Annotated in this window: 51 protein-coding genes and 2 pseudogenes (2 of these 53 running past the window's edge); 25 read left to right on the forward strand and 28 right to left on the reverse strand. The window is 70.6% G+C overall.

Translation table 11 applies throughout. The annotated features are described in order from the left end of the window. A protein-coding gene (locus ACSQ4M_RS27780) for an FAD-binding oxidoreductase (RefSeq protein ID WP_436192616.1) crosses the window boundary here: on the reverse strand, nt 1–513 show its start. 912 nt of this gene lie to the left of the window's left edge; only the first 513 of its 1,425 coding nucleotides appear in the window; the start codon lies at nt 511–513; its stop codon lies beyond the left edge, outside the window. A gap of 145 nt (nt 514–658) precedes the next feature. Here ACSQ4M_RS27780 and ACSQ4M_RS27785 point away from each other — a divergent pair, with 145 nt between their 5' ends. Then, nucleotides 659–1,342, forward strand: a complete 684-nt coding sequence (locus ACSQ4M_RS27785; RefSeq protein WP_436192617.1) for a GntR family transcriptional regulator — start codon at nt 659–661, stop codon at nt 1,340–1,342. 10 nt (nt 1,343–1,352) lie between these two features. Here the strand turns inward: ACSQ4M_RS27785 and ACSQ4M_RS27790 are convergent, their stop codons facing one another. Further along, complete coding sequence (locus ACSQ4M_RS27790) at nt 1,353–1,721, reverse strand: response regulator (RefSeq protein ID WP_436192618.1); 369 nt, start codon at nt 1,719–1,721, stop codon at nt 1,353–1,355. Between the two features lie 165 nt (nt 1,722–1,886). Here ACSQ4M_RS27790 and ACSQ4M_RS27795 point away from each other — a divergent pair, with 165 nt between their 5' ends. Beyond that, nucleotides 1,887–2,984 carry an acyltransferase family protein gene (locus ACSQ4M_RS27795; protein ID WP_436192619.1) on the forward strand — a complete coding sequence of 366 codons (1,098 nt, stop codon included), beginning with the start codon at nt 1,887–1,889 and terminating at the stop codon, nt 2,982–2,984. 165 nt (nt 2,985–3,149) lie between these two features. Here ACSQ4M_RS27795 and ACSQ4M_RS27800 read toward each other — a convergent pair whose 3' ends face one another. Continuing rightward, nucleotides 3,150–3,734: a TetR/AcrR family transcriptional regulator gene (locus ACSQ4M_RS27800; RefSeq protein WP_436192620.1), complete on the reverse strand. Its 585-nt coding sequence runs from the start codon at nt 3,732–3,734 to the stop codon at nt 3,150–3,152. 138 nt (nt 3,735–3,872) lie between these two features. Here ACSQ4M_RS27800 and ACSQ4M_RS27805 point away from each other — a divergent pair, with 138 nt between their 5' ends. The 3 genes from ACSQ4M_RS27805 to ACSQ4M_RS27815 are packed head-to-tail and all read left to right on the forward strand — an operon-like array spanning nt 3,873 to nt 6,836. Next, nucleotides 3,873–4,967, forward strand: a complete 1,095-nt coding sequence (locus ACSQ4M_RS27805; RefSeq protein WP_436192621.1) for an alkene reductase — start codon at nt 3,873–3,875, stop codon at nt 4,965–4,967. A gap of 26 nt (nt 4,968–4,993) precedes the next feature. Continuing rightward, the gene (locus ACSQ4M_RS27810; protein ID WP_436192622.1) at nt 4,994–5,782 is read left to right on the forward strand and encodes an SDR family NAD(P)-dependent oxidoreductase; all 789 of its coding nucleotides are present in this window, start codon (nt 4,994–4,996) and stop codon (nt 5,780–5,782) included. 55 nt (nt 5,783–5,837) lie between these two features. Beyond that, nucleotides 5,838–6,836, forward strand: a complete 999-nt coding sequence (locus ACSQ4M_RS27815) for an NADP-dependent oxidoreductase (protein ID WP_436192623.1) — start codon at nt 5,838–5,840, stop codon at nt 6,834–6,836. A gap of 66 nt (nt 6,837–6,902) precedes the next feature. Here the strand turns inward: ACSQ4M_RS27815 and ACSQ4M_RS27820 are convergent, their stop codons facing one another. The 3 genes from ACSQ4M_RS27820 to ACSQ4M_RS27830 all read right to left on the reverse strand — a co-directional run bounded on the left by ACSQ4M_RS27820 (nt 6,903) and on the right by ACSQ4M_RS27830 (nt 11,781). Further along, nucleotides 6,903–10,001, reverse strand: a complete 3,099-nt coding sequence (locus ACSQ4M_RS27820; RefSeq protein ID WP_436192624.1) for an efflux RND transporter permease subunit — start codon at nt 9,999–10,001, stop codon at nt 6,903–6,905. Beyond that, nucleotides 9,998–11,098, reverse strand: coding sequence for an efflux RND transporter periplasmic adaptor subunit (locus ACSQ4M_RS27825; protein ID WP_436192625.1), 1,101 nt, complete (start codon nt 11,096–11,098; stop codon nt 9,998–10,000). The genes ACSQ4M_RS27820 and ACSQ4M_RS27825 overlap by 4 nt, the downstream gene beginning before the upstream one ends. 65 nt (nt 11,099–11,163) lie before the next feature. Further along, nucleotides 11,164–11,781, reverse strand: coding sequence for a TetR/AcrR family transcriptional regulator (locus ACSQ4M_RS27830; RefSeq protein ID WP_436192626.1), 618 nt, complete (start codon nt 11,779–11,781; stop codon nt 11,164–11,166). Nucleotides 11,782–11,867: 86 nt separating this feature from the next. On the opposite strand from ACSQ4M_RS27830, the pseudogene ACSQ4M_RS27835 reads away from it, so the two are divergent. From ACSQ4M_RS27835 to ACSQ4M_RS27865, 7 genes and pseudogenes are all read left to right on the forward strand, one after another. Continuing rightward, a pseudogene (locus tag ACSQ4M_RS27835) lies at nt 11,868–13,344 on the forward strand (efflux transporter outer membrane subunit). 146 nt (nt 13,345–13,490) lie between these two features. After that, nucleotides 13,491–14,348 (forward strand): FAS1-like dehydratase domain-containing protein, encoded by an 858-nt coding sequence (locus ACSQ4M_RS27840; protein WP_436192627.1) that lies wholly within the window; start codon nt 13,491–13,493, stop codon nt 14,346–14,348. Between the two features lie 192 nt (nt 14,349–14,540). Then, nucleotides 14,541–15,731 (forward strand): CaiB/BaiF CoA transferase family protein, encoded by a 1,191-nt coding sequence (locus ACSQ4M_RS27845; RefSeq protein ID WP_436192628.1) that lies wholly within the window; start codon nt 14,541–14,543, stop codon nt 15,729–15,731. Nucleotides 15,732–15,753: 22 nt separating this feature from the next. Beyond that, nucleotides 15,754–15,996, forward strand: a pseudogene (locus ACSQ4M_RS27850) (3-carboxy-cis,cis-muconate cycloisomerase); the annotation flags it as partial. A 250-nt stretch (nt 15,997–16,246) separates the two neighbouring features. Next, on the forward strand, nt 16,247–16,693 hold the full coding sequence (locus ACSQ4M_RS27855; RefSeq protein ID WP_436192629.1) for a cupin domain-containing protein: 447 nt from the start codon (nt 16,247–16,249) through the stop codon (nt 16,691–16,693). A gap of 119 nt (nt 16,694–16,812) precedes the next feature. Then, on the forward strand, nt 16,813–17,775 hold the full coding sequence (locus ACSQ4M_RS27860) for a Bug family tripartite tricarboxylate transporter substrate binding protein (protein ID WP_436192630.1): 963 nt from the start codon (nt 16,813–16,815) through the stop codon (nt 17,773–17,775). Then, nucleotides 17,748–18,590: a GntR family transcriptional regulator gene (locus ACSQ4M_RS27865; protein ID WP_436192631.1), complete on the forward strand. Its 843-nt coding sequence runs from the start codon at nt 17,748–17,750 to the stop codon at nt 18,588–18,590. The genes ACSQ4M_RS27860 and ACSQ4M_RS27865 overlap by 28 nt, the downstream gene beginning before the upstream one ends. A gap of 75 nt (nt 18,591–18,665) precedes the next feature. Here ACSQ4M_RS27865 and ACSQ4M_RS27870 read toward each other — a convergent pair whose 3' ends face one another. Further along, the gene (locus tag ACSQ4M_RS27870; RefSeq protein WP_436192632.1) at nt 18,666–20,372 is read right to left on the reverse strand and encodes a long-chain fatty acid--CoA ligase; all 1,707 of its coding nucleotides are present in this window, start codon (nt 20,370–20,372) and stop codon (nt 18,666–18,668) included. Nucleotides 20,373–20,495: 123 nt separating this feature from the next. Here ACSQ4M_RS27870 and ACSQ4M_RS27875 point away from each other — a divergent pair, with 123 nt between their 5' ends. Beyond that, nucleotides 20,496–21,689 (forward strand): patatin-like phospholipase family protein, encoded by a 1,194-nt coding sequence (locus tag ACSQ4M_RS27875; RefSeq protein WP_436192633.1) that lies wholly within the window; start codon nt 20,496–20,498, stop codon nt 21,687–21,689. Nucleotides 21,690–21,701: 12 nt separating this feature from the next. Here ACSQ4M_RS27875 and ggt read toward each other — a convergent pair whose 3' ends face one another. From ggt to ACSQ4M_RS27890, 3 genes are all read right to left on the reverse strand, one after another. After that, a complete protein-coding gene (ggt, locus tag ACSQ4M_RS27880) occupies nt 21,702–23,405 on the reverse strand; it encodes a gamma-glutamyltransferase (RefSeq protein WP_436194077.1) in 1,704 nt (567 codons plus the stop codon). A gap of 127 nt (nt 23,406–23,532) precedes the next feature. Then, on the reverse strand, nt 23,533–24,195 hold the full coding sequence (locus tag ACSQ4M_RS27885; protein ID WP_436192634.1) for a YceH family protein: 663 nt from the start codon (nt 24,193–24,195) through the stop codon (nt 23,533–23,535). Continuing rightward, the gene (locus ACSQ4M_RS27890) at nt 24,192–25,226 is read right to left on the reverse strand and encodes an isocitrate/isopropylmalate dehydrogenase family protein (protein ID WP_436192635.1); all 1,035 of its coding nucleotides are present in this window, start codon (nt 25,224–25,226) and stop codon (nt 24,192–24,194) included. Before ACSQ4M_RS27890 ends, ACSQ4M_RS27885 begins: the two co-directional genes overlap by 4 nt. A gap of 151 nt (nt 25,227–25,377) precedes the next feature. Between ACSQ4M_RS27890 and ACSQ4M_RS27895 the strand changes: the two genes are divergently transcribed. The 4 genes from ACSQ4M_RS27895 to ACSQ4M_RS27910 all read left to right on the forward strand — a co-directional run bounded on the left by ACSQ4M_RS27895 (nt 25,378) and on the right by ACSQ4M_RS27910 (nt 29,391). Further along, the gene (locus ACSQ4M_RS27895) at nt 25,378–26,622 is read left to right on the forward strand and encodes a DEAD/DEAH box helicase (protein WP_436194078.1); all 1,245 of its coding nucleotides are present in this window, start codon (nt 25,378–25,380) and stop codon (nt 26,620–26,622) included. Nucleotides 26,623–26,698: 76 nt separating this feature from the next. Next, a complete protein-coding gene (locus ACSQ4M_RS27900) occupies nt 26,699–27,013 on the forward strand; it encodes a hypothetical protein (protein WP_436192636.1) in 315 nt (104 codons plus the stop codon). A gap of 12 nt (nt 27,014–27,025) precedes the next feature. Then, nucleotides 27,026–29,131 (forward strand): putative bifunctional diguanylate cyclase/phosphodiesterase, encoded by a 2,106-nt coding sequence (locus tag ACSQ4M_RS27905; RefSeq protein ID WP_436192637.1) that lies wholly within the window; start codon nt 27,026–27,028, stop codon nt 29,129–29,131. 5 nt (nt 29,132–29,136) lie between these two features. Beyond that, on the forward strand, nt 29,137–29,391 hold the full coding sequence (locus ACSQ4M_RS27910; RefSeq protein ID WP_056660789.1) for a hypothetical protein: 255 nt from the start codon (nt 29,137–29,139) through the stop codon (nt 29,389–29,391). A 3-nt stretch (nt 29,392–29,394) separates the two neighbouring features. Here ACSQ4M_RS27910 and ACSQ4M_RS27915 read toward each other — a convergent pair whose 3' ends face one another. Beyond that, nucleotides 29,395–30,921, reverse strand: a complete 1,527-nt coding sequence (locus ACSQ4M_RS27915) for a patatin-like phospholipase family protein (RefSeq protein ID WP_436192638.1) — start codon at nt 30,919–30,921, stop codon at nt 29,395–29,397. Between the two features lie 193 nt (nt 30,922–31,114). Here ACSQ4M_RS27915 and ACSQ4M_RS27920 point away from each other — a divergent pair, with 193 nt between their 5' ends. Then, the gene (locus tag ACSQ4M_RS27920) at nt 31,115–31,408 is read left to right on the forward strand and encodes a DUF2917 domain-containing protein (protein WP_436192639.1); all 294 of its coding nucleotides are present in this window, start codon (nt 31,115–31,117) and stop codon (nt 31,406–31,408) included. Here ACSQ4M_RS27920 and ACSQ4M_RS27925 read toward each other — a convergent pair. After that, on the reverse strand, nt 31,395–32,318 hold the full coding sequence (locus ACSQ4M_RS27925) for a LysR family transcriptional regulator (RefSeq protein ID WP_436192640.1): 924 nt from the start codon (nt 32,316–32,318) through the stop codon (nt 31,395–31,397). The two genes, ACSQ4M_RS27920 and ACSQ4M_RS27925, sit on opposite strands and share 14 nt — an antisense overlap. Nucleotides 32,319–32,425: 107 nt before the next feature. On the opposite strand from ACSQ4M_RS27925, the gene ACSQ4M_RS27930 reads away from it, so the two are divergent. Both ACSQ4M_RS27930 and ACSQ4M_RS27935 read left to right on the forward strand, forming a co-directional pair. Next, nucleotides 32,426–33,658: an MFS transporter gene (locus tag ACSQ4M_RS27930; protein ID WP_436192641.1), complete on the forward strand. Its 1,233-nt coding sequence runs from the start codon at nt 32,426–32,428 to the stop codon at nt 33,656–33,658. Continuing rightward, nucleotides 33,655–33,777 carry a hypothetical protein gene (locus ACSQ4M_RS27935; RefSeq protein WP_436192642.1) on the forward strand — a complete coding sequence of 41 codons (123 nt, stop codon included), beginning with the start codon at nt 33,655–33,657 and terminating at the stop codon, nt 33,775–33,777. The genes ACSQ4M_RS27930 and ACSQ4M_RS27935 overlap by 4 nt, the downstream gene beginning before the upstream one ends. Nucleotide 33,778: 1 nt before the next feature. Here ACSQ4M_RS27935 and ACSQ4M_RS27940 read toward each other — a convergent pair whose 3' ends face one another. Beyond that, a complete protein-coding gene (locus tag ACSQ4M_RS27940) occupies nt 33,779–34,594 on the reverse strand; it encodes an IclR family transcriptional regulator (protein WP_436192643.1) in 816 nt (271 codons plus the stop codon). Between the two features lie 104 nt (nt 34,595–34,698). On the opposite strand from ACSQ4M_RS27940, the gene ACSQ4M_RS27945 reads away from it, so the two are divergent. From ACSQ4M_RS27945 to ACSQ4M_RS27960, 4 genes are read left to right on the forward strand one after another with little or no spacing between them, the layout of a single operon-like run. Continuing rightward, nucleotides 34,699–35,475, forward strand: coding sequence for an enoyl-CoA hydratase-related protein (locus ACSQ4M_RS27945; RefSeq protein ID WP_436192644.1), 777 nt, complete (start codon nt 34,699–34,701; stop codon nt 35,473–35,475). Between the two features lie 2 nt (nt 35,476–35,477). Further along, complete coding sequence (locus ACSQ4M_RS27950; protein WP_436192645.1) at nt 35,478–36,617, forward strand: CaiB/BaiF CoA transferase family protein; 1,140 nt, start codon at nt 35,478–35,480, stop codon at nt 36,615–36,617. A 26-nt stretch (nt 36,618–36,643) separates the two neighbouring features. Then, nucleotides 36,644–37,600 (forward strand): Bug family tripartite tricarboxylate transporter substrate binding protein, encoded by a 957-nt coding sequence (locus ACSQ4M_RS27955; RefSeq protein ID WP_436192646.1) that lies wholly within the window; start codon nt 36,644–36,646, stop codon nt 37,598–37,600. Then, complete coding sequence (locus ACSQ4M_RS27960; RefSeq protein WP_436192647.1) at nt 37,597–38,349, forward strand: enoyl-CoA hydratase/isomerase family protein; 753 nt, start codon at nt 37,597–37,599, stop codon at nt 38,347–38,349. Before ACSQ4M_RS27955 ends, ACSQ4M_RS27960 begins: the two co-directional genes overlap by 4 nt. A 4-nt stretch (nt 38,350–38,353) precedes the next feature. Here the strand turns inward: ACSQ4M_RS27960 and ACSQ4M_RS27965 are convergent, their stop codons facing one another. The 15 genes from ACSQ4M_RS27965 to ACSQ4M_RS28035 form a co-directional block, all read right to left on the reverse strand. Then, entirely contained in the window at nt 38,354–41,536 is a 3,183-nt protein-coding gene (locus ACSQ4M_RS27965; protein WP_436192648.1) for a bifunctional diguanylate cyclase/phosphodiesterase, read from the reverse strand. Between the two features lie 125 nt (nt 41,537–41,661). After that, nucleotides 41,662–42,657: a Bug family tripartite tricarboxylate transporter substrate binding protein gene (locus tag ACSQ4M_RS27970; protein ID WP_436192649.1), complete on the reverse strand. Its 996-nt coding sequence runs from the start codon at nt 42,655–42,657 to the stop codon at nt 41,662–41,664. A 31-nt stretch (nt 42,658–42,688) separates the two neighbouring features. Beyond that, nucleotides 42,689–43,993, reverse strand: coding sequence for a Rieske 2Fe-2S domain-containing protein (locus tag ACSQ4M_RS27975; RefSeq protein WP_436192650.1), 1,305 nt, complete (start codon nt 43,991–43,993; stop codon nt 42,689–42,691). A gap of 19 nt (nt 43,994–44,012) precedes the next feature. Next, a complete protein-coding gene (locus ACSQ4M_RS27980; protein ID WP_436192651.1) occupies nt 44,013–45,008 on the reverse strand; it encodes a protocatechuate 3,4-dioxygenase in 996 nt (331 codons plus the stop codon). Between the two features lie 3 nt (nt 45,009–45,011). After that, nucleotides 45,012–46,001 carry an amidohydrolase family protein gene (locus ACSQ4M_RS27985; protein ID WP_436192652.1) on the reverse strand — a complete coding sequence of 330 codons (990 nt, stop codon included), beginning with the start codon at nt 45,999–46,001 and terminating at the stop codon, nt 45,012–45,014. 28 nt (nt 46,002–46,029) lie between these two features. Next, entirely contained in the window at nt 46,030–47,022 is a 993-nt protein-coding gene (locus ACSQ4M_RS27990; RefSeq protein WP_436192653.1) for a PDR/VanB family oxidoreductase, read from the reverse strand. Next, nucleotides 47,022–47,690: a 4-carboxy-4-hydroxy-2-oxoadipate aldolase/oxaloacetate decarboxylase gene (locus ACSQ4M_RS27995; RefSeq protein ID WP_436192654.1), complete on the reverse strand. Its 669-nt coding sequence runs from the start codon at nt 47,688–47,690 to the stop codon at nt 47,022–47,024. Before ACSQ4M_RS27995 ends, ACSQ4M_RS27990 begins: the two co-directional genes overlap by 1 nt. Beyond that, on the reverse strand, nt 47,687–48,343 hold the full coding sequence (locus tag ACSQ4M_RS28000; RefSeq protein ID WP_436192655.1) for an RraA family protein: 657 nt from the start codon (nt 48,341–48,343) through the stop codon (nt 47,687–47,689). The genes ACSQ4M_RS27995 and ACSQ4M_RS28000 overlap by 4 nt, the downstream gene beginning before the upstream one ends. A gap of 23 nt (nt 48,344–48,366) precedes the next feature. Continuing rightward, nucleotides 48,367–49,029 carry an RraA family protein gene (locus ACSQ4M_RS28005; protein WP_436192656.1) on the reverse strand — a complete coding sequence of 221 codons (663 nt, stop codon included), beginning with the start codon at nt 49,027–49,029 and terminating at the stop codon, nt 48,367–48,369. A gap of 1 nt (nt 49,030) precedes the next feature. Then, complete coding sequence (locus tag ACSQ4M_RS28010; protein WP_436192657.1) at nt 49,031–49,438, reverse strand: RidA family protein; 408 nt, start codon at nt 49,436–49,438, stop codon at nt 49,031–49,033. A gap of 16 nt (nt 49,439–49,454) precedes the next feature. Next, nucleotides 49,455–50,153, reverse strand: coding sequence for an ABC transporter ATP-binding protein (locus tag ACSQ4M_RS28015; protein WP_436192658.1), 699 nt, complete (start codon nt 50,151–50,153; stop codon nt 49,455–49,457). 5 nt (nt 50,154–50,158) lie between these two features. After that, entirely contained in the window at nt 50,159–50,902 is a 744-nt protein-coding gene (locus ACSQ4M_RS28020; RefSeq protein WP_436192659.1) for an ABC transporter ATP-binding protein, read from the reverse strand. Beyond that, the gene (locus tag ACSQ4M_RS28025; RefSeq protein ID WP_436192660.1) at nt 50,899–51,894 is read right to left on the reverse strand and encodes a branched-chain amino acid ABC transporter permease; all 996 of its coding nucleotides are present in this window, start codon (nt 51,892–51,894) and stop codon (nt 50,899–50,901) included. The genes ACSQ4M_RS28020 and ACSQ4M_RS28025 overlap by 4 nt, the downstream gene beginning before the upstream one ends. Before the next feature lie 186 nt (nt 51,895–52,080). Continuing rightward, nucleotides 52,081–52,947 (reverse strand): branched-chain amino acid ABC transporter permease, encoded by an 867-nt coding sequence (locus tag ACSQ4M_RS28030; protein ID WP_436192661.1) that lies wholly within the window; start codon nt 52,945–52,947, stop codon nt 52,081–52,083. Between the two features lie 50 nt (nt 52,948–52,997). Beyond that, complete coding sequence (locus ACSQ4M_RS28035) at nt 52,998–54,167, reverse strand: ABC transporter substrate-binding protein (protein WP_436192662.1); 1,170 nt, start codon at nt 54,165–54,167, stop codon at nt 52,998–53,000. Between the two features lie 199 nt (nt 54,168–54,366). On the opposite strand from ACSQ4M_RS28035, the gene ACSQ4M_RS28040 reads away from it, so the two are divergent. Next, nucleotides 54,367–54,635 carry the beginning of a GntR family transcriptional regulator gene (locus ACSQ4M_RS28040; RefSeq protein ID WP_436192663.1) on the forward strand. It continues 451 nt past the right edge of the window, so 269 of the gene's 720 nt are visible here — the first part of the coding sequence; it begins with the start codon at nt 54,367–54,369; its stop codon lies beyond the right edge, outside the window.

Below are 54,635 nucleotides of genomic sequence, written 5' to 3' on the forward strand. Positions count from 1 at the left end.
CGCCATGCCGTAGCGGATCACGCGGTTGCCGCCGGCATTGGTCGACAGGTTGCCGCCGATGGCGCAGGAGCCGCGCGAGCCCAGGTCCAGCGCGAAGTACAGGCCGGCATCGCTGGCCGCGCGCTGCACGGCCTCCAGCGGCGTGCCGGCGCGCACGGTCATGGTGGCGCTGTCGGGATCGATCTCCTCCACACCCACCAGGCGCTCCAGCGACAGCGCGACCCAGCCGTCCTCGGGCCGCGCGCCACCGCACAGGCCGGTCAGGCCGCCCTGGGGCACCACGGGCAGCGAGGCCTCGCGGCAGGCACGCAGCGCGGCCGAGACGCCGGCCGCGTCCACCGGACGGATGACGGCCAGCGGATCGGTCGGTGGCTGCGTGCTCCAGTCGTTGCGGTTGCGTTCGGGCACGTCGGCACCGATCAGCACCGTGGCCGCGCCCAACTGGTCGCGCAACCTGGTGAGCACTTCGATGGCGCGGGCCGCGTCTGCGCCCGCCGGGGTGGTCGTGTTCATGGGCGGCAAGTATCCTTGTATGTAAGGTACTGAAGCACTAGTACAAACACTGATGGCAGAATGGCCCGGCCCCGGTGAGAACCCGGTTTGTTCTGCGAGACTCAGATGCCCTCTCGTGATGGGCGCATCCACAGGAGACCGCGCCGTGAGCGCACCCAGTTTCAAGATCGAAGCCCCCCGTTCGCTGGCGACCCAGGTCGCGCAGCGGCTGCGCGAAGCCATCGTCGACGGCCAGTTCGCGCTGGGCGAGATGATTCCGGAAGAGCAGCTCGCCACCTCGTTCGGCGTCAGCCGCACGCCGGTGCGCGAGGCTCTCAACCAGCTGCAGCAACTGGGGCTGGTGGCCGTCAAGCCGCAGCGTGGCAGCTATGTGTTCGAGGCCAGCGAGGCCGACGTGCAGGCACTGTGCGAGTTCCGCATGCTGATCGAGCCGCGCGCCGCCGAGCTGGCCTTCCGCCATGCGCGCGAGGACACCATCGCCGAGATCCGGGCCGCCATCGCCGAGATGACCGCCGCGCGCAAGAGCAAGGACGGCGTGCGCTACAGCCGCGCCGACACACGGCTGCACGAGGCCTTCGTCCTGCATTGCGGCAACAGCTACCTGCAGGCCGCCTACGCCACGGCCGGCGCCAAGATCGCCGCGCTGCGCACGCACCTGTCGGCTCCGGCCGACGTGCTGCGGCCGGCCGGCTACGAGCAGCACCAGCAGTTGCTGGCCCATTTCAGCGACGGCGATTTCGCAGCCTTCGACGCGCTCATGCGCGTGCACGTGGCCGGCACGCGCGAGAGCTACGTTGCCAGCCTCAAGGCACGCCGCGCCGCCGCCTGAGCCGCGCCGCTCACGGGCACGTCAGCTGCGCGAGGACCTCCAGCAGCAGGTCCAGTTCGGTGGATTTGTCGTAGATGCCGTCGACGGCGATCGCAGCGCAACGCTCACGGATGCTCGGCGTCGCGTAGTTGCTCAGCACATAGATGCGCTGCCCGGCATCGCGCCGTTCCAGGGCCCTGGCCACGCCCAGGCCCGAGCCCTGCTTCAGGAACAGGTCGATCAGCGCCACATCCCAGGCGGTATGGCGCAGGGCCTCGATGGCGGCGTTCTCGCCATCGGCCCAGGCCACCACCTGCGCGCCCAGCACCTCTTCCAGCATCTCCTGCATGGTCTGGCGAATCAAGAAGTTGTCTTCCACGAGGAAGATGCGAAGCGGCATGGGCAAGCCAGGAGACCTGAAGGATGTCGACCGTATGCTAGCGCCACGGGCCGACGCCTGATGTAGGTCAAGCGCGCTTCGTCGCACAGGCGATCCGACCACGCCCCCCTGCCGCTCGGTCACAATGCGCGCCCAATCCACAAGCATGCATGGGAGACCACACGTGTGAGCCGCGGCCTGTCGGTGTATCTGGATCTGCTGCGCTTCGTGGCGGCGCTCGCGGTGTTCATGCTGCACGCGAGCTTCGAACGCTTCTCGGGTGGGCTGCCGTTCTTCTGGCGCTTTGCCATCTTCGGCAACGATGCCGTGATGCTGTTCTTCGTGCTGTCGGGTTTCGTGATCGCGCACGTGGCCATGCGCGAGGCCGACAGTCCGCGCGGCTACGCGGCGGCGCGGCTGGCGCGGCTGTGGTCGGTCTGTGTTCCGGCGCTGGGGCTGACCGTGCTGCTCGACGGCATCGGCATCCAGCTCGCCCCCGGCCTGTACGACTTCTCGCTGTACGCATACGACCATCCGGTCGCCCGCACCCTGGCCAGCCTGCTGTTCGCCAACGAGCTGTGGTTCTGGTCGCTGCAGCCGTTCTCCAACACGCCGTACTGGTCGGTCGGCTACGAGTTCTGGTACTACGTGCTGTTCGGCGCGTGGCTGTTCACGCGGGGACACCGGCGTTGGCTGGCATGCGGCCTCGTCGCGCTCGTGATGGGCCCCAAGATCATGCTGCTGTTGCCGGTCTGGCTGGCCGGGGTGTGGGCCTACCGCACGCCGCTCGCACAGCGCCTGGCGCCGGCTGCCGCCGGCTGCCTGTGCGCAGGCACGCTGGCGGGCTACCTGGTGTACCGCTACTCGGCCATGCCCGAGGCACTGGCCACGTTCACGGTGCAGTGGCTGGGCGAGGCGAACAGCCTGCACCTGGGTTGGTCGGCGAACTTCCTGGCGAACTACGTGGTGGGTGCGCTCGTCGCGCTGCATTTCGTGGGCGCGCGGCGCCTGCTGCACGAGGGCGCACCAGTGCCGCAGCGGCTGGAGCGCCGCATCCGCACCCTGGCCGGATTCACCTTCGCGCTGTACCTGTTCCACAACCCGCTGCTGCAGTTCTTCGGCGCGCTGGCGCATTGGCTCGGGTGGTGGCAGCACCGCATGCTGCCCGTCGTGCTGGGGCCGTTGTGGGTGGTGTGGCTGCTCGGCGCGCGGACCGAGCAGCTCAAGGGTCCGCTCAAGGCCATGCTGCTGCGCGCGTTCTCCAGGCCGGCTGCGAGCGGCTGACGTCCGACAGGCGCCAGCGCCCGTCCATCGGTCGCGCCGCCGACATGCGCTACGCCACGACGGCTGCCACGGCCAGGCCGGCGTCGGTCTGCCAGGGCGGGCTGTGCAGGGCCGCCCGCCCCCTGCCCCTCGGGCCTGGCGCCAGGCCCCCCAGGCGTGCGTCGGCTACGCGTCCCGGGCCGGCGGCCGCCTCGACAGCACCGCAGCACGGCAGACATCCAGGATCTCGTCGGCCAGTGCCGAGTCGTCAGGGCAGGCCCGCGACAACACCAGCGCACCGATCACCTGCGCAATCACCTCGATGCGCCTGGCGCGCAATTCGCCTGCGCGCCTGGCGTCCTGCGGCGCAGCGGACTGGCTGGCCAGCGTTGCCAGCAGGCTTTCGATGCCGGCCGCAAACGCCGCCTTGATCGGCTCCGGCTGGCGCGCCGCGTCCCCGCACAGCGCGGCCATCGTGCAGCCCTCGCCGCGCGCATCGCGGTGCTCGCGCGACAGGTAGTGCGTGACGAATGCAGCCGCATCGACACCCTCGGCCTTGGCGGCCGCCTGCGCGAAACCGCAGGTCGCCGCCTCGGCCAGCAAGTCGGCCTTGGACGGGAAGTGCTTGTAGAACCCGCCATGGGTGAAGCCGGCGACGGCCATCAGGTCCGCGATCCCCACCCCGTCGTAGCCGCGCTCGCGGAACAGCGCCGCGGCCGTCTGCACGATGTGCGCCCGGTTCGCCTGCGCCTGCGCTTTGGTGACTTTCATGTCGGCGATCTCCGTGGGATGGGCCGTCGGTGGAGCCGTGACTATACATTGATGTCAATCGTCATTAAAACTCTTGACGGCAAAGATGATGATCGACATCATTGCGGCATCCCTGCTCCACCACGCCATCCCACACCCATGACCGACACCACGCTTTTCCAGCCCTACACCCTGGGCCCGCTCCAACTGGCCAACCGCATCGTGATGGCGCCGCTCACGCGCAACCGTGCGGGCGCCGGCCTGGTGCCCAGTGCGCACGCGGCCACCTACTACAGCCAGCGCGCCTCGGCGGGCCTGCTCATCACCGAGGCCACCCAGATCTCGGCCGACGCCCAGGGCTACCAGGACACGCCGGGCCTGTACACGCCCGCGCAGATCCACGGCTGGCGCCAGGTGACCGAGGCCGTGCACGCCAGGGGCGGGAAGATCTTCGTGCAGCTGTGGCACGTGGGCCGCATCTCGCACGTCGACCTGCGCCCTGGCGGCACCGCGCCGGTCGCCCCGTCCGCCATCCGCGCGGCAACCAAGACCTTCGTGCACAACGGCTTCCACGACGTCTCCGCGCCGCGCGCCCTGCGCCTAGACGAGATCGCAGGCATCGTCGAGGACTTCCGCCAGGCGGCAGCCAATGCGCTTGCAGCAGGCTTCGACGGCGTCGAAGTCCACGGCGCCAACGGCTACCTGCTGGAGCAGTTCATCAAGGACGGCGCCAACACCCGGACCGACGCCTACGGCGGCTCCATCGAGAGCCGGGCCCGCCTGCTGCTCGAAGTCACGGCCGCCGTGGCCAAGGAAATCGGTGCCGACCGCACCGGTGTGCGCCTGTCGCCGGTGTCGTCGGCCGGCGCCATCTCCTGCAGCGATCCGCAGCCGCAATACGACCACATCGCCGAGCGACTCAGCGCGCTGGGCATCGTGTACCTGCATGTGGTCGAGGGCGCCACGGGCGGCGCGCGCGATGCCGCGCCGTTCGATTTCGACGCCTTGCGCACCCGCTTCAAGAACACCTACCTGGCCAACAACGGCTATGACCTGCCGCTGGCCCAGGCCCGCCTGGCCGCGGGCCAGGCCGACCTGTTCGCCTTCGGCCGCCCCTTCATCGCCAACCCCGACCTGGTGGAACGGCTGAAGACCGGTGCGCCCCTCACCGCGCTCAACCCAGCCACGCTCTACGGCGGTGGCGCCGCGGGCTACACCGACTACCCGTCGCTCGCGGAATCGAGCGCCCAGTGACTTTTTCCAACGCACGAAAGCAGCACATGACCAACCGTTCCACCGTTCTCATCACCGGCGCCTCGACCGGCATCGGCGCCACCTACGCCGACCGCTTCGCCCGCCGCGGCCACGACCTGGTGCTGGTCGCCCGCGACAAGGCGCGCCTGCAAGCGCTCGCAGCGCGGCTGCGCGCAGACACCGGCGCTGGCGTCGACATCCTGCCGGCCGACCTGACCCAGCCCGGCGACCTCGCCGCCGTCGAGGCGCGCCTGCGCGAGGACGCCCGCATCGACACCCTCATCAACAACGCCGGGGCTGCGCTGTCAGGCCCGTTCACCGAGCAGCCGACCGAGGCCGTGGCCCGGCTGGTCGCGCTCAACACCACCGCCCCCGTCCGGCTGGCCAGCGCCATCGCCCCGCGCCTGGTGCAGGCCGGCACCGGCGCGATCGTCAACATCGGCTCGGTGGTCGGCCTGGCGCCCGAGTTCGGCATGTCGGTCTACGGCGCGACCAAGGCCTTCGTGCTGTTCCTGTCGCAGGGGCTGAGCCTGGAGCTCACGCCCAAGGGCGTCTATGTGCAAGCGGTGCTGCCCGCCGGCACGCGCACCGAGATCTGGGAGCGCGCTGGCATCGATGCCAGCGCCATGCCCGAGCTGATGGAGGTGGGTGCGCTGGTGGATGCCGCACTGGTCGGCTTCGACCGCCGCGAAGGCGTGACCATTCCTCCGCTGCACGACGCGGCGCACTGGCATGCTCTGGATGCCGCACGGCAGGCACTGGTGGGAGATCTGCGCCAGGCCCAGGTGGCGCAGCGCTACCGGGCCGCGGCTTGAAACGCGCGGCCCGCCGCCAGCGCTCGACCAAGACAGCCTGGAGCAGTTCCCTCTCATGAAAGCGTTCATCATCGACCGCTACGGCAGGAACGAAGGCCGCATCGGCGACATGCCCGAACCCGAGCTGCGTGAAGACGACGTGCTGGTCCAGGTCCACGCCGCGAGCGTCAATCCCCTGGACCTGAAGATCAGGAGCGGCGCGTTCAAGCCGATTCTTCCCTACCGGCTCCCGCTCATCCTGGGCAACGACCTGGCCGGCACGGTCGTCCGGGTCGGCCCCCGCGTTCGCAGCTTCAAGCCGGGCGACGAGGTCTATGCGCGCGCCGACGACGACCGCATCGGCAGCTTCGCCGAGCGCATCGCCATCCGGGAATCGTCGCTGGCACGCAAGCCCAGGAACCTCGGCATGGTCGAGGCCGCCTCGCTGCCGCTGGTGGCGCTGACGGCCTGGCAGACGCTGGTGGAGACCGCCCGGCTGAAAGAGGGCCACAGGGTGGTGATCGCGGCCGGCTCCGGTGGTGTGGGCGCCATCGCCATCCAGCTGGCCAAGCATCTCGGTGCGTTCGTGGCCACGACCACCAGCACGGCCAACGTCGGCTGGGTGCAGGAGCTGGGGGCGGACATCGTGATCGACTACAAGAAGCAGGACTTCAGCACCGTGCTGCGCGACTACGACGTGGCGCTGCACAGCCTGGGCAACGACGCCTTGCACAAGGCGCTCCAGGTGCTCCGGCCGGGCGGGCACCTCGTCTCCATCTCAGGACCACCCACCCCGGCCTTCGCCGCCGCGCGCGGCATGGCCTGGCCGCTCCAGCAGCTGCTGCGCCTGCTGAGTTTCGGCATCAGGAGCAAGGCGAGGAAGAACGGGGTGGCCTACACCTTCGTCTTCATGCGCGCCGACGGCGCGCAGCTGCGCGAGATCACCTCGCTCGTCGAAGCGGGTGCCATCCGCCCTGTCGTCGACAAGGTGTTCCCGTTGCGGGACACGGCCAAGGCCTTGGCCTACGTCGACAGCGGACGCGCCAGGGGCAAGGTCGTGCTGCAACTGGTGTAGCCAGCGCCGGCCGCACCCGCTCAGCCGCGGCCGGTGTCCTGCATCCACGGCGCCCCGCCCCAGGCCTCATGCCGGCGCGATCGAGGTGGCCGGCGCCGGCTGCGCCGTACCGTTCGGCTTGATCTTGAACCAGATCGCGTACATGGCCGGCAGGAACACGAGCGTGAGCACGGTGCCGGCCAGGGTGCCGCCGATCAGCGTGTACGCCAGCGTGCCCCAGAACACCGAGTGCGTCAGCGGGATGAAGGCAAGGATCGCCGCCAGCGCCGTCAGCACCACGGGGCGGGCGCGTTGGACAGTGGCTTCGACGACCGCATCGAAGGGCCCCATGCCCTCCTGCGCGTTCTGGTGGATCTGCCCGATCAGGATCAGTGTGTTGCGCATCAGGATCCCCGACAGCGCGATCAGCCCGACCAGGGCGTTGATGCCGAAGGGCTGCTGGAAGACGAGCAGTGTCGGTACCACGCCGATCAGGCCGAGCGGGCTCGTGGCGAACACCATCACCATCGCCGCGATCGAGCGCACCTGCAGGATGATGACGAGCAGTGTCAGCGCGACCATGATCGGGAACAGCGGCAGCAGCGCCACGGTGGCCTTGGCGGATTCCTCGATGGAGCCGGCCTGCTCGATCCGGTATCCGGCGGGAAGCTGGTCGATGATGGGCTGCAGCTGCTTGAAGACGGCGGTGGAAACGTCCGGTGGTTGCAGATGCTCGGCGATGTCCCCGCGGACCGTGATGGTCGGCGTGCGGTCGCGCCGGCGCAGGACCGGGTCTTCCATGCGCACATCGACCGTGCCCACCTGCGACAGCGGAATGCGCTGCCCTGCCGCGCCCACCAGCGTGAAATCGGCCAGCCGGGCGGGATCGTGGCGAATCTCCCCCGCGGCGCGGCCGACGACCTGCACGGAGCGGATGTCCTCGCGCACCTCCGTCAGTGGCACACCGCTCAACAGGAACTGCAGTTGCAAGGCCACTGAACTGGAACTGAGGCCGACGGCCTGCAGGCGGTCCTGGTCCAGGCTGAAGTGCAACGTGGGCACGCGCGGGCCCCAGTCCGCATTGACGGTGCGCATCATCGGATGGTTGTGCATCGCCGTCTCCACCTGCGCGGCAATCGCGCGCAACTGCACGGGATCGGGGCCCATGACGCGGAAAGCGACCGGGTACGGCGATGGCGGACCGAACACGATCTGCGTCACGCGCACCCGTGCTTCGGGCGCCAGGCCGTTGGCGGCAGCCTCGCGCAGGCGCGCCTTGAGGGCTTCGCGCTCGTCCTGGCTGCCGGTGAGCACCACGATCTTCGCGAACGAGGGGTCTGGCAGCTCCGGCGCCATGGCCAGAAAGAAGCGTGGCGCGCCCTGCCCGATGTAGGCGGTGACGACCCTGGCCTCCTGCTGTTTGGCGAGCCAGGCCTCGACCTTGGCCACCGCTGCACTGGTCTGCGCGATCGAGGTGCCATAGGGCATCTGCACCTCGACCAGCACTTCGGGCCGGTCAGAGGTCGGGAAGAACTGCTGCTTCACGGCCCCCATGCCCACGACGGCCAGCGCGAACGCGCCGACCACCGTGCCAGCCACCAGCCACTTGCGGGCGATGACGCGTGCCAGCAGCCTGCGAAAGCGGTTGTAGTGCCGCGTGTCGTAAATGGCCGCATGCCCGCCCTCGACCTTCTGGATGGCCGGCAGCATCTTCACGCCCAGGTAGGGCGTGAAGGCCACCGCCACCACCCAGGATGCGATCAGCGCGATGCCGACGATCCAGAACATGTTGCTGGTGTACTCGCCGGCGGTCGAGCGCGCGAATCCATTGGGCATGAAGCCGATGGCCGTGACCAGCGTGCCCGACAGCATGGGCGCGGCCGTGTGGCTCCAGGCGTAGGCAGACGCCGCCACGCGGTCGTAGCCCTCCTCCATCTTCACCACCATCATCTCGATGGCGATGATGGCGTCGTCCACCAGCAGGCCCAAGGCCAGGATCAAGGAGCCCAGCGTGATGCGGTCGAAGTTCTTTCCGCTCGCCCCCATGACGACGAACACCGCCGCCAGCGTCAGCGGCACGGCCGCGGCCACCACGATGCCGACGCGCCAGCCCATGCTGGCGAAGCAGACCACCATGACCACCAGCAACGCGACGAAGAACTTGACCATGAACTCGTCCACCGCCGCGCTGATGTTGACGGACTGGTCGGTCACCTTGTCCAGGCGCATGCCCGTGGGCAGGCCGGCGTTGATCCTGGTGACCTCTGCCGCCAGCGCCTTGCCCAGGTCCAGCCCATTCCATTCGTCGCGCATCACGACGCCCAGCAGCAGCGCGGGCTCGCCGCCGTTGCGCACCATGAAGGTGGAAGGATCCTCGTAGCCGCGCTCCACGCTGGCCACGTCGGCGAGCTTGAGCGCGCGCCCCTGGGCGACGATGGGGGTCTGCCGGATCTTCTCCAGGTTGTCGAACGCGCCATCGACACGCACCACCACCTGCGCGCCCTTCGTCTCGATCGCGCCGGCGGGCGTGAGCAGGTTCTGCCCTGCCAGCGCGGCGAAGATGTCTTGCGGGCCCACGCCCAGGCTCGCCAGCCGCTCGTGCGAGAACGACACGAAGATGCGTTCGGGCTGCTCCCCGATGATGTTGACCTTCTTCACGCCCGGCACATGCAGCAGTTGCTGGCGCAGCGCCTCCGCATCGCGCACGAGCAGGCGCTGGGGCTCGCCCCTGGCCTTGAGCGCGAACAGCGCGAAGGTCACGTCCGCATACTCGTCGTTGACGATGGGGCCGATGACGCCAGGAGGCAGCCGGCGCGCCTCGTCGGCGAGCTTCTTGCGTGCCTGGTAGAACTCCTCCTGGATCGCCGCCGGCGGGGCGCTGTCCAGCAGCGACAGCATGGTGAAGGCCACGCCGGGACGGGTGTAGGTTTCGCTGCGGTCGTACCAGCGCAGTTCCTGCAGGCGCTTTTCCAGCGGCTCGGCGACCTGGTCCTGCATTTCCCGGGCGGTTGCGCCCGGCCAGACGGTCACGACCGTCATCTGCTTGATGGTGAACGGCGGGTCCTCCGCCCGGCCAAGCTTGAAGAACGCGAGGATGCCCGCGGCAGAGACCAGCAGGATCAGGAACAACGTGACCGCGCGCTCGCGGACAGCCAGTGCAGACAGGTTCAGGCGCCCCTCGCTCATGGACGGCCCCCACGGGCCGCAAGCCCGCCTTCGGCCACGGTGCGCACCTGCTCACCCGCACGCAGCAGATGGGCACCCAGCGCGACGATGGGCTCGCCGACCTTCAAGTCGCCGGCCACCTGCGCCGATTCGCCCGCCAGGCCGAGGACCTGCACCGAGCGCCACGCGAGCGTCGCGGGATTGCCCTCGGCGATCCAGACGCCGGGCCCGTGGCCGGGGTCGAACAATGCGCCGATGGGCACCTGCAGCGATGGACCGCCCGTGGTGCCGGGCTGCACGTCGATCGTGACGGTGGAGCCCAGCGGCGCGCGGGCCAGGGCCCCTTCCAGCACGTAACGGGCTTCGAAGGTGCGCGTGGTGCGGTCCGCCGCGTCCGAGAGCTGCCGCAACCGCGCTGGCGCGGCGGCCTCGGGGCTGCCGTAGAGCCTGGCCTGCACCAGCGAACCCACAGCGGGACGCAGCGTTTCCGGCAGATGCACCAGCGCCTCGCGCTGGCCCGCCCTGGCCAGCCGCACCACCACCTGCCCCGCGGCGACGACCTGGCCGGGCTCGGCCAGCGTTTCCACGACGACGCCGTCGGCGTCGGCCACCAGCACGGCATAGGCCGATGCGTTCGCCGCCACGTCGGCCTGCGCCTGCGCAGCCTTGAGCTGCGCGCTCGCGGCGTCGGCCGCGGCCTTGATCTGGTCGTAGGCAGAGGCCGCGACGGCACCGTCGCCCACCAGGCCGCGGTAGCGCGCCTCGTCGTCGGCTGTCTGTTTGGCGCGCGCCTTCGCCGCTGCGACCGCCTCCTGCTGCGCGCGGGCCTGCAGCGCGAGGTCGACGGGATCGATGCGCATGAGAGCCTGGCCGCGCCGCACCGTCTGCCCTGCGTCGACCGTGCGTTCCAGCACCTTGCCGGCGACACGGAAACCGAGGTCGCTCTGCACACGGGCCGCGACCACGCCGGTGAAGGCCCGCGTCGTCGCGGAGCCGGGTTGGACCGCAGCCACCCTGACCAGCGCAGGCTCGGTGCGGACATCGTGAACCGGCCTGTCGCTGCACGCACCCAGCGCGAGCGGCAAGAGACAGAGGGAGGCTAGCTGGCGCCTGGACATGGGGACCCTTCCTGAAGAACAGGGTCCGGATTGTTTATCTTGTGACCAATTTAGTCAACAGTCACCTACGGCGCCAGGCTGCGCAACACCAGACTGGAGAGTTGGCCGGTCGCCTCGGCCGCGCCGTCCAGGTTGTGCTGGAGCAGCAAGGGGTTCACATAGGGCCGCATCACCAGGTAGATGGCGTTGGCGGCTTCGTCCAAGGGTGTCTTGCGTTCGAAGTCACCCGTCTCGCGTCCCTCGCGGACGATCTGCGTGATGAGCTGGCGCATGTGTTGGTCATAGGCGCGTGCCGACGGCCACATCTCGGTCGCGGAGGTCGTCGCGATGTCCCAGAGCTTGCGGTCGCGGAAGAACAGTTCGCTTGCGGCCTCGACCAGCGCCTTGAACATGCGCCGAAGGCGCTCCGGGGCCGCGCCCGAGGTGCCGACCGCAGCATCGACCGCGGCCATGATGACGCTCAGGCGGTTCGCGCAGATCACCTCGCCGATGGCCTGCTTGGAATCGAAGAACTTGTAGATGTACGCCTTGGAAAAGCCGATCGCCTTGGCCAGGTCGGACACCGTGGTCTTCTCGTACCCGTAGAGACCGAAATACGCGGTCGCGGCCTGGACGATCTGGTCGCGGACCTCATGGTCGGAGGGCCCGCGGACTTGGGGGGCAGGGGAAAGCGTCTTGCGCATGGCCAGAGCTTAACGCGTGCGGCAAAGCGACTCAATAAGTGACCAATTTGTAATATAGTCACACAATCAGCTCCACAAGACTCACCATGCATTTCCACAAGCTCTCCTGCGTCGTGCTCGCAGCAGGCATGGCCGCCGGCTGCGCCGTCGGCCCGCAGTACATCCCGCCAGCAACTCCGCAGGCGAGCCGCTACATCGGCCAGGCAGGGTCGGCGCCTTTGGGACCGCAGGCCACGGCCGAACTCGCCAACTGGTGGCAGCGCTTCGACGACCCGTTGCTGGCCCGTTTCGTCACCATGGCGCTGGAGCAGAACCTGGAGCTCTCGCTGGCGCAGGCCCGCGTGGCGCAGGCCCGCGCCGGTCGGGGTGGCGGATGCAGCACTGCTGCCATCCGGGGCGCTCCAGGGCTCCGTTGCGCGGGCCTACCAGTCCGTGGAAACACCGCTGGGAAGGGTGCTCGACAGCGCACCGGCCTTCGACCGGTGGGGCAATGCCTATGAGATCGGGGTGGGCGCGAGTTGGGAACTCGACGTTTTCGGGGGGCTTGGCCGCGGCCGGGAGGCCGCACTGGCCGACTACCAGGCCTCTCAGGCCGGGGCCGTGGCCGCACGGCTGGCCGTCGCCGCGCAGACTGCCGACACCTACATCGCCATCCGAAGCCTGCAGTCGCGCCTGGACATCGCGGCGCAACAGGTCCAGACGCAAGCCGGGTTGCTGGCGCGCGTGCGCCGGCTGTTCGAGAACGGCATCGCGGCCCGATACCAGGTGCGGCAAACCGAGGGCGCGCTGGCACGCGTGCAGGCCACCGTTCCGGCCCTGCAGGCCAGTCTCGATGCGGCGATGAATGCGCTGGACGTGGTGCTGGGCGCCGCCCCCGGCACGCACCGCAAGGCACTCCAGGCGGCTGCGCCGATCCCCGCGGCCCCGCGCATCGGCGGCATGGGGTCCCCCGCCGACCTGCTCACGCGGCGGCCGGACCTGATCGCGGCAGAGCGCCGCCTGGCTGCCAGCAACGCCAGGATCGGGGAAGCCATGGCCGAGTACTACCCCAAGGTCTCCTTGAGCGGCATGCTCGGGAGCGCGACGACGATCGCCAGCGGCAACCTGCTGACGGCCGGCGCGAGCCAGTCGGCCGGCGTCTTCGGGCTGCGCTGGCGGCTGTTCGACTTCGGCCGCGTCGACGCGCAGATCCAGCTGGCCAGGGGCCGGGACGCCGAGGCCCTGGCGGGCTATCGGCAGACCGTGCTGCGCGCCACCGAGGACGTCGAGAACGCGTTCTCCGCGCTCGCCAACCGGGCGCAACAGGCCGAACGCCTGTCCCAGGCCGTGGATGCCCTGTCCCAGGCCAGGGCCTCCTCGTTCGCCGCCTACCAGCGCGGGACCGCCAGCCTGATCGACGTGCTGCAGGCCGATGAATCCGTGCTCCAAGCAGCGGACGCGAGGGCCCAGGCGCAGGCCGACACGGCCCGTGCAGCCGTCGCCGCATTCAGGGCGCTTGGCGGCGGCTGGCAGCCGGCTTCGGGCGCCGCCGTCGCAGGGGGCGCAACCAGCGCGGTGCAGTAGCCGCCCAGCGGCAGGGCACTCCGGTGCTGCCGTGAACGCCGATGCACTGCATGCATCAATTCTTCCAAACCTTGCAATTCACACAGGAACGGCGCCATCCGAGACTTCGCTGAAGGCTGCAGGCGCAGCCCAGCTTGGAGATCCAATTGAGCACCGAAGTTGAAGCGTGGGAAGCGTGGGTAGGACGCAGCGAGACCGTCGAGGACACAGTCACCCCCGTGCCCCTGGTGGCACTGACCGCCACACTGGACCACCCGGCAGCCCTGGTGGCCGCGGGCACGGCGCTGCCGCCGCTGTGGCACTGGCTGTATTTCCTGCCCATGCACCGCCAGTCGGAGATCGGCGCCGACGGGCACGCCAGGCGCGGCGGCTTCCTGCCGCCGGTGCCGCTGCCACGCCGCATGTGGGCGGGCAGCCAATTCAGCTTCCACGCGCCCATCCACGTCGGCGACGCCATCGCCCGCACCTCCACCATCGACGACGTGCGCAGCAAGTCCGGCCGCACCGGCCAGCTCGTGTTCGTGAAGGTGCGCCATGAGGTGCGCTGCAACGGCGCCAGCGCGCCGGCGCTCGTGGAGTTCCACGACATCGTCTACCGCGAGGCCCAGCGGCCCGACGACGTGGCGCCGCCGCCGCAGGTCGCCGCGCAAGGCGCCTGGCGCCGCGAGATCGTGCCCGACGACGTGCTGCTGTTCCGCTACTCCGCGCTGACCTTCAACGGCCACCGCATCCACTACGACCGCAAGTACGTCACCGAGGTGGAAGGCTACCCTGGCCTCATCGTGCACTGCCCGCTGATCGCAACCCTGCTCATGGACCTGCTGCGCCGCCAGCTGCCCGATGCCCAGGTGGCGGATTTCCGCTTCAGGGCCGTGCGCCCGACCTTCGACCTGCACCCCTTCCATGTGAACGGCGAACTGCAGGCCGACGGCAAGACGGTTCGCCTGTGCGCGTCCGACCACGAAGGTTGGCTGACGATGGACGCGACCGCGACATTGACATGAACCCCCAGTCTCCGCGCTGCGCGCTTCGCCAACCCCCTCCAGGGGGCGCCGCCAGCGGCCGGGCAGAGCCCGTTCCGCGGCGTCCGCTGGCACGGCCTGCTCCGCGGCCCCTTGACCAGCGGCTTGCGACCCTGCTTCATGCAATGCGGGTGGCGCGCCAGCGCAATGGATAACTGAGATCCAAGGACCACCATGCAACCCCTCAAGGGCATCACCGTCGTCACGCTCGAACACGCCATCGCGGCACCGTTCGCCACCCGCCAGCTCGCCGACCTGGGCGCGCGTGTCATCAAGATCGAGCGCCCCGGCACGGGCGACTTTGCGCGCGGCTACGACCAGCGCGTGCGCGGCCTGGCCTCGCACTTCGTCTGGACCAACCGCTCCAAGGAAAGCCTCACGCTGGACGTCAAGCATCCCGAGGCGGCGAAGGTGCTGGAGCGCCTGGTGCTGGAGAAGGCCGACGTGGTCGTGCAAAACCTCGCCCCCGGCGGCGCCGCGCGGCTGGGCATGGGCTACGAGGCCCTCTCCCAACGCAAGCCGGGCCTGATCGTCTGCGACATCTCCGGCTACGGCGACGACCTGTCGAACCCCGGCCCCTACCGCGACAAGAAGGCCTACGACCTGCTGATCCAGAGCGAGGCCGGCTTCGTCTCCGTAACGGGCACGCCCGAGGAGCCCTGCAAGGCCGGCCCCTCGATCGCCGACATCGCCGCCGGCATGTACGCGTACACCAACATCCTGGCCGCACTGATGCAGCGCAGCCAGACCGGCCAGGGCCAGCGCATCGACATTTCCATGCTGGAATCGCTGGCTGAATGGACCAGCTACCCGCTGTACTACGCCTTCGAGGGCGCCGCGCCGCCGCCGCGCACGGGCGCCAGCCACGCCACCATCTACCCCTACGGCCCGTTCCCGGCCGGTGACGGCGGCAGCGTGATGCTGGGCCTGCAGAACGAGCGCGAGTGGGCCAGCTTCTGCACCACCGTTCTGCAGCAGCCGGCGCTCGCGAGCGACCCGCGCTTCAGCGCCAACTTCAAGCGCGTGGCCGAGCGCGACGCACTGCGCCAGATCATCGTCGACGCCTTCGCCGCGCTGACCGTCGCGCAGGTGGTCGAACGGCTGGAGCAGGCCCAGATCGCCAATGCGCAGGTCAACACCATGGCCGAGGTCTGGGCGCACCCGCAGCTGAAGGCGCGCGGCCGCTGGACCGAGGTCGGCTCACCGCAGGGCCCGCTGCCCGCCATGCGGCCACCCGGCAGCTGGAACACCGACCCGCGCATGGACCCGGTGCCCGCGCTGGGCCAGCACACCGACGCCATCCTGGCCGCACTCGGCTACGCCAGCGGCGACATCACCGCGCTGCGGGCCGCCCAGGCCATCTGATCCCTCCAAGAGAAAGCCCACCATGGCAGCCACCATCATCGATTCGCGCATCTTCGGCGACATGTTCAGCGACGCGCGCATGCGCGCCGTCTGGTCCGACGAGAACCGCACCGCCAAGTACCTGGACATCGAGCGCGCCCTGGCCAAGGTGCAAGGCCAGCTCGGCATCATCCCGCAGGAGGCGGCCGACGAGATCGTGCGCAACTGCGAACTCTCCCAGATCGACTGGGCCCAGCTCAAGGCCAAGACCGAGCAGATCGGCTATCGATCAGGACACTAGGCCGGCTTTCCGGCCACCAGGCCGTTGACAGGCGCATCCATGGCTGCGCTTCCATCACGTGCCCTCGCGCCCGCTTGGGAAGCGTTCGAGCTGCTCAGTCTTCCCGGCGGCTCAGCACAGCGCGAGCCAAGGAGGTAGGCCGTCCCGCTCGCGCATCCGCCCCCGAATCTTGGATCCAGTAAATATCCATCTCCATTCCTAGAATCCTTTTTCCACGACCAACCGGAATTGCAAGATGGACAAAGAAGCGAAAGAAGCCCCTGCATTCATTCACCAGATGCCTCAATACCGGCGCCCCGAGGACATGGAATGGGAAATGGGGCGCTTCAAGAACAAGACCAAGTTTCTTTTCCACACGCGGCCTGAAGCACCGACCGAACCCAACGCGGGTTTTCTGCGCTACGAGCCCGGCGCGGGATTTCGGCTGCACAGGCACGACTTCGCGCAGGTCTGGTACGTCGTCGACGGTGAATTCCGAATGGGCGGCAAGCCCTTCGGCCCGGGCACGGTGGTGTTTCACCCGGATCCCCATGTCGAGGAAGAACTCACGACCGAAACAGGCGGCACGATCTTCTTCGTGCAATACCAGGGCCCCACGACGGGTTCCCGTCCGGTTTATGAGGGACGCATGAATATCAAGGGAGGTGTTCCGGAATTGACCGAACAGGACCTGGAGCACTGATTACCCAGAAGATCGCCCTGGATATTCTCCAAAAAACATCGGCTGGGCTGCAGGCAAGCCAAGGCTCCGCGGTCCGTCGCCCATTCAGAAAATCAACCCGGTCCGACACGAGACAAACCATGTTGAAACCCCTTGTCCGAAAGATATTGCTCGGTGCAGCGCTCGCGATGGGCATCGCCGGTGCTTCCCAGGCGTCCGAGAACTGGCCCACACGGCCCGTGACGCTCGTCGTTCCGTTCGGTGCCGGCGGCATCACCGACGTGACGGCCCGGGCGGTCGCCAAGATGCTTCAGCAGGAGCTGGGCCAGCCGGTCGTGGTGGACAACAAGCCCGGGGCTGGCGGCAACATCGCAGCCGGCCTGGTCGCGCGCGCCAAGCCCGACGGCTACACCTTGATGGTGATCACCAACGGCATGGTCGCGGTCAACCCCCTGATCAACAAGGAGCTCAACTACGACGCCCTGCGGGACTTCCGCTACATCTCCATGATCGCGAGCACCCCACTCGTGCTGGTCGTGGCGGACAAATCGCCGATCCGCGACCTGCGCACACTGGTGGAGCAGGCCCGGCTGCGGCCGGACGACGTCTCCTTCGCGAGCTCCGGCCTGGGCACCTCGATCCACCAGGTGCTGGCCTCCCTGCAGCAGGCAACGGACACCCGCTTCCTGCATGTGCCGCACAAGAGCGGGGCCGAGGCCGCCAACGCCCTGCTGTCGGGCACGGTGCAAAGCACCGCCGTGGAAACCGTGGTCGTGGGCCCCTTCATCGAGTCGGGAAAAATGCGCGCGCTTGCGGTGACGTCCAGGCAGCGGATCCCGAGGTACTCCAAGATTCCCACGGTCGCGGAGCAGCTCGGCACGGTGTTCGATGTGGGCTCGATTTCGGGCATCGTCGCCCCGGTCCACACGCCAGCGCCCATCGTCAAGCGGGTGGAAGACGCCCTGGCCCGCGTGCTCCAAGGCGAGGGCATGCGGCATCTGCTGGCGCAGGGCAGCCAGCAGATGCCGGTGGGCGCCGAGGCATTTCAAAGCCAGATGCGGCAGGAGGTCGCCAAATGGAAGGATCTTTTTGGCGATCGCTGACGCAGCCGGCGCACCGCCCCGCGGCCAGGAGTGCCGAGAGCACCAAGAGCATCAGCAGCGCGCGCATGCGCGGCAAGGCCCTCGACGGCGAGGATCTGCTGCGCAATCTCGTGGAAACGATTGCGGCCAAGATCTTCAACGGGACCTACGCCCCCGGCCAGAAGCTGCGCCAGGAAAGCCTGGCCGAGGAGTACGAGGTCAGCCGCACGCCGGTGCGCGAGGCGCTGCGGCAACTGGAGATCAAGGGGCTGGTCGTCCAGAAGAAGCGCCACGGCGCCACGGTCGTGGCGCCGACCACCAAGGACATCGGTGCCAACTACTGGCTGCGTGGCGAGCTCGAAGGCATGGCCACCGAGCTTGCCGTGCAGTGGATTTCGGATGCCGACCTACAGCGCCTGCAGGCCGTGCACGCCGAGTGCGCCGACGCCGTGCGCGCCTTGCGCGACACCGTGCATGCGGCGGGGGGCCTTCCCTGCCCGCAGGCCGCAGAGCCCATGCGCAACTGGGTCGCGAAGAACCAGGAGTTCCACGCCTTGATCTACGGCGCATCGGGCAACGCGTCGCTGGAGCGCATCATCCGCGAGCTGCACCTGGACTACACGCGCAACATCCTGAACATGACGGTGCTCGGGATGTACGAGTCCCGCATGCACAAGAACATCGCGCACCACGGCGCGATCGTGCAGGCCATGCTCGCGCGGGACAGCGCCGCTGCCAGGCACGCGATGCGCACCCATGTGCAAGAGTCCGGTGCGTTCGTGGTGGACTGGTTGCAACGGCGCCCGGCGTTGCCCCCGGCCCGCCCCGCCCGCTGAGCTCCGGCAGGCCGCGGGCGCCCACGCGTGCGCGCTCTGGGGCAGCGAGCTGCGCGAGGCCGCGGGGAGGAACGCCTATCCCCCGGCCGCCTCCGCCTCCTGCAGCAGCCGCCACATCACCTTGCCGCTGCCGCTCTTGGGCAGGGCATCGGCGAACGCCACCTGGCGCGGCACCTTGTAGGCCGCCATGTTGGCGCGGCACCAGGTGATGATGTCCTCGGCCGTGGTGTCCCTGTGGGTGGGCCGCAGCACCACCACGGCCTTGACCGATTCGCCGCGGTAGGCGTCCTGCGTGGCGATGATGCAGGCCTCCTGCACCGCCGGATGCCGGTACATCAGCAGCTCGACCTCGGCCGGCCAGACCTTGAAGCCGCTGGCGTTGATCATGCGCTTCAGGCGGTCGGTCATGAAGAAGTAGCCGTCCTCGTCCATGCGGCCCATGTCGCCGGTGCGGAAGAAGCGCTTGCCCTCGAACGTGATGAAGGCTGCGGCCGTCGCCTCGGGCTGCTTCCAGTAGCCGTGGAACACCTGCGGGCCGTGCACGATGATTTCGCCGGCCTCGCCCACCGGCAGTTCCTGCAGGCTGTCGGGGTCGACCACGCGGGCGTCGGTGGATGAGATGGGAATGCCCAGGCACTGTTGCTTGGGCCGTTCGAAGGGGTTGGTGTGCGTGGGCGCGGCGGTCTCGGTCAGGCCGTAGCCTTCCTGGTAGCGCAGGCCGTATTGCTCCACCAACCGCTGGGCGATGGCCTGCGGCATGGCGGCGCCGCCGCCGCCGATCTGCTGCAGGCTCGTGAGGTCGTAGGCCGGCAGGTTCGGGCTGGCCAGCAGGTCCACCACCATGGTGGGGATGTTGGTCCAGGCCGTCACCTTCCAGCGCGAGATCAGGTGGCCGGCCACGTCGCGGTCCCAGCGCGGCATGAGCACCAGCGTGGCGCCGGAAGCGATCGCCGTGTGCATCATGCTGACGATGCCGGTGATGTGGAACATGGGCACCACGGCCAGCACCACTGCCTCGGAGTTCGAGCAGGACCACAGCACGCTGGACACCACGTTGTGCATCAGGTTGCTGTGGTGGTGCACGCAGCCCTTGGGCAGGCCGGTGGTGCCGCTGGTGTAGGGCAACAGCGCCATGTCGTTCGCGCCGACCGTGTGCGGCGGCGCGGCCAGGCCCTGCGCCAGCAGCGCATCCCAGGCATGCACGGCGCCACCATCCAGGGCCGGCAGCGGGTGGCGTGCCAGCAACCAGTTGCGCCAGGCCGGCGCCATGGCCGGGCCATCGGCCGCGGCGGTGTCGAAGGCGTCGGTGAACTGCGTGACCACCAGATGCGCCAGCCGCTGCGCAGGTGGCAGGGCATCGCTGGCCTTGGCCAGCTCGCCGGCCAGGTCGCCCGTGGTGATCGCCAGCTTCGCGTCGGCGTCGACCAGGTAGTGCTCCAGCTCCTGTGCCTTGTTCATGGGGTTGACCGGCACCACCACGGCGTTGGCGCGCAGGATCGCGAAATGCGCGACCACCAGCTGCGGGCAGTTCTGCATGAACAGCGCCACACGGTCACCGCGCTGCACGCCCAGCGCGGCCAGTGCGCCCGCCAGGGCCTCGACCTGCGCCGCCAGCGCTGCGTAGGGGGTCACGCGGTCGAAGAACACCAGGGCGGGCTTGTCCGGATAGCGCGCCGCACTGGTCGCCAGGTTGTGCCACAGCGAGGTGGCCGGCACCGTCAGTGCGTGCGGCAAGCGCGAGGGCCAGAACTTGTGGTGGGGACGGTCGGCAGTCAGAGACATGGGCGCGGGCAGGAGTGTACGAGGCCGCCGAGGGTAGGCCACAAGCGCGGCCAGCCGCATCGGGAAGGCCCCTAGAACCTGTCGGCCCCGGGACATGGCCGTTGGCTCCTACACTCGCCGCCCATGGCCCAGCCCCCGTCCACCGCCCCGACAGCCCTGGTGCTGACCGGCGGCGGCGCCCGGGCCGCCTACCAGGTCGGCGTGCTGCAGGCGCTGGCGCAGCTGCGCCAGCGCAGCCCGGCCGCCCGTGCGGGCAACCCCTTCCCCATCGTCGTCGGCACCTCGGCCGGCGCCATCAACGCCGCGGCACTGGCCTGCGGCACCGACGACTTCGACGCGGCCGTGGCCGCCATCGCCGAGGTCTGGGCCCACTTCCGGCCCGAACAGGTCTACCGCGCCGATGCGCTGGACCTGCTGGACACCCCAGGCCGTGCCCGCATGCTCTGGGGCTTGGCCCGGCTGCTGGCGCGCTGGCGCCAGGCCCAGCCGCACAGCCTGCTGGACAACCAGCCGCTGGCCGACCTGCTGCAGCGCCTGGTGCCGTTGGACCGGCTGCCCGCGCTGCTGCAGGCCGGCCACCTGCAGGCGCTGGCCATCACCGCGTCGAGCTACAGCGCCGGCGACCACTGCACCTTCTACCAGTCGGCCGTGCCCATGGAGCCCTGGCTGCGCTCGCAGCGGCGTGCCGTACCGGGGCCGATCGCGCATGCCCACCTGCTGGCCTCCTCGGCCATTCCCTTCGTGTTCCCGGCCACGCCCATCGGCACCCTGGACGCAGCCGAGTACTTCGGCGATGGCTCGATGCGCCAGGCCGCGCCGCTCTCGCCGGCCATCCACCTGGGCGCAGCGCGGATCCTGGCCGTCGGCGCGGGCCGGCTGCAGGAGCCGCGCGGCAGCAGCCCCACGCTGCACACGGGCCGGCCCAGCGCCGCGCAGATCGCCGGCCATGCGCTGTCCAGCATCTTCCTGGACGCGCTGGGCGTGGATGTGGAGCGCCTGCACCGCATCAACCAGACGCTGGCCCTGGTGCCGCCCGCCGCGCGCAACGGCACGGCGTTGCGGCCGGTGGAACTGCTGCTGATCGCGCCGTCCCAGCGCATCGACGCGATCGCCGCGCGCCACGCCCAGGCGCTGCCCGGCGTGGTGCGCCGGCTGTTCGCCGGCAACGGGCCGGCCGCGCATGCGGCCACGCAGTCCTCGGCCTTCGCGAGCTACCTCCTGTTCGACGCCGCGTTCACGGGCGAACTCATGGCGCTGGGCCGCGCCGACACGCTGGCTCAGGCCGCCCAGGTGCGCAGCTTCCTGGGCTGGGACTGACGCGGCCTCGGCTCAGTACCCCGCCGCCAGCCCGGTGTTGCGGCGCGGATCGTTGGCGCCGAAGTAGCGCTTGCCGGGCACGGGCTTGCCGTCCAGCGCGGGCGCGCCGACCAGGATCACGGCCAGGTGGTTGGCCGGCTGGGGGCCTGCGAACTGGTGGCCCCAGCCCTCCAGGATGCGGCGCGTGTCGGGCGAGAGCATGCGGTTCTCGACGTTGGTCGGCGCCGGCAGCCACTGCTGGTGGAAGCGCGGCGCATCCACCGCCTCCTGCACCGTCATGCCGTAGTCCAGCACGTTGAGGATGGTGTGCAGCACGGCCGTGATGATGCGGCTGCCGCCTGGCGTGCCGACCACCATGAGCGGCTGGCCGTCCTTGTTCGTCACGATGGTCGGGCTCATCGACGACAGCGGCCGCTTGCCGGGCGCGATGGCATTGGCCTCGCCCTGCACCAGGCCGTACAGGTTGGGCACGCCGACCTTGACCGTGAAGTCGTCCATCTCGTTGTTGAGCAGCACGCCGGTGCCGGCCGCCGTGACCTTGGCGCCGAACCAGTCGTTCAGCGTGTAGGTGACCGAGACCGCGTTGCCCCACTTGTCGGTGATGGAGTAGTGCGTGGTGTTGCTGCCCTCGTGCGGCGCCACGCCGGGCTTGAGCGCGCGGCTGTCGGCCGCCTGGTTCGGCGCGATGGCGGCGCGGATGCGCGCCGCGTAGTCCTTGGACAGCAGCCGCTCCATCGGGTTCTTGACGAAGTCCGGATCGCCCAGGTAGCTGTTGCGGTCCACATAGGCGTGGCGCATGGCCTCGATCTGGTAGTGCACGCCCTGCGCCGCGCCCCAGCCCAGGTCCTTGAGCGGGTAGCCCTCCAGGATGTTCAGCACCTCGCAGATCACCACGCCGCCCGAGCTCGGCGGCGGCGCCGAGACGATGCCGTAGCCACGGTAGTTGCACTCCACGGGCTTGAGCTCGCGCGTCTTGTACTGGTCCAGGTCGGCCTGCGTGATGATGCCCTTGCCCGCCTGGCTGGAGGCCACGATGGCGGCGCCCACGGCGCCCTTGTAGAAGCCGTCCACGCCGCGTTCGCTGATGGCCTGCAGCGTGCCCGCGAGGTCGCGCTGCACGAGCTTCTGCCCGCTCTGGAACGGCTCGCCACGGTTCAGGAAGATCTCGGCCGTGGGCGCGTCGCGGCGGAAGTCCGCCGTGGCCGTGGCGAGCAGGTCGATGTCGCCCTGCTCCAGCACGAAGCCCTCGCGCGCGAGCCTGATGGACGGCGCGATCAGCGTGGCGCGCTGCTGCGTGCCGTACTTCTCGCGCGCGTACTCCAGTCCCGAGACCGAGCCCGGCACGCCCACGGCCAGGTGGCCCAGCGTGCTCGCACCCTTGACGACGTTGCCGTCCTTGTCCAGGTACATGTTGGCCGTCGCGGCCAGCGGCGCCTTCTCGCGGAAGTCGAGGAAGGTGCTGCGCCCGTCGGCCAGGCGGATGGTCATGAAGCCGCCGCCGCCCAGGTTGCCGGCCGCCGGATAGACCACGGCCAGCGCATAGCCCACGGCCACCGCGGCGTCGATGGCGTTGCCGCCGTCCTTGAGCACGTCGACGCCGACGCGCGTGGCCAGGTGCTGGGCCGAGACGACCATGCCGTTCTCGGCCGCGGCAGGCGCTTGCGAGGCGGCCAGCGCGGCGCTGGTCCAGACCGCCGTACAGCCGGCGGCGCACATGGAAAGGGAAAAGCTCCAACGCATCGAGGATCTCCTGTTGTATTGCATACGGTGCGGGACCGTGATTCTGCGGCGCTTTGGGCGTGTGCCGCAGCGCCTTCGACAGGAGTTACATCTGCAGCGCGCTTCAGGAATCCGCTGCGATGCCCAGCTCGCTGCACAGCCGCGCCACCGTGGCCTTGAGCGCGGCGACCTCGCCATCCAGCCGCTGCACCTGGGCGCGCAGCGCGGGCACGTCGCCGACCGGATCGGCGGTGGACACCGCCCCCTCCAGCGCCGCGGCGCCCTCGGGTGCCGGCCCCGACAGCAGATGCATCCAGCGGTTCTCGCGCGCACCGGGCAGCCGTCCCAGCCGCGCCACCAGCGCGCCGGCCGGCCGCTCGGACAGTTCGTCGAGGAAGGCCTCGACCGAGGAGATGTCGGCGAAGTTGTGCATGCGGTCGCTGGCGATGCGCAGTTCGCCCGCGGTCTGCGGCCCGCGCAGCAGCAGCACCGCGAGCAGCGCCTGCGACTGCGAGGGAATGCGCAGCACGCCATCGGCGTTGTGGGCATAGCGCATCGCGCGGCCGCCGCTGGTCTCGTTGATGAAGGCCATGCCGCGCAGCGTGGCCAGCGCGTCCTGCACCTGGGCGTCGCTGAGCTCCATCACAGGATGCCGGCTGGTCTTCTGGTTGCAGCCGGCCACCAGGCTGTTCAGCGTCAACGGGTAGGTGTCGGGCACGGTGCGCTGCTTCTCGATCAGCACGCCCAGCACGCGCGCCTCCGCCAGCGAGAGGATCGGGACGCTCATGCGGTGGCCTTGATCCTGGCCACCAGCGCCTGCGTGAACTGCGCCGTGCCGGCCTTGCCGCCCAGGTCGCCCGTGCGCACCTGGTCGATGTTCAAGGTCGCGTCGATGGCCTCGCGCAGCCGGCGCGCCAGGTCGGGCCGTTGCACATGCTCCAGCATCAGCGCCGCGGCCAGCATGATGGCGACAGGGTTCGCAATGCCCTTGCCCGCGATGTCGGGCGCCGAGCCGTGCACGGCCTCGAAGATCGCCGCGTCCTTGCCGATGTTGGCGCCCGGTGCCATGCCCAGGCCGCCGACCAGGCCAGCGACGAGGTCCGAGAGAATGTCGCCGAACAGGTTGGTCGTGACCAGCATGTCGAACTGCCAGGGATTGAGCACCAGCTTCATGGCGCAGGCGTCGACGATCACGGTCTCAAGCGTGAACTTGCCCTGGTAGCGCTCGGCATAGAGCCGCTCGCCGGTCTCCAGGAAGATGCCGGTCAGCGCCTTCATGATGTTGGCCTTGTGCACCAGCGTGACCTTCTTGCGGCCGGTGGCGATCGCCGTGTCGAACGCGTACTCGAGGATGCGCCGGCTGCCGGCCCGCGTGTTGATGCCGGTGGCCATGGCCACGGCGTGCGGGTCGTCGTCGATCTGCACATAGTGCTCGTGGCCGATGTACAGGCCTTCCAGGTTCTCGCGCACCACCAGCAGGTCGATCTTGTCGAAGCGACCGCCCGGCACCACGGTACGCGCCGGGCGCAGGTTGGCGAAGAGCTGGAATTCCTCGCGCAGCCGCACGTTGGACGAGCGGTAGCCGCCACCCGAGGGCGTCTCCAGCGGGCCCTTGAGCGCCAGCCGGGTGCGGCGGATGCTGTCCAGCGTAGCCTGGGGCAGCGGATCGCCGGCCGCCTGCACGCCGCCCAGGCCGGCGATCTGGCGGTCCCAGGCGAAGGGGGCACCCAGCGCGTCGAGCGCGGCCAGCGTGGCGTCGACGATCTCGGGGCCGATGCCGTCTCCGGGAATCAGGGTGGCGGGGATGGGCGTGGTCATGGGGAATCCTGTCGCGTCATGGAACTGCGCGCGCAGCATACCCGCCGCCAAGGGCCGGCTCCAAGGCCGCAGCCAGCGCGGGGTCCTCCACGTACACTGCCGCGCCGGCCTCTGCCCGCCCACTCCCCGCATGAACGAATCCGATCCGGCCCTGCCGTTTTCCGCCCTGGGCCTCGCGCCCGCGCTGGCGCACGCCGCGGCCGCCCAAGGCTACGACCAGCCCACGCCCGTGCAAGCCGCCGCCATCCCGCTGCTGCTGCAGGGCCGCGACCTGCGCGCCAGCGCACCCACGGGCTCGGGCAAGACCGCCGCCTTCGTGCTGCCGTTGCTGCAGCGCTGGAGCGCCACGCCGCGCCGGCAGCCGCGCCGCCTGCACACGCTGGTGCTGGTGCCCACGCGCGAACTGGCCACCCAGGTGGCCGAGCAGGTGCAGGCCCTGGCCGCCGACCTGCCCGATGCGCCGCGCCTGGTGCGCGCCATCGGCGGCGTCTCCATCAACCCGCAGATGCTGGCCCTGCGCGGCGGCGCCGACATCGTGGTCGCCACGCCCGGCCGCGCACTGGACCTGGCCGCGCGCAACGCCTTGCGCCTGGACGGCCTGCAGGCCCTGGTGCTGGACGAGGCCGACCGCCTGCTCGACCTGGGCTTCGCCGACGAGCTGCAGCAGCTGCTGCGCCGGCTGCCCGCCGAACGCCAGACGCTGCTGTTCTCCGCCACCTTCCCGCCGGCCGTGCAGGCACTGGCCGACGGGCTGCTGCGCGAACCGGCCCAGGTGGAAGCGCCCGCGCAGCTGGCCGCCCTGCCCGACATCGCCCAGCGCGCCATCGTGGTCGACACCGGCCTGCGCACGCAGCTGCTGCGCCACCTGATCGCCGAGTACGGCTGGCCGCAGGTGCTGGTCTTCGTGGCCACCAAGCTGGCCTGCGAAACCGTGGCCAACAAGCTGCGCAAGGCCGGCCTGTCGGCCGAGCCGCTGCATGGCCAGCTGAGCCAGGGCAAACGCAGCCAGGTGCTGGCCGACTTCAAGGCCGCCCGCGTGCAGGTGATGGTGGCGACCGACCTGGCCGCGCGCGGCATCGACATCGTGCAGCTGCCCGCCGTCGTCAACTTCGACCTCGCGCGTTCGCCCACCGAACACGCGCACCGCATCGGCCGCACCGGCCGCGCAGGCGCCAGCGGCGTGGCGCTGAGCTTCGTGCCGGCCGCGTCCGAGGCGCATTTCCGGCTCATCGAGAAACGCCAGGGCCTGGCCGTGCCGCGCGAGCAGGTGCCGGGCTTCGAGGCCAGGGAAGCGGCGCCGGCCGTGGTGTCCGACCCGCAGGGCGGCATCAAGGGCCGCCGGCCCAGCAAGAAGGACAAGCTGCGGGCGGCAGCGGCCGCAGCGGGCAAGCCATGAGCGCTGCGCCAGGCCGCCCCAGGCAAGCGCGTGCCCGCATGGGCGGACAACAGGCCGCAGGCCGAAGGGTGCACCGGTGAACCTGCAATTCCTGCTGTTCGACCAGAGCGAAGGCGGTGACGGCACCGGCCTGTTCGAGGCCATGGCCGCGGTGCGGCCCGCCCAGGCGGCTGCCGTGGAGGCCGAGATCGCCACCGTGCTGGACTGGGCGGGTGCGCAGTTCGGCGCGCCGACGCCCGTGGAAGACGGCGGCGACTGGCATGCCGAACTGCAACTGGGCGAGGAGGCCGACGGCAGCGGCGCGCCGCGCAAGGTGTTCAGCCTGTCGCTGGCCGGATCGGCGGCGTTCTGCGCTGCGTTCGAGAGCCGGTTCGGCGACGCGCTGGCCTGACCTGACCCGACCATGGCATCCGACCTCCTCCCTCCCGACGCCCCTGCCGACCACCTGCTGGCCGAGCTGCTCGACCGCATCGACGGCTACCTCTACATCAAGGACCAGGGCGGCCGCTACCTGTTCGCCAACGCCCAGGTGCGGGCGCTGTACGGTGCCACGCCGCAGCAGATCGTCGGTGCGCAGGATGCGCAGTTCATGGACACCACCCGCTCGGCGCGCGTGCTCATGAACGACCGCGCCGTTCTCGAACAGGGCGCGGCCATCCACGACGAGGAAGAGCTCTGCCTGCACAACGGCGTGCGGCGCGGCTTTCGCACCACCAAGCTGCCGATCCTGGACGCCGCGGGCCAGGTGGTGGCCGTGTGCGGCCTGTCCACCGACATCACGCAGCGCAACTGGGCCTCGGGCCACCTGGTCGAGCGCAACCACCTGCTGGGCACCGTGCTGTCCAACATCGACGCCCACATCTACGTCAAGGACCACCGCGGCAACTACCTCTACGCCAACGAGAAGACGCTGCTGCTGTACGGCCGCACTGCGGCCGAGGTCATCGGCCGCAGCGACGCCGACCTGCTGCCCGCCGAGGTGGCGCAGCGGCTGGCCGCCACCGACCGCGAGGTGATCGGCGCCTCGGCCCGCCACGCAGGCGAGGAGGTCGTGGTCGGCGCCGATGGCAAGGAGCGCCACTACTGGTCGATCAAGCTGCCGCTGGAGCTGCCGGGCCAGCCCACCGGCATCATCGGTTTCTCCACCGAGATCACCGAGCTGCTGCGCCTGCGCCAGACGCTGGAACGCCAGCGCATTACCGATGCGCTGACCGGCCTGCCCAACCGTCTGCAGCTGGAGCAGGAACTGGCGCTGGAACTGCGCCTGGCCCAACGCGACGGCGGCTCCGTGGCACTCGTGATGCTGGACATCGACCAGTTCAAGCACATCAACACCCATTTCGGCCAGGAGGCCGGCGACCAGTTGCTGCGCGAGGCCGCCCAGCGCCTGCGCCAGGCGCTGCCGGCCAACTGCTGCCTGGCCCGCCCCGGCGGCGACGAGTTCGCCGTCGTCCTGCCCTGCAGCGATCCCGCCGCATTGCTGCGCGAGGTGGAGCGCCTGCGCGCGGTGTTGGCCGAGCCCTACCTGCTGCTGGGCAAGCCCTGGCGCGCCACGGCCAGTGCGGGCCTGGCCACCTACCCGCAGGATGCCGACAGCGCCGGGCCGCTGCTGGTCCACGCCGAAGCCGCGATGTACCTGGCCAAGGAGCGCGGCCGCGATCAGCTGCGCCGTTACAGCGCCGACCTGGGCGCCGCCGCCTCGCGCCGCCTGGCACTGGAGCACGACCTGCGCGGCGCGCTGGCGGCCGGCCAGTTCGAACTGCACTACCAGCCCAAGATCCGCAGCATCGACAGCGCCGTCGCCGGCTTCGAGGCCCTGCTGCGCTGGAACCGCTCGGCCCAGGAACGCGTGTCGCCGCTGGAGTTCATCCCGCTGGCCGAGCAGATGGGCCTCTTGGTGCAGATCGGCCAGTGGGTGGTGGAACAGGCTTGCACGCAGATGGCGCAATGGCGTGCGCAAGGCCTGGGCGGCGTGCCTGTGGCGGTGAACCTCTCGCCCAGCCAGCTCAAGAGCGACAGCCTGCTGGACAGCGTGTGCGAGAGCGTGGAGCGCCACGGCATCGCCGCCGGCGAACTCGAACTGGAAGTCACCGAATCCATGATGATGGACGAGCCCGAGCAGGCCATCGCCATCCTGCGCGACCTGCACGCCCACGGCGTGCAGCTGTCCATCGACGACTTCGGCACCGGCTATTCGTCGATGGCCTACCTGAAGCGCCTACCCGTGGACACGCTCAAGCTCGACCGCGTCTTCGTCAACGAGATCGCCACCGATGTGCGCGATGCCGACCTGTGCGCCGGCGTGATCGCACTGGCCCACAAGCTGGGCCTGCGCGTGGTGGCCGAGGGCGTGGAGACCGAGGCGCAGCGCCAGGCCCTGGCCGCGCGCGACTGCGATCTGTTCCAGGGCTACCTGTTCAGCAAGCCGCTGCCAGCGGCGCAGGTGCCTGCCTATCTCCAAACCCAGGCACTGCAGCAGGCCACGGCCATGCAGGGCCATGGCATCTGAACACCATGCCCGAACTCGCCATCACCACCCCGGTCTACAAGCTCTACCCTTCGCCGCGCAACCGCGACAAGCAGCTGTTCGCGCACGAGGTCTTCGTGCCCCACCCCTACGCGCTGGTGGATCCGCCCAGCTACGACCCGCAGGGCCGCTGGAGCCTGTTCGCCGCGCACCGGCTGGCCGACGGCAAGAACGGCCAACTCGTGACCTTCGAGCTGCAGGCCGACGCCGCGCGCTTCGAGGCGCGCTTCACGCCGGACTGATCGTCACCGGGCGGCGCCCTGCCCCGTCGCCGCCGCGTTCACCTCGCGGATCTGCTGCTGCAGCTTGCGAAACGCCGCCGATTCGCGCAGCAGCTTGCCGGCCTGGCTGCGCAGCCGGTCCACCGCCTCGTCGGGCAGCACGAAGCTGGTCGGCAGCTCCATGAAGTAGCGTCGCTCGGCCGGATCGGCAATGGCGTCGAAGCTCACGTCGATCGCATCGAAGGTGATGCGCGGCACCAGCGCCTCGGCCTGGGCCTGCGTCATGCCCTCCAGGCGCTTCTGGGCGATCTGGTAGTCGCGCCGGTTGGCCCAGCGCTGGGCGATGTCCTTGAGCAGCTCCACCGACTCGTAGGAGAAGTGGTCGATCGGCACGCTGGAGGACTGCAGCAGTTGGGCCACGAAGCCGGGCGGTGTAGCGCTGCGGTCCCAGTCGGTGCTGGGCGCCGAGCGCGAGTTGACGGCGATCACCACCACATGGCGCAGCTGGTCGAAGTCCAGCTCCTTCTGGAAGTTCGGGCTGGCCTCCATCTGCTCGAAGGCCTCGATCATGCCGCGCAGGCCCAGGTTGTCGGAGACGCCGCCGTCCACGGTGTGGATGTAGGGCCGGGCCTGGCTGTCCTGCAGCTCGCGGATGTCGCGGTAGCGCAGCAGCGCGCGGCCGGCCGGGCGGGCCGTGTTGTCGGCGCGGGCCACGTCCTGCACCCAGGCCGGCAGCGGCGCATTGCAGCTGCCGCCGTAGTTGCGCCAGGTCACGGGCGAGAGCACCACGGGCACGGCCGAGGAGGTGGCGGCCGCGCGGGCCAGGCGCACACTGCCCAGATCCGAGCACATCAGGTCGAAGTTGTCCTGCGAGAACTCGAAGCGCGCGCCGGTGGACAGGTCGGTGCCCGTCACCAGCGCCACCGGCGTGGCCAGGCGCTGCAGGTCGGCGAAGGTCGCGCCCTGGAACAGGATCTCGTCGTAGTAGTCGGCCGCCATCTCCGATCGGCCGTAGGTGCTGCTGCCCAGGTCGCCCCAGCGGCGCGGGCTCAGCGCGCGCGAGATCAGCTCGCCCTGCACGTTGCGCTTGAGAAAGCGCGGCTCGAACTCGGTGAACAGCCGCTCGCCGTACAGCGCATAGGCCAGCGCCGTGAAGCTGCCGCCCGAGACGCCGGCCATCAGGTCCACCTCGTCGAGGAAGCGGTGGGTCTGCCCCTGCACCACGATGGGCGTGCGCCGCAGCTCCTCCAGCACGCCGTAGGAGAACGCCGCCGCGCGCGTGCCTCCGCCGGAGAAAGCCAGCAGCACCAGCGCGTGCGGGTTGTTGCCGGGCAGCTGGCGCTTGAGCAGCGGCATCACGCTGTAGCCCTGGCCGGCCTGCGGCTGCGTGATCGGCGGATTCACGGGCGCCATGGCCGTGCAGGCGGCCAGCGCGAGGCTGCCTGCGGCCAGAACCAGCGTTCCGACGGCGCGCAGGCCGCGCGCCAGACCTGGTGCGGCGGGCCGCACGTCCTCTCGTTCCTCGCAATTCATGGGGCTGCCTTTCTGCATACGCGTCTTCCATCTCGAAATCTTGTTCACAGACTATAGACGCCGCGAAAGGCGGTGTTCAGTCTTTTCTGGCCGAGACCCGCACCGCCGGGGGGCGGCCCAGACATGCGCAAGCCTCATGGCCGCGCGCCCGTCTTCGCATGCCACGGCAGCAGTCGGCGAGCCACACTGCAGGCGCCAACGGGAGAACGCCATGCACGCTGAACCGCACCGTGAACTGCACCTGGACCAGGCCTGCCAAAGCCTGCACCTGCCCGCCGGAGCGGTGCTGCACTGCCACGCGGGCCGGCTCTGGCTCACACGCGAGACGCGGGCCCAGGCCGGCGCTAGCCCCGACATCATGCTGGTGCCAGGGCAGCGGCACCGCGTCGAATCGGCCGGCATGCACTTCCTCACGCACCTGCGCACCAGCGGCCCGGCCGCGCGCTGCAGCGTGGAGCTGCCCGCGCCACGCGCCATGCTGCGCGGGGCGTTCAGCTGGCGCTGAGCGCGGCAGTGCCCGCGGCCTCGGCGCGGATCCACCCGGCCACGCGCTGCACGTCGGCACGCGGCGCCGGCTCGGCCTGCAGCAGCCAGAACGCATAGGGGCTGGGCTGCGGGCCGCGCGCATCGGGCAGCAGCGCCAGCTGGCCGCCCGCCAGCAGCGGCTGCAGCAGCTCCAGCCGGCCCAGCGCCACACCCTGGCCGGCCAGCGCGGCATGGATCACCTGGTCGTACTGGTTCAGGCGCAGCATGGCAGGCCGACCGCGCGTGCGGGAAGCCCCGCGCGCGAGCGGCCAGCCGCGCCACTGCAGCCAGGGCCGTGGGTCGTCCAGTTCCAGCAGCACCATGCGCGCCAGCGCGCCGGGATCGCGCGCGGCCTCCGCCACCAGCCGCGGGTGTGCCACCGGCGCCAGCGTCTCGCCGAACAGCCGCACCGCGTCGGCCGGCGCATCGGCCGCGCTGCAGTAGCGCAGCGCGAGGTCGATGCCATCGGCCCGCAAATCGCTGAGCTGGTTGCTGGCGGACAGCCGCACGTCCACCTCCGGATGCTGGTGCTGCAGCGCCGCCAGCCGTGGCAGCAGCCACAGGCCGACCACGCCCACGCTGGCCGTGACGGTGACGGGCCGGCGCTCCTCGCTGCGGCGCAACTCGCCCATCACGTCCTGCAGTTGCTGCAAGGCGCCGTCGGCGCTGCGGAACAGGCGCTCGCCCTCGGGCGTCAGGGCAACGCCGCGGTGCTGGCGCAGGAACAGCCTGCAGCCCAGCTGCTCTTCCAGTTGGTGGATCTGCCGGCTCACGGCCGACTGTGTGAGGCACAGGTCGTCGGCGGCCTGCGTGATGCTGAGCCGCCGGCCGACTGCGACGAAGCCCTTGAGAAGATCGAGCGAGGACAGGCGCACGAGCGGGACGGACATGGCGCCATTGTGCAGGCGCACGCGCGATCCAGCCATGCATGTGGCGCATGGCAAGCGCACCAAATCATCAGTTGTGTGGGTGCCGCGCGCCGCGTCCAATCGCGGCCATGCCATCCCACTCCTTCTCCCCTCCCGCACGCGCAGCCTGGTGGACCCAGGCCTGGGTGCTGGTCCTGGCCGGCGGCCTGGTCATGGGCCTGGCCCTGGGCGTGCGCCATGTGCAGGGCCTGTTCATGCTGCCCATGACGCAGGACCGCGGCTGGACGCGCGAGACCTTCGCGCTGGCCCTGGCCGCGCAGAACCTGGTCTGGGGCCTGGCCCAGCCCTTCACGGGCATGCTGGCCGACCGCTTCGGCGCCGTCCGCGTGGTGGCGGTCGGGCTGCTGCTTTACGCGCTGGGCCTGGCCGGCATGGCCTGGGCACCGAGCGCCACGGCGCTGCTGCTGAGCTCGGGCCTGTGCATCGGCATCGCGCTGTCGGCCACGGCCTTCGGCGTGGTCTACGCGGCGCTGAGCCGGCTGGTCGCGCCCGAGCGCCGCGGCTGGGCGCTGGGCCTGGCCGGCGCGGTCGGCGGCATCGGGCAGTTCGCGCTGGTGCCGGGCGCGCAGGGCCTGATCGCAGGCTGGGGCTGGGCCACGGCGCTGGGCGTGCTGTCGGTCACCGCGGCGCTGCTGCTGCCGCTGGCCTGGCCGCTCAACGACCGCGCGGCCGCGGCCGGCCCGCAGGCCGCCAGCCTGCCGCTCGGCCGCGCCGTGCGCGAGGCCTTCGCCCAGCCCGGCTTCTGGCTGCTGAACCTGGGTTTCGGGGCCTGCGGTTTCCAGCTGGCCTTCATCGCCAGCCACCTGCCGGCCTACCTGCTGGACCGCGGACTGCGCGCCGCCGACGGCGTGGCGGCGCTGGCCCTCATCGCGCTCGCCAACGTGGCCGGCACCTATGCCGCCGGGCTGGCCGGCACGCGCTGGAGCCGCAAGCGCCTGCTGGCCGGCGTCTACCTCGCGCGCAGCGCGGCCATGGCGTTGTTCCTGCTGGTGCCGCTGTCCAGCGCCAGCCTGTACGCCTTCGCGGCCGCCATGGGCTTCCTGTGGCTGGGCACGCTGCCGCTGACCAACGGCATCGTGGCCCAGGTGTTCGGCGTGCGCTACCTGGGCACGCTGTTCGGCTTCGTGTTCCTGGGCCACCAGATCGGCGGCTTCCTGGGCGTGTGGCTGGGCGGCCTGGTCTTCGAGGCCACGGGCTCGTACGGGCCGGTCTGGTTCGTCGCCATGGGCCTGGGCGTGCTGGCCGCCGCGCTGCACTGGCCCATCGACGAGCGGCCATTGCTGCGCGCCGCCGCGGCATGAAGGGTTCCTGGCTCTGGGCGTCGGCGCTGGCGGCTGCGTGCGCCGCGCTGGCGCCGGCCTGGCGCAATCCTGCGCTCGCCCAGGCCTGGCTCCAGCTGGCCACACTGTGCGGCGGCTGAGCTACAGATCGGCCACGGCCCAGGCGGCCTGGATGTCGACCGCCAGCCGCAGCAGCAGGCCGACGTGGTCCTCGTCGCCCTCCTGGCGGGAGGCCGCCGGCACCGGGAAGCTCACGTTGAGCGCGTAGAGCTCGCCGCCCGGCGTGCGCAGCGGCGCCGCCACCGAGACCATGCCGGCCTGCCACTGCGCGCGGCAAAAGCCCTGCGTGCGAACGCTGGCCAATGCCGCCTGCACGCTGCGCTGCCGTGCCGGCCAGCCGCTGCCATGGGCCGCGCGCAGCCGCGCCAGCAGCGCCCTGCGCTCGTCCGGGGCCATGCCGGCCAAAAAGGCGCAGCCCAGCGCCGTGCTCGCGATCGGGATGCGCGAACCCGGCACGATGCGGCGGAACATGCCCAGCCGGCTGAGCCGCACCGAATCGAGGTAGACCATCTCCAGCTGGTCGGCCATGGCCAGGCCGACGTTGACGCGCCGCCCCTCGGCCAGCGAGCGCATGAGCGGCAGCGCCACCTCCAGCGCATGCTCGGACGCGCGGTAGACCAGTGCCAGCGTGAGGCAGACGGCGCCCAGCCGGTAGCCCTGCTGCTGGTGGTCGTAGGCCAGGAAGCCCGCCTCCACGAGCGAGCGCGTGAGCCGGCTCACGGTCGGGCGCGGCAGGCCCGTGCGATCGGCCAGCTCGGCATTGCCCAGCGTGCGCCCGCCGAGCCGGAAGGCGCGCAGCAGCGCCAGCCCACGCTCCAGCGAGTGGCTGCCGGGCGTGCTGCGCACGAAGCTGCCAGAGGCGCGTGTGCGGCTGCGGGTGGAGGGTTCGGAAGGCATGCGCAGCATTCTCCCAATTTCAGAGAACGAAATTGTGCCGTTGCCGCGCAGCGCCCGCACGCCAATACTGCCACCCGGCCCGACGACAACAACGGAGACAAAGGATGGATTTCAAGGAGCTGCACTACAGCGTGGACGCGCGCGTCGCCGTGCTGCGTTTCCAGCGGCCCGAGCGCATGAACGCCTGGACGCCGACGCTTGAGACCGAGCTGCGCCAGGCGCTGGCCCTGGCCGAGCAGGACGAGTCGGTGCGCTGCATCGTGCTGACCGGCGCAGGCCGCGCCTTCTGCGCCGGCATGGACATGGAGGTGCTGCGCGCGGGCGGCGACGGCGAACGCAGCGGCCCCTTGGCCGAAGGCCGGCGCTACGCCTTCATGGACCGCATCGACAAGCCGCTGGTGGCCGCAATCAACGGCGCCGCCGCCGGCGTGGGCCTGTGCCTGGCGCTGTACTGCGACCTGCGCTTCGTGGCGGCCGGCGCCAAGCTCACGGCCCCCTATGCGCGGCGCGGCCTGGCGGCCGAGCACGGCAGCGCCTGGCTGCTGCCGCGGCTCATCGGCCCCATGCACGCGGCCGACCTCTTGCTGAGCGGCCGCACGCTGCTGGCCGACGAGGCCGAGCGCATGGGCCTGGCCCGCATGCTGCCGGCCGAAGGCTTCCTGGACACCGTGCTGGAGCGTGCGCGGGACATCGCCAACGCCACCTCGCCCCGTTCGGTGCGCACCATGAAGCGCCAGCTGCGCAAGGCCCGCACGCAGACGCTGCTGGAGGCCACCGACCTGGCCGACCAGGAGATCGCCGCTTGCCGCGGCACCGAGGACTTCCGCGAGGGCGTGCAGCACTTCATCGAGAAGCGCGCGCCCCGCTTCACCGGACGATGAGCATGGAACAGTTCGCAGCAGCACAACCCCTCAAGGGCATCCGCGTGGTCGAGATCGCGCAGAACATCGCCGGCCCCTACGCGAGCGAGATCCTGTCGGCCCTGGGCGCCGACGTGGTCAAGGTCGAGCGGCCCGGCACGGGCGACGACGCGCGCGGCTGGGGCCCGCCGTTCTGGCGCGGCACGGCCACCACCTTCCAGGCCATGAACCACGGCAAGAAGAGCATCGCGCTGGACCTCAAGGACCCGGCCGACCTGCAGTGGCTGCACGGCTTCGTGCGCGAGGCCGACGTGTTCGTGCAGAACATGCGGCCCGGCGCACTGGCCGAACTGCAGCTGGGCCCCGAGCTGCTGTGCGCGGCCAACCCGCGGCTGGTGTACTGCTCGCTGACGGCTTTCGGCCACAAGGGGCCCAAGGCCCTGGCGCCCGGCTACGAGCCCATGGTGCAGGCCTATGCGGGTCTCTTCAGCGTCAACGGCACCGAGGACGGCCCGCCGGCCCGCGTCGGCATGCAGGTGCTGGACCTGGGCAGCGGCATCTGGGCCGCGCTGGGCTGCATCGCGGCGCTGTTCCAGCGCACGGCCACGGGCCGGGGCTGCGTGGTCGACACCTCGCTGTTCGAGACCGCGCTGGGCTGGCTGCAGGTGTCCATGGCGGGCTTCCAGGCCACCGGCCGGCAGCCCGCGCGCCACCGCAGCGGCAACCCCAACGTGGTGGTGTTCCAGGCGCTGCCCACGGCCGACGGCGAGGTGGTGGTGGCCGCCGCCAACGACCGGCTGTTCGCCAAGCTCGCGCGCCTGGTCGGCCACGCCGAATGGGCCAGCGATGCGCGCTACGCCAGCAACGCGCTGCGCGTGCAGCACAAGGCCGAGCTGCTGCCGCCGCTGGAGGCGGTGTTCCGCCAGCGCACCACCGCCGCCTGGATCGACGCGCTGGAGGACGCCGGCATCCCCTGCGGCCCGATCCAGGACTTCGCCGAGGTCATGGCCCAGCCGCAGACCGAGGCCATCGGCATCTTCCAGAACATCCCCGAGGTCGACCTGCGCGTGGTCGGCCTGCCGCTGTCCTTCGACGGCACGCGTCCGCCCGTGCGCGGCCGTGCACCGGAGCTGGGCGAGCACACGCAGCACATCCGGGGCTGACCGACCCATTCAAAAAGGAGACAGACATGGACAGGAGACAGTGGATCCAGGCAGCCGCCGCGCTGCCGCTGGCAGGCATGGCGCCGGCCTGGGCACAGGACAAACCGATCCAGATCATCGTGCCCTTCGGCCCCGGCGGCTCGGGCGACATCTCCGCCCGCATGCTGTCGGAGTTCCTCACCAGGAAGACCGGCCGCGCCGTGGTCGTGGACAACAAGCCGGGCGGCAACGGCATCATCGGCGTGGAGGCCGCCCGCACCGCGCCGGCCGACGGCTCGGTGCTGCTGCTGGCCACCACCTCCACGCACCTGGCCAATCCCGCGCTGTTCCACAAGTTGCCCTACGACCCGGGCAAGGACTTCCGGCTGGTCGGCTCCTTCGGCCCGGGCTCGACCTACCTGCTGGTGCGGCCCGACGCGCCCTACAGGACGCTGCAGGACTTCGTGCGCGCCGCCAAGGCCGCGCCGGGCAAGCTCAACTACGGGCATTTCAACGCCACCTCCAAGGTCACGGCGGCGCTGTTCGCGCACGAGGCCGGCATCGAACTCACGCCCATCCCCTACAAGCAGGTCGGCCAGGCCATGTCCGAACTCATGGCGGGGCAGATCCAGGTGGTGTTCACCGACACCGTGCAGGGCGACTCCTTCGTCGCCTCGGGCCAGCTGCGCGCGCTGGCGGTGCACAGCGACGCGCGGCTCAAGCGCTACCCCGATCTGCCGCTGATCGCCGAGAGCATCCCGAACTTCACGATCCGCGGCGGCTTCCTGGGCATCGCCGTGCCGGCCGCCACGCCGCTGGCGGTGCAGCAGCAGCTCAACGGCTGGATCAACGAGGCCGTGACGACCGACCCGATCAAGTCGCGGCTGGAGGGCTTCGCGTTCTCGCCGGCCAGCGTGGGCCTGGCCGAGCTGGCCGCCTTCGAGCGCGAGGAGCGCGCGAAGTGGAAGCAGTATGTGGAGATCGCGAAGATCGAGATCCAATGACCGACATCGCTCTGCTCGACTCCGGCCACGACCACGTGGCCCTGCTGGAGATCCGCCGCCCGCCGCACAACCATGCCAGTCTGGAGATGCTGCGCGAACTGGCAGACCGACTGGAACGGCTCGACGCCGACCCGTCCGTGCGCTGCGCGGTGCTGGCAGCCGAGGGCCGGGTGTTCTGCGCCGGTGCCGACTTCAGCGGCGGCGCGCAGGACCCGGCCGCGTTCTACGTGCAGGCCATGCGGCTGTTCCGCACGGCCAAGCCCCTGGTGGCGGCCGTGCACGGTGCGGCCATCGGCGCAGGCCTGGGCCTGGCCGTGGCGGCCGACTTCCGCGTGAGCTGCGCCGCGGCGCGCTTCTCGGCCAACTTCAACCGGCTGGGCTTTCACCCGGGCTTCGGCCTCAGCGCCACGCTGCCGCGCCTGGTCGGCCCGCAGCAGGCCGCCCTGCTGCTGTACACGGGCCGGCGCATCGGCGGCGAGGAGGCGCTGCGCATCGGCCTCATCGACCAGCTCGTGGCCGAAGACCAGGTGCGCGCCAGCGCGCTGGCGCTGGCGGCCGAGATCGCCGCATCGGCACCGCTCGCGGTGACCAGCACGCGCGCCACGCTGCGCCGCGGCCTGGCGGACGCTGTCGAAGAGATCAACCGGCACGAACGCGAGATGCAGCAGATCCACTACGCGACAGCCGACTTCCGCGAAGGCGTGCGGGCGATGGCGGAGCGGCGGCTGCCGCGCTTCGAAGGCCGCTGAAGGGTCAGGGCGGCCCGGCCGCAGGCCGCGCGGCAAGGGACCACAGTGCCTCGGCCGGCAGCGGCGGGGCGAACAGGTAGCCCTGGTACATGCGGCAACCGGCCGCCAGCAGCACGGCGCGCTGCTCGGCCGTCTCCACGCCTTCGGCCACGACGGCCAGGCCCAGGCTCGCGCCCAGCGCGATCACCGTGCGGACGATGGCCGCATCGTTCGGGTCGGCCAGCAGGTCGCGCACGAAGGACTGATCGATCTTGAGCTGGTCCAGCGGCAGCCGCTTGAGGTAGGAAAGCGAGGAATAGCCGGTGCCGAAGTCGTCCAGCGAGAAGCGCACGCCCAGCGCCTTGAGTGCGCCCATCTTGTTCACGATGGCGTCCAGGTCGCGCGCGACCACGCTCTCGGTGAGCTCCAGCTTGAGCCGGGCCGGATCGGCATCGCTGCTGTGCAGCGCGTCCAGCACCTGGCCGACGAAATCCGGGTGGTGGAACTGCCGCGCGCTGACGTTGACAGCCATCACCGCCTGGCCCAGCGGCGTGCCGGGCCGCCAGCTGGCCAGTTCGCGGCAGGCCGTGCGCAGCACCCACTCGCCCAGCGCATAGATGCTGCCGCTGTCCTCGGCCAGCGCGATGAACACCGCCGGCGACACCGGCCCGCGCTCGGGATGGGTCCAGCGGCACAGCGCCTCGGCCCCCACCAGCGCGCCGCCGGCATCGATCTGCGGCTGGTACAGCAGGCTCAGCTCGTTGCGTGGCACGGCCTGGCGCAGCGCGGCCTCCAGCTGGGCGCGCTCGGCCACGCGGCTGCGCAGTCCTTCGTCGAACAGGCGGAAGGTGCTGCGTCCATCGTGCTTGGCCAGCTCCATGGCCGAATCGGCACGCGCCAGCAATTCCTCCAGTGTCAGTGCCTCGCGGCCGAACACCGCGATGCCCATGCTGGCCGAGCAGTACAGCTCGCGCCCGCCGACCTGGGATGGCACGGCCAGCATGCGCAGCACGCTGCGGCAGCGGTCCTGCGCCAGCCGCTGGGCCTCTTCCTCGTCCTGGCCCAGCGCGTCCAGCAGCACGATGAACTCGTCGGCGTGCAGGCGCGCCACCAGGTGCTCGGCGGACACGCAGGCGCGCAGGCGCTGCGCCACCTCGCGCAGCACGGCATCGCCGCTGCGGTGGCCCCAGTTGTCGTTGATGGCCTTGAAGCGGTCCAGGTCCAGCAGGATGGCGGCGCCCACCATGCCGCGGGCCTGGGCCGCCGCCAGCAGCTGCGTGGCCTCCTTCACGAACAGGCTGCGGTTCGGCAGGCCGGTCAGTTGGTCGTAGTAGGCCAGCCGGTGCAGCTGCTCCTGCGAGGTGCGGCGCGAGCTGATGTCCTGCAGCGTGAAGAAGCGCTCGGCCTCGTGCTCGCCCGCGCCGGGCGTGCTCAGCAGCAGCCAGCGCGGCGCGGCGTCGTCGGCCCCGGCCAGGCGGAACTCGTATTCCAGCGCCTGCGGTGCGGCCTCGCCCAGGCACAGCGCCTCGACACGCTGGCGCTGGCGCGCATCGACGCAGGCCAGGAAGCGGTCGAAGTCCAGCCGCTCGGTCGGCGGCAGGCCCAGCAGCCGCGTGCAGGCCAGTGACAGATGGCAGACGCGGGCCGCGCGCTCGACCCGGAAGTGGCCCAGGGCCGCAACGCGCTGCGCCTCCAGCAGCACGCGTTCGCTCTCCTGCAGCGCTTGCAGCGTGCGCATGCGCGAGGTGATGTCGCGCGAGAGCACGATGAAGCGCGCCTGTGCCGGATCGGCATGCTCGGTCTTGCAGGCCACAGAGAGCTCGAACCAGCGCGGCTCGCCCTTCATCTGCACTTCCAGGCGCAGGCCGGCGCTGCGCCCATGCGCGCGCGCCAGCGCCAGCGCCTGCAGCACGGTGGCGGCCGCGGCCGGCGGGAGCAACTCCTGCGCGGTGCGCCCGATGATCTGCTCGGGCGGCGCGATCAACCCGTCCAGGCGGCGCGCGCGCAAGGCCAGGTAGCGGCCCTCGCCGTCCATCTCGACCAGCAGGTCGGGAATGGCATTGAGCGTGCCGGCGATCTCGGCCGACAGTGCCCGCGCCTCCTCGCTCATCTGCAGCGCGAGCCGCTGCGCACGGTTGCGCGCGTGCAGCAGCAGGAACACGATGGCGCCCGCCGACAGGCTCAGCAGCAGACCGGTGAGCGCCAGCCCGTGGTACTCGCCGGCGCGGTGCTGCGCAACGAAGCCTGCCGTCGGCGTGAGCACGTAGGTCCAGTTGCGCCCGCCGAAGCTGGCCACCCGGCGCACCGCATACGCCGTGCCGGCGCTGCCGTCGAATGGGGCCGGCCGGCCGTCGAGCAGGCCGAAGAGGTGGCTGGCTTCGCTGGGCTCTTCGCCATCGAACACCTGCAGGTGCAGCCCGGGCATGAGTTCCGCGGCGACCGGCGCCAGCAGTTCGCGCAGCCGGAACGGCCCATCGGCCCAGCCCACCGGTGCCATGGCCCGCGGGTCCTGGTCCGGCGCTTGGGCCTGCGGCAGGTAGACCGGCAGGTACATCACGAAACCGGGCTCGGGCGGGCCGCCTGCGTCCTGTGCGAGCTGCAGCTTGCCCGTCAGCGCCAGCGCGCCGGAGGCCACGGACTGCTCGATCGCGGCACGGGCCGTGGGCACGGTCAGCACGTCCAGACCCAGCGCGCCGCGGTTGCCGGGCGTGGGCGGCTCCATGAACAGGATGGGCGCATAGGCTTCGCGCTGCCCGGGCGGGCGCAGCACCAGGCCGGATGCGTCGAAGGAGGCTGCCGCAGCGTTGCGCGGTGCCGCGGCACCGCTCAGGTGGGCGACGAAGCCCACGCCCTGCAGGCCCGGCGCGGTGCGCTGCAGCGCCAGCGAGGCCACGAAGGCCCGGAACTCGGCGGCATCGACCCCGTCCGAGCCCTCGAAGAAGCCCTTGACGCCGCGCAGCACGAGCTCGAACGCACGCAGCTGGGTCTGCACATTGGCCACGGCGCTGTCGGCCTCGTGGGACACCAGCGCGCGCAGTGCCAGTTCCGCATCGCTTTGGCGGTCCTGCAGGTACAGCCAGGGAACGAGCGCCAGCACCGCGCTGGTCAGCCCCGCCGCCAGCGCGGGACGCCACCACAGGGCAGTGCCGGCCACCGCGGCCTGCGGCGCGGTCCGGCGGTCGGGCACGGATGGGCTGGGTGTGGTCATGCTGCCTGCGCCCGAGCCCCTTTCCACGAAACGGGTGGGTCTGGCTACCGAGCAATCTGCATCATAAGTGATCGAATCGCATGAAACATACGTGCAAACCACGCGCAGTTTTTTGACGACAACAGTCAGTCCAGCGTGACACCGACGCGCCGGATCACCGCGGTCCAGGTCTGCAGGTCGCGGTCCACGATCTGCGCGAACTGCTCGGGTGTGGTGGTGGACGGATTCACGTACATCTCTTCGACGAAGCGACGTGCCAACGCCGGGTCGGCCTGCACGGCGTTGATGTCTTCGGAGAGCCTGCGCACGACGGCGTCCGGCGTGCGCGCCGGGGCGAACAGCCCCAACCAGTTGTAGCCGTCGAAGCCGGTCACGCCCGCCTCCTGCAGCGTCTGCACCTGGGGCATGTTGGGCAGGCGCACCGGGCCCGTCACGCCGATCACGCGCAGCTTGCCGGACTTGAAATGCGCGTCCGGGCTCAGCAGGTCGGCCACCGCCACATCGGCCTCCCCTGACAACAGCGCCTTGATGATGTCCGAACCGCCCTTGTAGGGCACGTGCAGCATGGGCGCGTCGTTGTCCACGCGCATCTTCTCGAGCAACAGGTGGGCCGTGGAACCCAGGCCCCAGGTCGCGAAGTTGATCTTGTTGGGCTGGGCGCGCGCCAGTGCGAGCAGTTGCGTGACGTTCTGCACCGGCAGGTCGGCCCGCACGAAGACCGGCAACTGCTGGCGGTTGAACTGGGTCACGGCGCGCAGGTCGCTGAAGGCGTAGGGTAGCTTTTTGCGCAGCGCGGGGTTCTGCACCACCAGCGTGATGTTGGCCAGCAGCGTGTAGCCGTCGGGCGCGGCCTTGGCCACATGGTCGCTGCCGATGATCGAGCTGGCGCCGGGCCGGTTGTCGACCACGACGGGCTGCTTCCAGCGCTTGCCCAGCTCGTCGCCGACCAGGCGCAGCACGGCGTCGTTGACCGTGCCGGGCGGGAACGGCAGCACGATGCGCACGGGCCGGTTGGGAAAGTCGCCGGCCTGGGCCTGCGCGCCGCTGCCGTGCAGCGCGGCCAGGCCGGCGCCGGCCGCCAGCAGCCGGCGCCGCGTGACATGGGGGAATGGGGTCTGCATGCTTGTCTCCTGTGTTGTGTGGTGTCGCGGCTCAGGCTGAGGCGGTCGCGCCACGCGAGCCGATCACGCCGTCGAACGCGCCGACCTCGATGCCCATGGCCTGCGAGAACGCGCGCTGCACGGCCTCGGGCTGGCCGGCCTGGAAGATGTAGGTCGTGTAGAACAGCTTCATGCGCGGGCTGGCCAGGATCTGCTCTGCGGTGTAGCCGTCCAGCGTCTGCGCGCGGTCCATCATGGGCAGCCGCACGCGCACGTTGCGCGCGGGGTCGCGGATCGTGCCCTTGGGCTCCGCGCCCGCGGCCGCGGCCTCCATCTCCTCGAAGAAGCGCCGACGGATCGCCACGATGCCGCGGTCGCTGGCGCCCAGATGCTCCTGCGTGCGGTCGGCGATCACGCCCTGCCCGACCCAGGCCAGGAAGTCCTGGTTCATCACGTGCGTGTCGATCCACTTGCCGTCGGCGTCGGTGAGTGGGCCGTACCAGGTCGGGATGCTGTCCTGCACATAGGGTTCGCGGCCGCGCGGCACGCGCGTGTACTTCCAGGTCACCGACAGCGTGTTCTCGTCGTCGATGGGCACGCGCCACTCGAAGTGCTCGCCCAGGAAGAAGCCGTTGGGCCACAGGCAGACGCGGCCGATGGTCCAGGCGTCGTCGTTCTCGTCGGTGTCTTCCTTGACGCGGCGGTAGACGAAGCCGTGCTCGAACTCGTCGAAATCGAGCTTCAGGTGCGTCGGTCCCAGCGCGGTGTCGCCCGTGCGCAGGCGCTTGCCCCAGTTCTCGTGCATCCACTCGAAGTGCACGGGGTCGATCGAGTTCTCCTGGCACTGGAACCAGTTGCACGGCACCTCGGAGATCACCACCTGGGCGAAACCGTTCGGCCAGGAGAAGGCCTCCCAGTCGGGCAGCAGCGGCGCGGGCTGCGGGCCCAGGTAGGCCCACAGCATGCCGCCCTTGGCTTCGACCGGATAGGCCTTGATGCGCACGCGCTCCTTGGCGTTGCGCTCGGGGAAGCAGGTGTCCTCGAAGGGCTGGCTCACGCACTGCCCGGTCTGGTTGAAGCACCAGCCGTGGTAGTTGCAGCGCAGGCCATGCTGCTCGACCATGCCGTAGGCCAGGTCGGCGCGGCGGTGCGCGCAGCGCCGGTCCACCAGGCCATAGACGCCGCTGAGGTCCTTGTAGAGCACCAGGTCCTCGCCGAGCAGGCGCACGGGCTTGGTGCTGCGCTGCTCGAACTCCGAGACGCCGGCGATCGGCATCCAGTAGCGGCGCAGCAGGTCGCCCATCGGGGTGCCCGGGCCGACCTGGGTCAGCAGGCGGTTCTTCTCTTCGCTCAACATCGTGGTCTCCTTTCCTCGTTCAAGCGCCCCAGACCGCGAAGGCCGCGCCCACGCCGGTGCCGGCGGGCGTGCGGTACAGGGGCTGGTAGTCGTGCCAGCGCAGCGGCAGGCCGCCGGCCGCACCGGCCGTGACGATCCAGTTCAGGATCTCGGACGATCCGGAGTTCAGCGCGCCGCGCGGGATGGCACCGAGCGCCTGCGCGTCGCCGCGCGCCATGGCATCGAGCACGCCGCGGTCCAGCACCTCGTCGACGACGAAGTGGCTGAGGCCACCGGACGCCACCACGGCCACGCGCAGGTCGGTCGTACTGCCTTCGATCACCTCGCGCAGGGCCCGGCCCAGCTTCCAGCAGCGCGCGGGGCTTGGCACGTTGGGGCCGTAGTAGGTGTTCAGCAGCACCGGCACCACCGGGATCACGCGGCCCTGGAACAAGCGCTTGACGATGAAGCCGTAGGCATGGCCGAAGCCTGCTGTCTTGGGATCGTCCACGCGCGCGCAGGCGGCCACGTCGAATTCCGCATCGATCAGCCCGCGGATCAGCTCCAGCGCGAACGCGCTGGCACCGGGCACCACATGCGTGTCGTCCATCAGGTAACCGCGCCCCATGGCCTTGACCCAGTCGGCCCCCTCCTCGTCGCCGAACTTGTCGCTCGTGACGATCTCCGCGCCGTGGAAGATCGCGATCGCCGGCTGGTTCGCCGGGCCGAACAGCTCGCGCTGGTCGTCGCCGACGATGACCACCACGTCCGGGCTGGCCTCGGCCAGCGCAGCGGCCAGCCGGTCCAGCGCGGCGTGGCATGCGCGCTCCTTGGCGGCCAGCATCTCGGGCGCGATCAGGTCCGCGCAGCGCGCGCCGAGTTCAGACAGCACCTGCTCGTAGCGCAGCAGCCGGCCGTCGCTCATGTTGAGCTGGGTGTTGGCGTAATCCACCGCGGCGCGGTGCTGCCATTGCTCGGCCGTGAGCGTCAGCAGCGGTGTGTGCGAGGCCCCGAGGCCCAGGACGATCTGCGCCATGCTTCAGGCGTCCTTGCGGAAGCGGCTGTACAGCTTGGTGCAGTTGCACTCGAAGACGTTGCGCCGGTCCTGCTCCGTCAGGAAGGGGATCGCCTCGATCACGGGCTTGAGGTCGTCGTAGGCGCGGCCGGTCCGGGGGTCGATCGCGCTACCGGTGCCCGGGTTCTCGGTGGCGAACAGCACGCGGTCGGCGCCGACCACCTTGAACAGCAGTTCCAGCGCGTCCTGGTCGTAGGTGGTGGTGTCGAAGTGCAGGCGCTTCAACTGGTCGTCGAAGAAGGCGCCGCCCTTGCGCACGCTCCAGGCCCTGAAACGCCCCATGTGGTAGGGGATCGCGCCGCCGCCGTGCGGCACGATGAGCTTGAGCGCAGGGAACTTCTCGAACACCGTCGACTGCATGAGCGAGACGATGGCGATGCTCTCCTCGTTGATGAACTTGAGCGTGTAGCTCTCGCGCGGCTGGCAGCTGCCCGCCGAGTGGACGAGCGCCGGGATGTCGAGCGCGCAGAGCTTCTCGTACAGCGGGTACCAGAACGGATCGCCCAGGCCGGGCGGCGGTGCGCCGTCGCCCTCGGTCGGGTCGGGGTTCAGCAGGCAGCCGATGAAGCCCTGTTCCTTGACGCGGAACTCCAGCTCGGCGAGGCAGCTCTCCGGGCTCTCGTCGCGGTACTGCGGCAGGCCGGCCACGCCGCGAAAGCGCGTGGGGAACATCTGCACCGTGCGGTGGACCAGGTCGTTCATGTGCTGGGTCCACAGCGCGGTGACCTTGGCCGGCTTGACCGAGTGCATCTGCATGTAGGGGCGCGGCGACAGGAACTGGATGTCCGTGCCGACCTTGTCCATGATGTCCACGATGCTCTGGCCGGCCGTGCGCACGGCCTCGTCGGTCAGCTTGGGCGCGGCCGCCGGGTTGGCCCGGCTGGCCACGAGTTCGGCCATGTACTTGTAGCTCTCGGGCGGTACGACCACGTGGGCGTGGGAGTCGATGATCATGCGGAGGGTCTCCTTGGGTGGATGGGGGTCAGAGGTCGAGCAACAGCGCGGGGCCGGTGCAGCGGGATACACAGACGAGCATGCGGTCCTGCGGCGGGTCCTTGCGGCCTGCGAGCACGGGGTCGCGGTGGTCCGGGGTGCCGGACAGCACGCGCGTCTCGCAGGTGCCGCACAGGCCTTCGCGGCAGGAGTGGTCCACATCGATGCCGCCGTCCAGCAGCACCTCGAGGATGGTCTTGTCGGCCGGGATGTCGAAGCGGCGGTTCCTGCGTTTCAGCTGCACGCTGAAGCTGCCGGCCGGCGCCTCGGCCGCGGCGGCCGGTGCGGGGGCGCTGAACCACTCGACGTGCACGCGCGCGTCCGGCAAGCCCTGCGTGGCACGGCCGAAGGCCTCCAGCATGGGCACGGGGCCGCAGCAGTAGAAGTGGGCGCCCTGCGGCGCCTCGCGCACGAGCGCCGCGAGATCCAGCCGGGCCGCGCCGGGCAGGCCGTCCACGACCGTCACCACGCGGCCCTGGCCGCCGGGCGGCGCGAGCGCCTGGAGTTCCTCGGCGAAGGCGGCGCGGCACGGCGAGCGCACGCAGTGGTAAAGCGTCCACGGCCGGCCCAGCCGCGCGAGCCGGCGCGCCATGGCCAGCATGGGCGTGATGCCGATGCCGCCGGCCACCAGCAAGCTTAGCGGCGCGGCCTCGTCGAGTGCGAAGTTGTTGCGCGGCATGCCGATGCGCAGCAAGGCACCGGCACGCACCCCGTCGTGCAGCGCCACCGACCCGCCGCGGCTGGCCACGTCGCGGCCCACGCCGATCACGTAGCGCTGCCGCTCCTCGGGGTCGTTGCAGAGCGAGTACTGGCGCAGCAGCGGCCCGGCGGCCGTGGGAATCGCCACGTCGATGTGGCTTCCGGCCGTGAAGGCCGGCAGCAGGCCGCCGCCTTCGGCGCACAACTCGAAGGACAGCACGTCCAGCGCCTCGGCGCGCACGGCCTGCACGCGCACCGACAGGGGGATGGGTTCGGCGGCCATCAGAAGTTGTAGACCTCGAGCGTGCGCTCGCCGGCCCGGATGCGTTGCACGATGCCGGCCTCCTTGGCCTCGCGCGCCTGCGCCGCCTGCACCACCTCGGCCGCACGCGCGCGCGGCAGCGCGACCACGCCGTCGGTGTCGCCGACGACGAGGTCGCCCGGTTGCACCACGAGGTCATCGAACAGCACGGGATGGTTGATCCAGCCCCGCGCGCCGAAGTCCTTGCCTGTGCCGCGGATGCTGAGGCCGCGCGCGAACACAGGGAAGCCGAAGTCGGCCAGCACCGCGCCGTCGCGCACGCAGCCGTCGATGACGAGCCCGCCGAGCTGGCGCGCCTGGGCCGCGGCCGACATGATCTCGCCCCAGTAGCCGAAGTCGTGCGCGCCGCTGACATGCACGACCAGCACGTCGCCGGGCTCGGCCACGTACAGCGCGCGGTGCAGCCAGAGGTTGTCGCCGCCGGGCGACTGCACGGTGACGGCCGGCCCGCAGACGCGGAAGGCGGGCGCCACCGGCTTGATGGAAGAAGGCAGCACGCCGATGCGGCCGCCGGCCTCGTGCAACGTGGCGGCCGGCAGCGCGCGCGCGGCGGCCACGGTGGCGGCGTCCACGCGTTCGATGCTGTCGCGGATGGTCGGGCCGGCTGGCGGAGGCAGTCCGTTGCTCACTTCGCCTCCCGCGTCTGCAGTTGGTGGTAGCCGTGCTGTACGCGCGCCTCGCGCAGGCCCCTCCCGGCGCGCACGGATGCGCGGATCGCGTCTTCGGCATGCTGGATCGCCTCTGCCGTCGCGAGCACCTGGTCTTCGTGGGCCTTCGGGATGACGACCACGCCATCGGCGTCGCCGCGCACCAGGTCGCCCGGACACACGCGCACGTCGCCGATGTTCACCGGCACGCCGGTGGCTTCGACCTGCACACGGTCCTTGCCCGTGCGCATCCAGTGGCCACGGCTGTAGATCGGGTAGCCGAGCTGCAGGCTCAGCGCCACGTCACGGTTGATGCCGTCGATCACCGTGCCGGCGATGCCCTTGGCGTGCGCCACCTCGGTCAGGATGTCGCCCCAAACGGTGGCGTTGTCGCGCCCGCCGTTGTCCAGCACGATGACGCTGCCGGGCGCCACGTCGTCGATGTAGTCGCCCACGGTGCCGGCCGGCACACCGGCTGGGCCGTACAGCAGCGTCCAGGCACGGCCGGTCATGCGCGAATCGGTGCTGCGCGGCTGGATGCGGTAGCACTGGCCGTTCAGTCCGTGCTTGTCCAGCGCATCGCTGAGGGTGGCGGTGTCCAGTCGCGCGGCGCGCGCGACATTCGGGTCTGTCATGGTGTTCCTCGGGTAGAGCGCGTTCAGCGCAGCATGTGTTCGTAGTCGGCGCCCATGACCTGGCTCACGGGCAGGCCGGCCATCAGCGCGCGGGCCATGGCGGCTTCGCGGCCGGCGATGGCTTCGGCGGCGTCCAGCACGCGGGCGATGTCCTGCGCGCGCACGAAGACCACGCCGCTCGCGTCGGCGATGGCGTAGTCGCCGGGGTGGACGGCAATCTCGCCTACCGTGACGGGCTCGTTGGTGAAGGCCTCGGCCACGCGCCCGCGGGCGGTGCGGGCCGTGAGGCTGCGGCAATAGACGGGGAAGTCGTAGCTGCGCGCCTCGTCGATGTCGCGCACCGGGCCGTCGGCGATCACACCCGCCACGCCGCGCACCTTGGCAGCGAGCGACAGGATGCCGCCCCAGGAGCCGGCGTCCAAGCCGGTGCGCTGCTCCACGACAACGATGTCGCCGGGCTGCGCGGCCTCGATGGCCGTGGTGCCGAGGTGGCGCGGCGGGCCGGACACGGTCGGCGCCTGGTCCTTGGGCACGAGCTTGTAGGTCACGACGCGCCCGGCGATGCGGCGCGTGCTGGCGCGCTGATCCAGTCCGCTGACACCGCCGACGAGGCCAAGCTTGTCCATGGCGTCGGAGACGGCGCAGCAGTCCAGGCGGGCGAGGCGTTTGACGAAGTCGTCTGCCATGTCAACGTTCCTGGACGACGGCCATGGCTTCGAGCTGCACGAGCATGGTGCCGGGCAGGTCGACAACCTGGGTATGGCGCGCAGGCCGGTCGTGCGGCTCGGGGAAACACTGGAGCCATTCGGCGTTGATGGCCTCGCGCTGGCTGTTGTCCTTCACGAACACGGTGATCCGCACCACGTCGTCCAGCGTGGCGCCGCCGTTGGCCAGCACGGTGCGCAGGTTCTGGAACAGGAAGCGGGCCTGGGACGGACCGTCGGCCGGCAGCTGGTCGGTGGCCGGGTCCTTGCCCAGCACGCCGGAGGTCATGAGGATGTTGCCGACGCGCGCCGCCATGGGGATGGGCGCGGCGCCGTGGGTCACGCCTTCGACCTCGATCGAGCGTGGGCGGCGGGGGGTGGGATGGGTCATGGGTTCTCCTTGAGGGTCAGTGGGCCAGGCCCAGGTGGCGTTCGATCAGCGCGGAGTCGGCCAGCAGCGCGGCGCTGGGGCCGGTGTGGACCACGGCGCCGTGGTCGATCACGATGCAGCGCTCGGAATGCGCGAGCGCGAGTTCGTACTTCTGCTCGACGAGCACGATGCCCATGCCGCCCGTGGCACGCATGCGGTCGATGGCGGCCAGCATCTCCTCGACCACGATGGGCGCCAGGCCTTCGACCGGCTCGTCCAGCAGCAGCACGCGCGGGTTGGTCATGAGCGCGCGGCCCAGCGCCAGCATCTGCTGCTCGCCGCCCGAGAGCTGGTCGCCGTGGTGCCGGTGGCGCTCGGCCAGGCGCGGAAAGAGTCCGTAGACGCGCGCCAGCGTCCATTCGCCGGGCCGCGCGACCACGCGCAGGTTGTCCTCGACCGTGAGCGATGGAAACACCTCGCGCTGCTGCGGCACCCAGGCGATGCCGGCGCGGTTGCGCCGGTGCGGCGCGAGGCCGTGCACGGGCGCGCCGTCCAGCAGGATTTCGCCGCCGTGGTGGTCGGTCAGGCCCATGATGGTTTCCACGAGCGTGGTCTTGCCCACGCCGTTGCGGCCGACGACGACCAGCGTTTCGCCGGCGCGCAGGCGCAGGTCCAGGCCGTGCAGTACGCGCGAGGGGCCGTAGCCGGCCTGCAGTTGGCACAGTTCGAGCAACACCGTGGCTACCCTCCGAGATAGGCTTTGCGCACGCCGGCATCGGCGCGGATCTGGTCGGGCGTGCCCTGGGCCAGCAGGCTGCCGCCGGCCAGCACGCTCACGCGCTGCGCGTAGCGGAAGACGATGTTCATGTCGTGCTCGATGAACAGCAGCGTCGTGCCTTCGGTCAGGCTGGCCAGGCGCTCGAACAGCGCATGGCCCTGCGTGGTCGACAGGCCGGCCGCCGGCTCGTCGAGCAGCAGCACGCGCGGCCGCAGCGCATAGGCCAGCAGCACCTCGAGCAGGCGCTGCTGGCCGTAGGCCAACTCCTGGGTGGGCAGCAGCGCGTCGTCGGCCAGGCCGAAGCGCTCCAGCAGCGCCGCAGCCTCGTCGATCTGCGCTGCGCAATGCCGCAGCGCGCGCAGCGAGGGCCGCGCCCGCCGGTCGCGCTGGCACAGCGCCAGCACCACGGACTCCAGCGGCGTCAGCGAGGGGAACAGCTGGTTGATCTGGAAGGTGCGCACGATGCCGGCGGCCACGCGCTCACCGGCGCTGGACCGCGTCACGTCGCGGCCGTCCAGCAGCACTTGTCCCTCGGTCGGCCGCAGCAGCCCGGTGAGCACGGCCACGAAGGTGCTCTTGCCCGCGCCGTTGGGGCCGATCACGGCATGGCGCTCGCCGCGCGCAAGCGCGAAGTCCAGCCTCGAGAACACGCGCAGCCCGCCGAAGGCCATGCCCAGGCCGCGCGTGGCCAGCACCACGTCGTTCATCGCACCACCTCCGGCGCTGGCAGCGCCCTGCCCTTGCCATGCCGCAGCCAGGCCGCGCGCAGGCTGGGCAGGATGCCCTTGCGGAAGAAGGCCACGATCAGCACGAGCACGAGGCCGATCCAGAAGTACCAGTAGACCGGGTTCAGCGCCGCGAGCAGGTCGCGCAGCACCAGGAACACCAGCGCGCCCGCAAAGCCGCCGTAGAGCATGGCCGCGCCGCCGATCACGAGCACGACCAGCAGGTCGGCCGAGCGCTGGAACGACAGCACCTCGGGCGCGACGAACTGCGTGGTCTGCGTGAGCAGCGCGCCAGCCACGCCGGCCAGCGCGGCCGAGATGCCGAATGCCCAGGTCAGGTCGCCGGCCACGGGCGCGCCCAGCATGGCCATGCGGCGCGCGTTGTCGCGTGCGCCCAGCAGGGCCAGGCCCCAGGCCGACTGCAGCAGCGCGCGCACCAGCAGGAACAGCACGAACACCACGGCCAGCACATAGACATAGCCGGTGCGGCCGAACATGTCGAAACGGAACAGGCCCAGCACCGGTGCGATGGCGATGCCCTGCAAGCCGTCGTCGCCGCCCGTGAGTTCGGTGGACCGGTGCACGAAGTCGTACAGCAGCAGGTTCAGCCCCAGCGTGACCATGAGCAGGCCCACGCCGTGCAGCCCGCGCACGATGCGGCCCGTGGCCAGGCCCACGAGGCCGGCCATGAGGGCGGCCAGCATCAGGCCCGAGATCGGTTCGGTCCAGCCGAACTTGCCGAGGTAGCCCGCGGTGTAGGCACCGATGCCGAAGAAGGCGGCATGGCCCAGCGAGGGAATGCCGCGGTAACCCAGCAGCAAGTCCAGCGACAGCGCGAACAGGCCCCAGATGAGCACCTGGGTCAGCAGCGCGAGGTTGGCGCCCGGCACGAAGAAGGCGACGGCCCAGCAGAGCCAGAAGGCGGTTTCCCAGCCGCTCCAGCGCGCGCGGGCGCGAAAGAAGTTCTGTGACATTTCAGTTCACCAAGGCGCTGCACGCCGGTAGCAGTCCGCGACACCGGGTGACAGGCAGTTGGTCGAAAGGCCGCGGAGCAGGCCATGCCAACAGACGCCGCGGAACGGGCTCCGCCCGGCCGCTGGCGGCGCCCCTGGAGGGGGATGGGATGGCTACACGCAGTGAGCCAGCCAAACGGGGTGGTCTCATATGCGCACCTTGCGGCCCAGCAGGCCCTCGGGCCGCCAGAGCATGACGGCCACCGTCACGAGGTAGATGACCGAGCCGCCCGCAGCCGGCAGGTAGTACTTGCTCGCCACGTCGGCCACGCCCAGGCCCAGCGCGGCCGCGAGCGAGCCCAGCACGGTGCCCATGCCGCCGACCGAGACCACGATCAGCATGTAGACGAGGTAGCGGAACGGGAAGTTCGGGTCCAGCCCGAGCAGGCTGGCCGACAGCGCGCCGCCCAGGCCCGCGAGGCCGCCGCCGATGGCGAAAGTCAGCGCGAAGACGCGCTGCGTGTCCAGCCCGCAGGCCGAAGCGGCGCGCCGGTTGTCCACGCAGGCACGCACCATGGCGCCAAAGCGCGTGCGCTCCAGGCCCAGGTAGATCGCCAGCGTCAGCAGCGCACCCACGGCCAGGAGGAACAGCCGGTAGCGCTCGAGTTCCAGGCCCAGCACTGCGGCGCGGCCGCCGAGCCAGGCCGGCACCTCGACCGGCTTGAAGGCCGGGCCCCAGACATAGGCCGCGGCCGAGACCGACATGAAGACCAGGCCGATGGTCAGCAGCACCTGCGTGAGGTCGTCGCTGCCGTAGAAGTGGCGCAGCACCAGCCGTTCCAGCACCGCCGAGAACAACGCGGTGGCCGCGAAGGCCAGCGGCAGCGTGGCCAGGAAGGGCCAGTGCAGCGCCTCCATCGCGCTGGCGGCCACGTAGCCGCCCAGCATGCACAGGCTCACATGCGCCAGGTTGACGAAGCGCATCATGCCCATGGTGACGGACAGGCCCACGGCCATGACGAACAGCAAGATGCCGTACGCCAGCCCGTTGAACAGGGTGGTGAGAAGAATCATCGGAGGCTGCCGCGCGCGGGCGCGGCGGGGGATTGGTGGCTGGAACCGGCTTACCTGGCCGGCACGTTGGGGACCACGTCGAACTCGACGTTCTGCAACACCCCGTTGACGCGCTCGACGCGACGGATGTAGGTGTTCTGCACGATGTCGCCGGTCGCCTTGTCGATCGAGACCGGGCCGCGCGGGCTCTCGAAGGCCATGCCGCGCGCGTGGGCCATGAACTTGTCGGGGTCGAACTTCGCGCCGCGCTGCGCTTCCAGCGCGCTGTACAGGATGTGCATGGCGTCCCACATCACCGGGTGGTAGAGCGAGAGCCGCGGCGTCTTGCCCACGGCCTTGTCGTAGGCGGCGGCAAACTGGCGGTTCAACGCCGAATCGTGCAGCGGCGAGTAGTTGCCGGCCGTGATGGCGCCCAGCGCAGCGTCGCCGGCGGCGTCGAGCGTGGTCTCGTCGGTCACGTCCGAGGTGCCCAGCAGCTTCATCCTGCCGTCCTTGAGGCCGGCGTCGGCATAGGCCTTGAGGAACTGCAGCGAGAGCTCGCCGATGGGCATGAAGACGAAGACCGCATCGGCGTTGGCGTCCTTCAGGCGCTGCATGTAGCCCGAGAACTCGGGGTTGCGCACCGGCACCTTGATGGTGGCGGCGATGCTGCCGCCGGCGTCCGTGAAGGTCTTGGAGAACGTTGCCTCGGCATCCTGGCCGGGGCCGTAGTCGGCGACCATGACGGCCACCTTCTTGATGCCGTTCTTCGCGGCCCACTGCGCCATGGGCCGCACCACCTGCGGCACGGAGAAGAAGGTGCGCAGGTAGTACGGCGACTTCTCGCCGACGATGCCCTGCGTGGCCGCGCCCGTGATGAGGGCCGGCACCCTGGCCTCGGTCACCAGCGGCGCCACGGCCAGCACGTTGGGCGTGAAGTCCGGGCCGATCAGGATCTGCACCTTCTCGCGCACGATGAGTTCCTGCGCCAGCCGGCGCGCGACCTCGGGGTTGGGGCCGGTGCTGTCGCGCCGCACGAACTCCAGCTTGCGCCCGCCGGCCTCGCTGCCGTGCCGGGCCTGGTAGAGCTTGATGATGTTGTCGGTGGACTGGCCGGCCAGGGCGCTGACGCCCGAATAGCTCATCAGCACGCCGATCCTGAGCGTCTCCTGCGCCTGGGCCGCGGCGGCCAGCGCCCCGGCCAGCAGCAGGCCCGCCACGCGGGTCCATGGTCTACGCATCCTTGTCTCCTTCCGCCTCTGCGAGGTCTGTCGTGGGATGGACTCGAACGCCAGCGGCCACCCGCAATCGCATTCAATTGCGTTAGATCATATTGAATTCAATTTTGAATGGGATTGGGGTTCCCCCTAGTGTCCAGGGGCGCTAGCATCGGCCCTGACCACCCGGCCATCCGGCACCGGGACGCCTTGCCACCCCGCCATGAACGACACCGCGACGACCCCGAAGACCACCCCCGAGAAGGCCCGCGGAGCCATGGCGCGCACGCTGCAGCAGCTCAAGGCCATGATCGTCAACGGCGAACTGAGCCCGGGCGAGCAGATCCGCCAGGAGGAAATGGCCGAGCAGCTGGAGGTGAGCCGCGTACCGCTGCGCGAGGCCATGAACGTGCTGGCCGACCAGGGCCTGCTGGTGCACCGGCGCAATCAGGGCTACTTCGTGACCAAGCGCGCGCCGGGCGAGCACGCGCA

It is taken from the genome of Pseudorhodoferax sp. LjRoot39 (assembly GCF_964253035.1).
Taxonomy (GTDB): domain Bacteria; phylum Pseudomonadota; class Gammaproteobacteria; order Burkholderiales; family Burkholderiaceae_C; genus Pseudorhodoferax.

Excerpts from the sequence above, each read along its gene's own strand:
- ACSQ4M_RS27990 (WP_436192653.1), bottom strand. The coding sequence starts at position 47,022 with ATGGCCGCCGAACCCATCCCCCTGTCGGTGCGCGTGCAGGCCGTGCGC.
- ACSQ4M_RS27965 (WP_436192648.1), bottom strand. The coding sequence starts at position 41,536 with ATGACCACACCCAGCCCATCCGTGCCCGACCGCCGGACCGCGCCGCAG.
- ACSQ4M_RS27945 (WP_436192644.1), top strand. The coding sequence starts at position 34,699 with ATGGATTTCAAGGAGCTGCACTACAGCGTGGACGCGCGCGTCGCCGTG.
- ACSQ4M_RS27860 (WP_436192630.1), top strand. The coding sequence starts at position 16,813 with ATGTTGAAACCCCTTGTCCGAAAGATATTGCTCGGTGCAGCGCTCGCG.
- ACSQ4M_RS27975 (WP_436192650.1), bottom strand. The coding sequence starts at position 43,993 with ATGTTGAGCGAAGAGAAGAACCGCCTGCTGACCCAGGTCGGCCCGGGC.
- ACSQ4M_RS27905 (WP_436192637.1), top strand. The coding sequence starts at position 27,026 with ATGGCATCCGACCTCCTCCCTCCCGACGCCCCTGCCGACCACCTGCTG.
- ACSQ4M_RS27925 (WP_436192640.1), bottom strand. The coding sequence starts at position 32,318 with ATGTCCGTCCCGCTCGTGCGCCTGTCCTCGCTCGATCTTCTCAAGGGC.
- ACSQ4M_RS27820 (WP_436192624.1), bottom strand. The coding sequence starts at position 10,001 with ATGAGCGAGGGGCGCCTGAACCTGTCTGCACTGGCTGTCCGCGAGCGC.
- ACSQ4M_RS27890 (WP_436192635.1), bottom strand. The coding sequence starts at position 25,226 with ATGACCACGCCCATCCCCGCCACCCTGATTCCCGGAGACGGCATCGGC.
- ACSQ4M_RS28005 (WP_436192656.1), bottom strand. The coding sequence starts at position 49,029 with ATGGCAGACGACTTCGTCAAACGCCTCGCCCGCCTGGACTGCTGCGCC.
- ACSQ4M_RS27930 (WP_436192641.1), top strand. The coding sequence starts at position 32,426 with ATGCCATCCCACTCCTTCTCCCCTCCCGCACGCGCAGCCTGGTGGACC.
- ACSQ4M_RS27870 (WP_436192632.1), bottom strand. The coding sequence starts at position 20,372 with ATGTCTCTGACTGCCGACCGTCCCCACCACAAGTTCTGGCCCTCGCGC.
- ACSQ4M_RS27805 (WP_436192621.1), top strand. The coding sequence starts at position 3,873 with ATGACCGACACCACGCTTTTCCAGCCCTACACCCTGGGCCCGCTCCAA.
- ACSQ4M_RS28020 (WP_436192659.1), bottom strand. The coding sequence starts at position 50,902 with ATGAACGACGTGGTGCTGGCCACGCGCGGCCTGGGCATGGCCTTCGGC.
- ACSQ4M_RS27985 (WP_436192652.1), bottom strand. The coding sequence starts at position 46,001 with ATGATCATCGACTCCCACGCCCACGTGGTCGTACCGCCCGAGAGCTAC.
- ACSQ4M_RS27980 (WP_436192651.1), bottom strand. The coding sequence starts at position 45,008 with ATGGCGCAGATCGTCCTGGGCCTCGGGGCCTCGCACACACCGCTGCTG.
- ACSQ4M_RS27920 (WP_436192639.1), top strand. The coding sequence starts at position 31,115 with ATGCACGCTGAACCGCACCGTGAACTGCACCTGGACCAGGCCTGCCAA.
- ACSQ4M_RS27865 (WP_436192631.1), top strand. The coding sequence starts at position 17,748 with ATGGAAGGATCTTTTTGGCGATCGCTGACGCAGCCGGCGCACCGCCCC.
- ACSQ4M_RS28000 (WP_436192655.1), bottom strand. The coding sequence starts at position 48,343 with ATGACAGACCCGAATGTCGCGCGCGCCGCGCGACTGGACACCGCCACC.
- ACSQ4M_RS27885 (WP_436192634.1), bottom strand. The coding sequence starts at position 24,195 with ATGAGCGTCCCGATCCTCTCGCTGGCGGAGGCGCGCGTGCTGGGCGTG.
- ACSQ4M_RS28025 (WP_436192660.1), bottom strand. The coding sequence starts at position 51,894 with ATGTCACAGAACTTCTTTCGCGCCCGCGCGCGCTGGAGCGGCTGGGAA.
- ACSQ4M_RS27950 (WP_436192645.1), top strand. The coding sequence starts at position 35,478 with ATGGAACAGTTCGCAGCAGCACAACCCCTCAAGGGCATCCGCGTGGTC.
- ACSQ4M_RS27810 (WP_436192622.1), top strand. The coding sequence starts at position 4,994 with ATGACCAACCGTTCCACCGTTCTCATCACCGGCGCCTCGACCGGCATC.
- ACSQ4M_RS27825 (WP_436192625.1), bottom strand. The coding sequence starts at position 11,098 with ATGTCCAGGCGCCAGCTAGCCTCCCTCTGTCTCTTGCCGCTCGCGCTG.
- ACSQ4M_RS28035 (WP_436192662.1), bottom strand. The coding sequence starts at position 54,167 with ATGCGTAGACCATGGACCCGCGTGGCGGGCCTGCTGCTGGCCGGGGCG.
- ACSQ4M_RS27790 (WP_436192618.1), bottom strand. The coding sequence starts at position 1,721 with ATGCCGCTTCGCATCTTCCTCGTGGAAGACAACTTCTTGATTCGCCAG.
- ACSQ4M_RS27830 (WP_436192626.1), bottom strand. The coding sequence starts at position 11,781 with ATGCGCAAGACGCTTTCCCCTGCCCCCCAAGTCCGCGGGCCCTCCGAC.
- ACSQ4M_RS27915 (WP_436192638.1), bottom strand. The coding sequence starts at position 30,921 with ATGCAGAAAGGCAGCCCCATGAATTGCGAGGAACGAGAGGACGTGCGG.
- ACSQ4M_RS27970 (WP_436192649.1), bottom strand. The coding sequence starts at position 42,657 with ATGCAGACCCCATTCCCCCATGTCACGCGGCGCCGGCTGCTGGCGGCC.
- ACSQ4M_RS27845 (WP_436192628.1), top strand. The coding sequence starts at position 14,541 with ATGCAACCCCTCAAGGGCATCACCGTCGTCACGCTCGAACACGCCATC.
- ACSQ4M_RS27960 (WP_436192647.1), top strand. The coding sequence starts at position 37,597 with ATGACCGACATCGCTCTGCTCGACTCCGGCCACGACCACGTGGCCCTG.
- ggt (WP_436194077.1), bottom strand. The coding sequence starts at position 23,405 with ATGTGCGCCGCCGGCTGTACGGCGGTCTGGACCAGCGCCGCGCTGGCC.
- ACSQ4M_RS28010 (WP_436192657.1), bottom strand. The coding sequence starts at position 49,438 with ATGACCCATCCCACCCCCCGCCGCCCACGCTCGATCGAGGTCGAAGGC.
- ACSQ4M_RS27855 (WP_436192629.1), top strand. The coding sequence starts at position 16,247 with ATGGACAAAGAAGCGAAAGAAGCCCCTGCATTCATTCACCAGATGCCT.
- ACSQ4M_RS27935 (WP_436192642.1), top strand. The coding sequence starts at position 33,655 with ATGAAGGGTTCCTGGCTCTGGGCGTCGGCGCTGGCGGCTGCGTGCGCC.
- ACSQ4M_RS27955 (WP_436192646.1), top strand. The coding sequence starts at position 36,644 with ATGGACAGGAGACAGTGGATCCAGGCAGCCGCCGCGCTGCCGCTGGCA.
- ACSQ4M_RS27910 (WP_056660789.1), top strand. The coding sequence starts at position 29,137 with ATGCCCGAACTCGCCATCACCACCCCGGTCTACAAGCTCTACCCTTCG.
- ACSQ4M_RS27875 (WP_436192633.1), top strand. The coding sequence starts at position 20,496 with ATGGCCCAGCCCCCGTCCACCGCCCCGACAGCCCTGGTGCTGACCGGC.
- ACSQ4M_RS27800 (WP_436192620.1), bottom strand. The coding sequence starts at position 3,734 with ATGAAAGTCACCAAAGCGCAGGCGCAGGCGAACCGGGCGCACATCGTG.
- ACSQ4M_RS28030 (WP_436192661.1), bottom strand. The coding sequence starts at position 52,947 with ATGATTCTTCTCACCACCCTGTTCAACGGGCTGGCGTACGGCATCTTG.
- ACSQ4M_RS27940 (WP_436192643.1), bottom strand. The coding sequence starts at position 34,594 with ATGCCTTCCGAACCCTCCACCCGCAGCCGCACACGCGCCTCTGGCAGC.
- ACSQ4M_RS27815 (WP_436192623.1), top strand. The coding sequence starts at position 5,838 with ATGAAAGCGTTCATCATCGACCGCTACGGCAGGAACGAAGGCCGCATC.